This window comes from Duganella aquatilis (genome assembly GCF_009674565.1).
In the GTDB taxonomy this organism is placed as follows: domain Bacteria; phylum Pseudomonadota; class Gammaproteobacteria; order Burkholderiales; family Burkholderiaceae_D; genus Rugamonas; species Rugamonas aquatilis.
Window position 1 is genome coordinate 338,428 of record NZ_WKJL01000002.1, and the last position, 50,250, is coordinate 388,677.

A 50,250-nucleotide genomic window follows, 5' to 3' on the forward strand; every position below is an offset into this window, starting at 1 on the left:
TTTCCGGCGACGAGAATTTCAGGTTCACGCGGCCGCGCAGTGATGGGAACATATCAGCGACTGGCAAGCCGTCCTCTTTGCGCGAGGTGATTGCCGTCAGTTCCACATCCGGGTGGACTGCCAACAAACGCAGCAGTTCTACCCCGGTGTATCCGGTGCCGCCGACGATGCCAACTTTGATCATTGTTCTTCCTTAATTGAGAGTGAGGTGCCATTTTATCAGGCAACGGCTACGTCTGTATGACAGTAGCCCAGATGGAAAAAAAGCCGCCCGACACAAGGCCGGCGGCTTTTTCGGTGATGCGCCGCAAGCAGCGCACCAGAGCGTAAAAATTAACGCTTCGAGAATTGTTTTGCGCGACGTGCTTTGCGCAGACCAACTTTTTTACGTTCAACTTCACGTGCATCGCGGGTTACGAAGCCAGCGCGTGCCAGGTCACCTTTCAGGCCCGAATCGTAGTCGATCAGAGCGCGGGTGATGCCGTGACGAACTGCACCTGCCTGGCCGGACTCGCCGCCGCCGTGCACGTTGACTTTGATGTCAAAGCGCTCAACGTTGCCGGTCAGTTCCAGTGGTTGACGAATAACCATCAGGCCGGTTTCGCGCGAGAAGTATTCCGACGCTGGCTTGCCGTTAACGATGATTTGGCCAGTGCCCGATTTGATGAACACACGAGCCACTGCACTCTTGCGACGGCCGGTGCCGTAGTTGTAGTTACCGATCATGTCAGTTCCTTAGATTTCGAGTGCTTTAGGTTGCTGGGCAGCGTGCGGGTGCGAACCTTCGGCGTACACTTTCAGCTTCTTGATCATTGCGTAGCCCAGTGGGCCTTTTGGCAGCATGCCCTTGACGGCTTTTTCCAGAGCGCGACCTGGGAAACGCTGTTGCATTTTCAGGAAGTTGGTCTCGTAGATGCCACCTGGGTAGCCCGAGTGACGGTAGTAGGTCTTCTCGGTTGCCTTGGTGCCGGTCACGCGCAGTTTGCCTGCGTTGATGATGACGATGAAATCGCCGGTATCGACGTGAGGGGTGAACTCAGGTTTGTGCTTGCCGCGCAGTCGGAGTGCCACTTCGCTGGCAACACGTCCGAGGACTTTGTCCGTCGCGTCAATCACGAACCAGTCGCGCTGGACTTCATGTCCTTTAGCGGAAAAAGTTTTCATGTGATGACTTTCAAATTAAGAAATACACGCTCATATGGTGGTTCCGCTATTGTTACAGCGGACTCGGCCTTTTTATTTACTTTCCTGAGCGAATGGAAAGCCGACAAGTATAAGCGGCAACGGCCCACCGCGTCAAGCATGGTTTGGCCTGCAGACCGCGAAAACACAGGGTTTGCGCGGTCCATTACAATATGGACAAAGTTTTTTACACGGAGAATGAGCGATGGAATGCAAAGTTAGCTGGAATGGCCCGTCGGGCATGAGTTTCCTGGCCCAGACCGGCTCCGGCCACCTGGTCACCATGGACGGCGCCCCCGACGGCGGCGGCCACAACCTGGCGCCACGCCCGATGGAAATGGTGCTGCTCGGCACCGGCGGCTGCACCGCCTATGACGTGGTGCTGATCCTGAAAAAAGGCCGCGCCGACATCCGCGGCTGCGAATGCGTGCTGAAAGCCGACCGCGCCGACACCGAGCCGAAGGTCTTCACCAAGATCAACTTCCACTTTGTCGTCACCGGCAAGGGCCTGAAGCCGGAAGCGGTGGAACGCGCCATCACCCTGTCGCACGACAAATACTGCTCGGCCTCCATCATGCTGGGCAAGACCGCCGAGATCACCCACTCGTTCGAGATCGTCGAAGTCGACTGATACGCGGCTAGACGACGGACAGAACCGCCGGATCGCCGGCGCACCAGATGTTATCGACGGTATTCCGGGTAATGAGCCAGACGTCGTCCGCCCGTTGCAGCTCGACGTCGTAGCGGTTCTTCATCATGTAGTGGCGCGCGGGATCGCTGCACGGGACGTGCTGGGCTTCCACCAGCGCATCCAGACGCGCCGTGTCGCCGTCGATGGCGACACGCGGATTGGACACCGAGTGCGAGGTATCCAGCGTCGCCAGCGACGCCGTCAGCGCGGCCACAATCATCGCCCTGCCCTCGATCACCGGATAGTCGAACCCGGCCTTGGCTGCGGCGGGACGAAAGTCCGATACGGCGTTTTCCGCCAGCGAAGACGCCAGCAGATCCTGGTCGCGCAGATCGATGCCGGCGGCAAAGCGATACAACGCATCGATGACCGCCAGTTGGTCTGCGGCCGCGTTGATGAGTGTGGATGACATAAGTGACTCCTTAAAAGTTGATGATGGTGGTATCGGCTATGGTTTCGGCGAAGCCGTTGCCGAACAGTGCTGCCGGAGTTTGGAAGCCTGGGCGCTGCTCGCCGGCCAGCACGCGCCGGCCCGCCTCGGCGGCAGCGGTGGCCGTGAAGGTGTAGCCGTTCACCGTATCGAGAACCGAGCGGATCACGGCGCCATCGGCGCTGGTGACCTCGACCACGGCCTGATACCGGTGGGCCAGGCGCTGCTGCTCGCTCGGCCCGTCCGGTAGCGCCGAGAGATCGCCTTGCGGAAAGCCGTCGCCCGTCACATGGACGAAAGTCTCAATCTCCGGAACGCCGGTCGATCGCCATATCGTGATGAGATCGGGCAGCGTCACCTGGAAGCAATCAACGGCGCCCTTGCCAAAGTCGAGTTTCCGAATCGCTCCGGCAGGCCGGGCCACCAGACTGCCGCCAGCGCACGCCAGCGTTTCAGCGGTGACGCTGCCCATCGCGCTGATGGCCGAGCCGCGCGACAGTCCGCCTGAAACATGCAAGGCCACGCGCATGCTGGCTGGATTGCTGGTTCGCGCCACGGTGTGTCCGGCCAGGCAACCAAGCATCGCGACGCTGCCGCCGCTGCCTGGCAGCAGCATCACACCTGCCGCCTTGGCCTCCGCATCGAGCACTTCGGCCAGGCGGTAGCCGTCCAGCTCGGCCGCGACGTCGAGATAATGCACGCCGTTGCGGATGGCGGCTTTCATCAGCACGCGGGCCGTGCCGGCGAAAGGACCGGCACAATTGAGGAGCACGCCGACGTCGGCCAGCGATTGATCGATCGCGGCACTGTCGTCAAGCGCAAAGACGCGATACTCGACGCCGAGGCTGGCGGCAAGCGCTGCCAGCGCCACTTCATCACGTCCTGCGACGATCAGCGGCGTGCCCGCTGTCGCGGCATGTTGCGCCGCCATGCGGCCGGTGTAGCCCGCCGCGCCGTAAATCATTAGTTTCTTCATGTCCGTACCGCCGTTCTTTGTAGAGGAGTCCGGATAATATGGCTGTGGCCGACGGCGCACCCACCGGATCCTCCTCAAAGCTTGCCTATTCCTGCTCGCGCATTGCACGCCCGCAGAGCCTCTGTTAGTGTCTGAAGATGGAACAGCAAATGCAGGAACTGAGGCGACTGGCCTCGCGGGCCGGAAACAACCGCACCGAAACCGGCATCCCGCGTGTCGCAATGGTCCAGGGCGAGATCCCTGAGCACCTGCTATCGGCCGTCTACGATCCGATGATCAACCTGATTTTGACGGGATCGAAGACGATGACGGTGGGCGACCGCACCTTTCACTACGACCCGGCGACCTACTTCGTCATGTCCGTGGATCTGCCGGCAGTGGGCGCGGTCCATCCGGCCGCGACGGGCGAGCCTTACCTTGCCGTCAGCCTGACGCTCGACGCCGCGATTATTGGCGCGCTGATCCGCGACCTGCCAGTCAACATCTGCAGCACATTGTTTGGTTCGGGATTTTCGGTGGCGCCGGTCAATGACGAACTGCTTGACGCCTGGATACGCATGCTGCGGTTGATTGACCGGCCGGACGAAGTGGCAGTGCTCGCACCCGCTTACGAGCGGGAGATATTGTTTCGAGTATTGCAGGGTCCGCTTGGCTGGATGTTACGCGACATCGCATCGCCAGATACGGCGCTGTCGCGCATCAGCGTCGCCATCAACTGGATACGCCGTAACTTCAACGAACAGATCAGGGTGGAGACGCTGGCCGAGATGGCGGCGTTAAGCGTGTCCGCCTTCCACCGCCACTTCAAAGCCGTGACGGCGTTGAGCCCGCTGCAGTACCAGAAGCGCATCCGCCTGCTGCACGCGCGCTCGCAACTGATCGGCGGCCAGGGCAGCGCGACCTCGGTGGCGTTCAGCGTCGGCTACGAAAGCCCGAGCCAGTTCAGCCGGGAATATGCGCGCCTGTTCGGCCTGCCACCATCAAAAGACCTGATGCAAGCCACGCAGGCGCTGAAGGGCACGTAACCGCGGATCAGACGTAGTAGGCGGTGCTGGTCATGACCTTGCCCATCACCGACATCACCGCCTGCACCGGCTTCGGCACGTCGGCGGCGCCGAGGCGCTGGGCGGCGGCGCCGTGTTCGATTTCATCGATGCGCATCTGGTCGACGATGGCGCGCGACTTGGCGTCCTGCGGCGGCAGTTTTTCCAGATGGCTTTCCAGGTGCGATTCCACCTGGCGCTCGGTCTCCACCACGAAGCCCAGGCTGCGCGCATCGCCCAGCACGGCGGCAACCGTGCCCAGCGCGTAGGCGCCGGCGTAGAACAGCGGATTCAGCACGCTGATGTGCGAATTCAGTTCGCCGAGGCGCTGCGCGGTCCACGCCAGGTGATCTTCTTCCTCGCGGCTGGAATGCTCGAACTGTTCGCGGATCGCTTCGGTGCGGGCAAAGCGCGCCTGGGCGTTGTACAGCGCCTGCGCGCACACTTCGCCGACGTGGTTCACACGCATCAGGCCGGCCGCATGGCGGCGCTCCGCTTCGCTCATCTCCGCATCGGCCGCGCGTGCCGCCGGCGTCGGCCGCGACGCCGAAGCGACGCCACTGATGACGCGCAACGCCTTGTCGGCGCCGGCAATGAATCGGTCCAGGGGAGTGTGGTGGTAAGCGGCCATAAACAAACTCGTGTTCTCGATGGAAAATCCCATTATAAGGGAGCACCCCGTTATTTGGCCTCGGCGTCCTCGCGCAGCTGGCGTTGCCGTTCGATGTAGTCGGCCACCGGGCCGCGCACGTCGATTTTGGAGATGTCCTTGGCCACGCCCAGGTTCAGCCCCAGCAGGAAGGGAATGTTCTGCAGCGGCACCTCGGTGCAACACTCGCCGAAGGCTTTCAGGAAGCGTTTCGATTCGACCACCGGCACCACCTTCTCGCCGCTCATGTATTGCAGGATGCTGGTGATGCTGTGGCCCTTGCCGATGGTCTGGTAGATGAAGCGGTTGAAGTCGCGGTCCAGCAGCTTGAAGTCGACCTTTTCCTCGGTCATCAGACCCGACAGGTAATACAGTCCCAGCGCCACGCGAAAGAAACCGGTGGACTCGTCGCGGTCGACGCCCTGCTGCATCACCGCCAGTATTTTTTCCTTCAGTTGAGGATTCATCTTTCTCTCCACGCCTGTGTGCGACTATAGCAAGAGTTTTAACGACCAACTAGCTTGCGCGTCAGAATTTTTGCATGCTACTCTTGAAACTTTTCCACCTGGGGCAAGCACGATGATCGAGGTACGGAGCCTGGCCAAACGCTTTCGCCTGCCCGCGCGCGGCAAAACTTCGACGGCGCTCGATCCGCGCGATCACGACGGCTGGTTCCACGCGGTGCGCGACGTCAGCTTCCGCTGTGCGCCCGGCGAAGTGCTGGGCCTGCTCGGCCCCAACGGCGCCGGCAAGACCACCACGCTGCGCCTGCTCTCGACCGCGCTCAAACCCGACAGCGGCAGCATCCACGCCAACGGCATCGACCTGCTGGCCAACCCGCTGGCGGCGCGCCAGCACATCGGTTTCCTGTCCGGCTCCACCGGCCTCTACGGCCGCCTGACGGCGCGCGAAAACATCGAATACTTCGGCCGCCTGCACGGCATGAGTCCGGCCCACCTGAAGCGCCGCTGCGACGAGCTGTTCGAGCTGCTGCAAATGCATGAGTTCGGCAACAAGCGGGCCGATGCGCTGTCCACCGGCATGAAGCAGAAATGCGCCATCGCCCGCGCCGTGGTGCACGAGCCGCATATCGTCATCCTCGACGAACCGACCACCGGCCTCGACGTCATGTCGGCCAAGATCCTGCTTGATTTTATCGCCAGCTACAAAGCCCTGCGCGTCCCGCTGATTTTCTCCACCCACCACCTGCACGAAGTGGAAAAACTGTGCGACCGCGTCTGCATCATCAACCACGGCAAGACCGCCTTCCACGGCAGCATCAACGAGCTGCGCCATCTCGGCGGCAGCGCCGACCTGTACGACGCCTTTGTCGGCGTCATCCACCAAGGAGGTTGAGCCATGTGGACCATCTACCTCAAGGAATTGCTGGAGCTGGCGCGCGACCGCCGCACCTTTTTCTTCACCGTGTTCATCCCGGTGTTTGCCATGCCGCTGATCTTTGCCGGCTTCGGCGTGCTGTCCACCACGCTGTTCAAGCACGCCAGCACGGCCGACATGGCCTACGCGATCTTCGGCAAGGAACACGCGCCGCAGCTGGCGCAGCGCTTCGCCAGCGAAAAAGGCTTCCATGAGGTGACGCTGCTCAATCCGGGCGAGATCAAGGCCGCCATCGCCAGCGACCGCATCAAGTTCGCGCTGGTCATTCCCGCCGGCCTGGGCCAGCAGATGGAAGCCCAGCAGCAAGGTGTGATCCAGCTGCACTACAACAGCGCCGCCACCGTCGACCTGACGCGCAAGCGGGTGCAGTCGGTGATCGGCAGCCAGAACCGCGAGCTGCGCGAACACGTCCTCTCCGCGCTCAGCCTCAGCAAGCAGCAGCTGGCCTTCGCGCTCGATCCGATCACGCTGGAAGACCATTCCACCGCCGACAAGCGCGAGCAGATGGGCGCGCTGGTGGGCGGCATGCTGCCCTACATCCTGCTGATGGTGTGCCTGATGGCGGCCATGTATCCGGCGATCGACACCGGCGCCGGCGAGAAGGAGCGCGGCACGCTGGAAACCCTGCTGCTGGCGCCGGTGTCGCGCACCGCCATCGTGCTGGCCAAGTTTTTAATGCTGTTCACCATCGGCCTGACTTCGGCACTGCTGATGATCGTCAGCGTGGCGGCGCTGATCCTGTTCTTCGGCGGCTTGATCGGCGGCGACATGGTGCAGATGATGCGCGCCATCGGCCCGCTGGACCTGGCCATGGTGGCGCTGATGCTGGTGCCGACCGCCGCCATCTTTGCCGCCATCCTGCTGTCGATCTCGGTCTACGCCAAGAGCTACAAGGAGGCGGCCGGCCTGATCTCGCCGCTGATCATCGTCACCATCCTGCCGACGCTGGTGGCGCTGCTGCCCGGCGTGGAACTGAACTGGAAATGGTCGATGGTGCCGCTGACCAACGTATCGCTGGCGATGAAGGAACTGGTCAAAGGCACCATGGACTACCGCATGTTCTCCGTGATATTACTGTCCACCACCCTCACCGCCGGACTGCTGCTGGCCCTGTGCCGCTGGTGGTTCAACCGCGAGCAGGTATTGTTCAGGAATTGACCAAGTTGTCTATTCAACCACCAACCAGCGGTTACCGCCTGTTCCGGCTATCCTGCACTCTGGCGCACCATTTTGCCGCCCATCGCAATGGCGCCCCTTCTATGGATCAAATTCAATACAATGCCATCATGTGAAAAGTCTGTGGTCGTGCAGAATCAGGAGTTAGCATGGAATTAAGCATCAGCAACTTGTCGAAAACCTATGCCAACGGCGTGGTGGCGCTCGACAATATCTCGCTCACCATCCCCACCGGGATGTTCGGCTTGCTCGGCCCCAACGGCGCCGGCAAGTCGACGCTGATGCGCACGCTGGCGACCCTGCAGGAATGCGATTCCGGCGCGGTGTTCTTCGGCGACCTCGACGTGCTGGATGAAAAGGACGAAATCCGCCGCCTGCTGGGCTACCTGCCGCAGGACTTCGGCGTCTATCCGAAGGTGACCGCCTACGAGATGCTGGACCACTTCGCCATGCTGAAAGGCCTGAGCAACCGCAACCGCCGGCGCGAGGTGGTCGACGGCCTGCTGCAGCAAACCAATCTGTTCGAGGTGCGCCACCAGCGCCTGGGCGGCTTCTCGGGCGGCATGCGGCAGCGCTTCGGCATCGCCCAGGCGCTGCTGGGCGATCCGAAGCTGATCATCGTCGACGAGCCGACCGCCGGCCTCGACCCGCAGGAGCGGGTGCGCTTCCACAACCTGCTGTCCGACATCGGCGAGGACAAGACCGTGATCCTGTCGACCCACATCGTGTCCGACGTGGCCGACCTGTGCGCCAACATGGCCATCATCAACAAGGGCCATTTGCTGCTGTGCGGACCGACGCAGGAACTGATCCACGAAGTCAGCGACAAGATCTGGGCCCGCTTCATCGACAAGCGCGACCTGCAGTCGTTCCAGCTGCGCCACCCGGTCATCTCGTCGCGGCTGCTGTCCGGCCGCACCCTGATCCACGTGTATAGCGATAACGATCCCGGCGATGGCTTCGAGGAAGCCATCGGCGATCTGGAGGATGTCTACTTCGCCACCATCGCCGGCCGCCACCGCGCCGCGAACACCTGCGATTAAGGGCCGATCATGTTTGCCATCGCCCTCTTTGAAGCGCGCCAGCGCCTCAAGCTGCTGTCGACCTGGGTGTACTTCCTCGGCTTCCTGGCGCTGTCGATGCTGTGGATGGCCGCCGCCGGCGGTTTCTTCAAAGGCGCCTCGATCACCTTCGGCAGCCAGCTGATCGATTCGCCGCGCTCGCTGATGTTCACCACCAGCTTCCTCGGCTCGCTGGGCGTGGTGGTGATCGCCGCCATGATGGGGCGCTCGGTGCAGCAGGACTTCGAGTACGACATGCAGCACTTCTTCTTCAGTGCGCCGATCAAAAAACATCAGTACATCTTCGGCCGCTTCCTCGGCGCCTACCTGACGCTGGCGGTGATCTTCACCAGCATCGTGCTTGGCGCCTGGCTGGGCAGCTTCATCCCCGGCATCGATCCCGAGCGGCTGGCCCATGCGGAAGCGATCGCCTACCTGGTGCCCTACCTGATCGTCATCCTGCCCAACATCTTCATCTTCGGCGCCGTGTTCTTCGTGCTGGCGGCACTGACGCGGCGCATGCTGCCGGTGTACATCTCCAGCGTGGTGATGCTGGTCGGCTACATGGTGGCGCCGGGCCTGGCGCGCGACCTCGACTACAAAACCTTCGCCGCGCTGATCGACCCGTTCGGCACCACCGCCGTCATGCGCCTGACCGAGTACTGGCCCATCATCGAACGCAACACCCGCATGTTCTGGCCGGAAGGCGTGTACCTGCTGAACCGCGTGATCTGGGCCTCGGCCGCGCTGATCGGCCTGCTGATCGGCTACTGGCGCTTTCACTTCATCGCCACCAGCGACAGCGGCCACGGCAAGCGCAGCAGCACAGGCGAAGGCGAAGTGCCGCAGCACCTGTCGCAGACCTCGGTCAGCACGCAGGAAACGCCGGACTTCCAGTCGCGCAGCCTGGGCTGGCTGCTGGTGCGCATGAGCTGGCTCAACCTGCGCGAAACCACCAAGAACATCTACTTCCTGGTGATCGTGCTGGCCGGCGTGCTGATGATGTTCGCCTCGTCGCTGGACCTCGGCTCGATGTACGGCACCAATACCTATCCGGTGACCTACCAGGTGCTGGACGTGGTCAGCGAAACCTTCGCGCTGTTCATGATGGTGATTACCACCTTCTACGCTGGCGAGCTGATCTGGCGCGAACGCGAAGCCAATATGGGCCTGATGCTCGACGCGCTGCCGATCCCGAGCTGGCTGCCGCTGCTGTCCAAGCTGTTCGCGCTGATCGGCCTGCAGGCGCTGCTGATGGTCGTGGTCATGCTGACCGGCATGGCGGTGCAGATCGTCCAGGGCTATTTCCTGCTGGAGCCGGGCCTGTACCTGCACCAGCTGTTCCTGCTGCAGATGCCGGCCTATGCGCTGACAGCGGTGCTTGCAATCGCGCTGCAGGTGATCATCAACCAGCGCTACATCGCCTACTTCGCGATGATCGTCTACTACATCATCAGCGTGACGGCCGGTTCGGTGGGGCTGGACAATCCGATGCTCATCTACGGCAATATTCCGCCCATCGTCTACTCGGCGATGAACGGCTACGGCCACTTCCTGGTGCGCGAGCGCTGGTATGAAGCGTACTGGGGCGGCGCGGCGCTGCTGCTGGTAGTGGCCTCGCTGCTGTTCTGGGCGCGCGGCGCCAACGACGGCTGGCGCCAGCGCCTGCAACTGGCGCGCCACGCGCTGACCATGCCGGTGCTGACCACCATCGCCGTGGGCGTGCTGATCTTCGCCGGCGCCGGCGGCGTGCTGTTCTACAACCAGCACGTGGCCAACTTCTACAAATCCGCGTACCACAAGGAGGCGGAAAAAGCCGACTACGAACGCCAGTACAAGCAGTATGCGCAGCTGCCGCAGCCGCGCATCAACGACGTCCAGCTGAACGTGGATATCTGGCCGGACCAGCGCACGCTGGCCATCAAGGGCCGCTACATCCTGCAGAACCGCGGCACGCAGCCGGTCACCGATATCATCGTTTCGCAGGACAACAACATCGCCCGCTACCAGGTGCGCTTCGACCAGACTGTGCGCAACGGCTTGCAGGACGCCGACCTCGGCTTCTACACCTACAAGCTGAGCAAGCCGCTGGCGCCTGGCGCGCAGCTGGCGATGGAGTTCGACATCCGCTACGCGCCGCAAGGCATCCTCGGCCTGGGCCGCGACACGCCGGTGATCGGCAACGGCACCTTCTTCAACAACGGCGTCATGCCGCACATCGGCTACCAGCAGGACTGGGAACTGAACGACGCCCGCGACCGCCGCAAGCACCAGCTGGCCGCGCGCGAACGCATGCTGCCGCGCGACGATCCGTCCGGCCTGGCCAACAACTTCGCCGGCAACGACGCCGACTGGATCAGGTTCGACGCCACCGTCAGCACCAGCGCCGACCAGACCGCGATCGCGCCGGGTGCGCTGGTCAAGGACTGGATGAGCAAGGGCCGCCGCTACTTCCACTACAAGATGGACCAGCCGATGCTGAACATGTACGCCTTCCAGTCGGCGCGCTACCTGGTCAAGCGCGACTGGTGGCAGGACGTCGGCATCGAGCTGTACTACCATCCGGGCCACGAGTACAACCTGGACCGCATGGACAAGGGCATCAAGGAATCGCTGGACTACTACACGCGCAACTTCGGACCGTACCAGCACAAGCTGGTGCGGATCGTCGAATTCCCGCGCTACGCGCAGTTTGCGCAATCGTATCCGAACACCATTCCGTATTCGGAATCGGTGGGCTTCATCGCCAAGGTCAACGACAAGAATCCGAAGGACATCGACTACCCGTTCTACATCACCGCGCATGAAGTGGCGCACCAGTGGTGGGGCCACCAGCTGGTGGGCGGCAACACGCGCGGCAGCACAGTGCTGAGCGAAACGCTGGCCGAATACTCAGCGCTGATGGTGATGAAGAAAAACTTCGGCGCCAGCAAGATGCGGCGCTTCCTGCACTATGACCTGGACCAGTACCTGCTGGGCCGCGCGCTGGAACGCAAGAAGGAACTGCCGCTGGCGGAGAATGAAAACCAGAACTACATCCAGTACCGCAAGGGCAGCCTGGCGATGTACCAGTTGCAGGACGTGCTGGGCGAAGCCAAGGTCAACAGCGCGCTGAAGGAGTTGCTGGTGCAGTACGGCGGCAAGCCGGGGCCGTATCCAAGCGTGAACGTACTGGTCGATGCGCTGCGCAAGGTCACACCGGCCGACCAGGCCTATCTGATCGACGACCTGTTCAACCACATCGTGCTGTATGAGAATCATGCAGTCTCGGCCACCGCGCGCAAGCTCAGCGATGGCAAGTACGAAGTCAGCTTCGCGGTCAACGCCGCCAAGGTGCGCGCCAGCGAACAGGGCGAGGAAAAGGACGTGCCGCTGAACGACTGGATCGACATCGGCGTCGACGACAAGGAAGGCAACAGCCTGCTGCGCGAGCGCAAGCAGATCAGCCAGAAAGAGAACCGCTACACCGTCATCGTCAACAGCCGCCCGGCCAAGGCTGGCATCGATCCCGACAACAAACTGATCGACCGCAAGCCCGACGACAACATGATCAACATCGAACTGCAAGCCCAATAAACTCCGGGGTCAGGTCCTTCATTTCTACACGAGCTCTGCCTTAAGCGGCGCTTACGGCAGAGCTCGTGTAGAAATGAAGGACCTGACCCCGGATTGTTAGTGCAGTTGCAGGCGCGTGCGTGCGGCGGGTGTTTCGTGCAGCTTGAAGACGGCGACGATGGCGGTCAGCGCATCGGCCTGGTCGTGCAGCGAGGCGGCGGCCGCCGCCGCTTCTTCCACCAGCGCGGCATTTTGCTGCGTTACCTGGTCCATCTGGCCGATCGCCATGTTGACCTGCTCGATGCCGCTGCTCTGCTCCTGCGTGGCCGAGGTGATTTCACCCATGATGTCGGTCACGCGCTGGATGCTCTCCACCACTTCGGTCATCGTCGTGCCGGCTTGCGACACCAGCATGCTGCCGGCGTCCACCTTGTCCAGCGAGTCGTCGATCAGACCCTTGATTTCCTTGGCGGCCGCGGCGCTGCGCTGCGCCAGGTTGCGCACTTCCGACGCCACCACCGCGAAACCACGGCCCTGCTCGCCCGCGCGCGCTGCTTCCACCGCCGCGTTCAAGGCCAGGATGTTGGTCTGGAAGGCGATGCCGTCGATCACGCTGATGATGTCGGCAATCTTGCGCGACGAACCGTTGATCGCTTCCATGGTGTTCACCACTTCCGACACCACGCCGCCGCCCCGCTGCGCCACTTCCGACGCCTTCACCGCCAGCTGATTGGCCTGGCGCGCATTGTCGGCATTCTGCTTGACGGTCGCGGTCAGTTCTTCCATCGACGAGGCCGTCTCTTCCAGGCTGGACGCCTGCTCTTCGGTGCGGCCCGACAAATCCAGGTTGCCGGCGGCGATCTGGTTCGACGCCGTGGCGATGTTTTCCGTGCCGTTGCGTACTTCGGTGACGATGCTGATCAGGCCATCATTCATTTTCTGCAGCGATTGCAGCAGGCGGCCGGTTTCGTCCATGCTGGTCACTTCGATATGCGAGGTCAGGTCGCGATGCGCCACCGCTTCGGCGATCTCCACCGCCTGGCCCAGCGGGCCGGTGATGCCGCGCGTCAGGCGCCATGCATAGGCCACGCCCAATACCAGCACCAGCAAACCCAGTACGATCATGAAGGTGCGGTTGCTGACATACAGGCTCTCGATCTGCAACGCCTGGCTGTCGATGCTTGTGCGCTGGTGGTCGAGCAGGCCGCCCAGCGAGCCGAGGTAGGCTTTGCCGGCCGGGATGAAGCGCTGGTTCAGTTCCTCCGCCGCCTCATCCAGCTTGCCGTCTTTTTTCAGCGCCACGATCTTGTCGCGCGACGCCACGTACAGCTTGCGGTTGGCCGTCATGTCCTTGTACATGGCCTTTTCGTCGTCACCTTCCAACAACGGTTCGACCTTCTGCTGCAGGCTGTTGATTTCAGCGGTGGACTGCTTGGTGTCTTCCGCAAAGAACGGACCCAGCGACGGGTCGGTGCTCTTCGAAATGGCCGTGGTGCGGCGCACGCTGGTGTGGATCAAACGATACCAGTCCGAAATCATGCGCTCCTTCGCCAGCGGCTGCTGCATCATGTCGCGCGTGGCGGTGGCCACCGTATGCATGTGGCGGATGCCGATCACCGTCATCAGGATCATCAACGCCAATACCAAACCAAAGCCCGCGGCCAGGCGCGTGCCAATTTTGAAGTTTTTCATGAGTACCGTGCTCTCAAAAGCAATGTTGAGAAAGAAACAAGCGTTGCTGCTATTGAAACGCTATCCGGGCGGAAGACCAACAATTGCCCAAAAGAATCAATAGTTTAGCACGGCAACAAGTTTACTGCTCGCGAATGACTAGGCAGTGACAGAAAGCGAGCTGACGATGCCCATCGTGAAGGAATTCGAGATGACGGTGCCGGCCAGATTCGGATTGGTTTTCAGCAGATCGGCCCAGTTGGCGGCGGCCTGTTCGGACATGGCGCCACCGACGCTGCCGGTGCCGGAATACACGCCGGAACCGGTGGCGCTGCTCGACAGCGTGGAGACGATGCCCTGGTCCTGCGCCAGCTGTGCGGCGTTGGTGGTGTCGGTATTGCTGCCCTCCACCGGCGTGGTCACCGGCTCTTCCACCGTGCCTGCCTGCGTCAGGCTGTTCATCAGGCCGCCCGGTGTGTACACCGTTGCCCCGGTCGAACCGCCCAGCGACGCCACCACCGCCGATTGCGCCGACAGGCTGACCGCCTGCGACGACAAGGCCGACGTCGCTGCCGTGGTCGATTGGCCGACGGTAGGCACATACGGCTGGAAGGCAGTATTGGAGGTGACGGTGTTGAGGGAGACGGTCATGATGGCTTCAATATAGTTGCTTGCAGCGCCTAACGCAAGCGCAAAAAAGCCGGGCGGCTTGGAGGCGCCCGGCTTTTATCGCGATGACAATCAGATTTTGTTGGCGTCGTGATCACGTTTGGCGGTGTCGACATGACGCTCGACTTTATCCTCCTGGCGCGCCACTTGCGTTGCGTGCTTGTCCACGCTGCGGTGGGCGATGACCTTCTGGTCATGCTTGATTTCCTGCTTCTGTTGCTGGACCGCCTGCTGCTCGTTGCGGCGCGCCTGGTCGAGCTGCGCGGCGCCGGCGATGTCGCCTTTCTTCAGTTCGACGTGCTCGGCGTGGGCCAAGGCCCTGGTTTCCTGCTTCTCGGCGTGCAGCTGCTGCTTGCCTGCGGCCACTTCGCCTTTCTTCACCGCGATCACGGCGTTGTCGTGTTTGATCTCGCGGGTGTCCTGATGAATTTGTTTGCTGTCCTGGCGGATCTGCGCATTGTCTTGCTGGACCTGGGCCACGGGATTTTGCGCGAAGGCGGCTACGCTCATCATGGACATCAGGCCGGCGGTAATCATCAGGGATTTGGTTTTCATGGCTGTGTTCCTTTGCTGTGGGTTGGCAGACCGCTGTGCATCAGCGTTCTTGAGCATTCAACGCGCCCACCGAACGCCAGGACGACCATACTTCCGTAAGAAAAGTTACCAGTTGTATCCTTGAGCGATCGCAGCTCCGATCTCGGCGGCAGATCGTCCGGCAACTTGAGATCCCAAGCCAGCCCGCAGCAGCGCATCATGCACAGCATCCACCAGCCGGGATCCCACTCCCCTGACTTCAGGCCCAGCCGTGCCGACCCGGGATAAGCATGGTGATTGTTGTGCCAGCACTCGCCCATGGTCAGCAACGAGGTCAGGCGGATATTGCGGCCCTGGACAGCAGCGCCGCGCACCTCATAGTGCATCGCGCCGTGGTTGTGCGCGAAGTAGCCGACCAGCCAGTGGCCGAACACGCCGGCAGTCACGCGCGCGCACGTGCCGAAGATGACGAAAGGCCAGCCGCCCAGACAAAACAGCAGCAGCGCAACGGGCACTTGCTGCAGCATCCAGGTGCGTTCCAGGAAGCGGTAGAACCTGTCTTCCGCGATGTGCGGCTCGATGCTGATCACCGGTTCGTTGGCGAGATGCAGATTGCAGTTCAGTTGCCACCAGGCGTCGAGCCACATCGAACGGCCATGGCGCAGGTAGTCGTGGCAGTCCGGCAAGCGCTGCGCGTAGTCGCGCAACTCGTGCTGGCGCAGCAGGCCCAGCGGACCGGCCAGGCCGACCTGTACGCCCAGATACACCAGCACATATTCCAGCCACTTCGGACATTGGAAACTATTGTGTATCAGCTTGCGGTGGCTGCCCAGCGAGTGCCCGAACAGCAGCACGGTGGCGGTCGCCAGCAGGAAGACGGCGAACGCGGTCCAGCTGAAGGTCAGCCAGCCGCCGATCAAGGCGGTGCCCGCCATGCCGAGAAACCACAACGACTTCAGCGGTGCATAGCGCACTTCGCCGACAACCACGTCCGAGGGCGCTGCGGCCCGAACACGATGCTGCTCCATATGAAGCCTCCTTGCGGTGTGTGCTGCTCAGGGTGTTTTCTTTTTCTTGCTCAGTACGCGCGACTCGCGTTTCAATGGACGGCCCACCGGACAAACTTCCAGCGCATAGCCGGTCAGTGTGTTGACCAGGCTGTCGCCGTTCAGCTTGTAGAGCACGAACTGTCCCTTGCGCTCGCTGCTGACCAGTCCGGCGTTTTCCAATATCGACAGATGGCGCGAAATCGCCGGTGCGCTCATTTCAAAGCGCGCCGCTAGGTCGGAAGTCGATAACTCCACCTCCAACAAATACGCCAGGATCTGCCGCCTTGGCTTGGATGCCAGCGCCTCGAATACCTTATCCAGTTCCATTGATTTACTTATTAACGAATAAGTTAATATTTAAATCCAAATCAAACGCCATGTCAATACAACGTAAAACGGGTAAGCTATTTCAAAACCAGGAGCCGACTTTATGCATCCAACAGAACTGCAACTGATCCAGCTGAGCAAGCAGATTATTGGTGTCGCGCAGCAGGCGGCGATGGCGTACGAGCAGGCGCAGGCGGCGTTGCGGCTGGACCAGCTGTTCACGCTCGAGAGCGTGGAGACGGTGGACGGCACGCGTCGCGCGCTGGAGACCGTGGCGCAGCTGGAAGCACTGCATCGGCAGCACAAGCAGATGTACGCCACTTTCGTGACGGCGGCCATGGAGCAGCTGACATCAGCGATTGCCGTGCTGCCGGCCGACAAGGCACGCGCGCAGGAACACGGACTGGCCGATTCGCTCAACAAGAACCTGGCCAGCCAGGCCGAGGGCTACCTCAACCGCGAACGCTGGATCGCCGCCGTGCGCGAGATGTTCACCATCGTCAACGACAACCGCGACCTGATCAGCTTTGCCAACGGCCAGATGGTCATGCACGACAACGACGTGGCGGACCGCTACGACGCCGCCCAGCAGGTCATCGATGACATCCACGAATACGAGGTCGCGCAGATGAAGGAGAAGCTCGCGCAAGCCACCATCGCCAAAGCCTATCTCGACGAAGTGGAGCGCGGCGGACGGCCATAAAAAAAGGACCCGAAGGTCCTTTTTCTTACTCCGCCGTGGCGGCAGCTTTTTTAGGCGCTGCTTTCTTGGCGGCCGGCTTCTTGGCTGCCGCCTTCTTCGCCGCCGGCTTCTTGACGGCGGCGGCCTTGGTGGCAGCCGCCTTTTTCACCGGCGCTTTTTTCTCTTCGTCCGCGCCATCGTCGGCTGCCGCGGCAGCCTTGCCTTTGGCGGGCGCTTTGGCCTTGCGCTCTTCGAACTCGAAGCTGATCTTGCCGTCCTTGCCCTTCACCAGGAAGGCCTTGAACGGACGACGCGTGCGCTGCGAAACAAAGCCCGGCAGCAGGTCGGTCTTGCCGTCGTTGAGCAACTTGGCCATCTGCTCAGGCAGGATTTCCTGTTGCAGGATGATGCGGCCGCTGCGGAAGTCGCACGTCTTCGGCTTGGCGACGCTGTTTTCGCAAACATATGCCAGGCCCATTTCGAACACGCCGCCGGCGCACTTGGGGCAAGGCCCCAGCGCCGTCTGGCCGGTGAAGTCGACCGGTTCCGAATCTTCCGAATCATCGTTCTGGCCGAAGTCGAACTCCAGCTTGAAGTTCTTGATGTCTTCGTCACGCACGATGCGCAGGATGGCCGCAAACGGACGGCCCATCTTCGAGCGGAAACCTTGCAGCGGGCCGATGGTGCGGTCGCGCAGCAACTGCTCCACCTCGGCGATTTCAAACTGGCGGCCGCCCGGCGTTTTGCTCATCGAGAATTCGCAATGGGTGCAGGCGAAGCGGCGGTAGTTCTCTTTCACCACATGGGCGCAATTCGGGCACGGCGCGGTCAGCGTCGCGTAGTCGCCCGGAATCGTGTCGTTGTCGTATTCCTTGGCGCGCTTGACGATCACCTGCGTCATCTGCGCAATCTCGCGCATGAATTCTTCGCGCGAGATCTTGCCCTTCTCCATCTGCGACAGCTTGTATTCCCACTCGCCGGTCAGTTCCGGTGCGGTCAGTTCGTTGACGCCCAGGCCGCGCAGCAGCGTCATCAGCTGGAACGCCTTGGCGGTCGGCATCAGCTCGCGGCCTTCGCGCAGCAGATACTTCTCGGTCAGCAGACCCTCGATGGTGGCGGCGCGCGTCGCTGGCGTGCCCAGGCCCTTGCCGGCCATCGCATCGCGCAGTTCGTCGTCTTCCACCAGCTTGCCGGCGCCTTCCATGGCGGACAGCAGCGTCGCCTCGGTGTAGCGCGCAGGCGGCTTGGTGACCAGGCCGTTCGGATTGACTTTGTCGGTCAGCACCTTCTCGCCCTTGGCGACCGGCACCAGGTTGCCGTTGGCATTGCCTTCCTTGTCGTCGTCGGTCGAGGCTTCCTTGCCGTAGATCGCCAGCCAGCCCGGATTGGTCATGACCTTGCCTTCCGTTTTGAACTGGTGGCCGGACACTTCGGTGTAGCGGGTGGTGACCTGGAATTCCGCCGGCGGGAAGAACACCGCCATGAAGCGGCGCGTCACCAGGTCGTACAGCTTCTGCTCCGGCTCGGACAAGTTCTTCGGTGCGATGGTGGTCGGAATGATCGCAAAGTGATCCGAGATCTTGGTGTTGTCGAAGATACGCTTGTTCGGCTTGACCCAGCCCTTGTCCAGGATCTGCTTGGCGAACTGGTGGTAGTTCGGATTTTCCTTGACCATTTCCAGCGACTGCATCACGGTCGGAATGTAATCTTCCGGCAGGTGGCGCGAATCGGTACGCGGGTAAGTCAGCACCTTGTGCTTTTCGTACAGCGCCTGCGCCAGGCCCAGCGTGTTCTTGGCGGAGAAGCCGAAGCGCGAGTTGGCCTCACGCTGCAAACTGGTCAGGTCGAACAGGCCCGGCGCCATCGAGGTGGTCGGCTTGGCTTCTTCGGTGACGTTGCCCTGCTTGCCGCGCACGGCCAGCGCGATGGAGTCGGCCGCAGCCTTGCTCCACAGGCGCTCGGCGCGTTTTTCAGGATCGGTTTCGTCCTTCTTGAACTTGGTGTCCAGCCAGCGGCCTTCGTAGACGCCGGCGGCGCACACGAACTCGGCGCGCACTTCCCAGAAGTCGCGCGACACGAATTTCTTGATCTTCTCTTCGCGCTCGACCACGATCGACAGGGTCGGCGTCTGCACGCGGCCCACGGTGGTCAGGTAGAAGCCGCCCTCTTTCGAGTTGAACGCGGTCATGGCGCGGGTGCCGTTGATGCCGATCAGCCAGTCCGCTTCCGAGCGGCAGCGCGCGGCGTCGGCCAGCGGCATCATTTCCTCGTCGCTGCGCAGGTGGGTGAAGCCGTCGCGGATCGCGGCCGGCGTCATCGACTGCAGCCACAGGCGCTGCACCGGCTGCTTGGCCTTGGCGTTCTGCGCGATCAGGCGGAAGATCAGTTCTCCTTCGCGGCCCGCGTCACATGCGTTAATCAGGCCGGTGACGTCCTTGCGCTTGATCAGCTTGTTCAGTACCTTGAGGCGCGCCTCGGTCTTGGCGATCGGGTTCAGCGCGAAATACGGCGGGATCATCGGCAGGTGCGCAAAGCTCCATTTGCCGCGCTTGACGTCGTGTTCTTCCGGGACGGCGATTTCCAGCAGGTGACCGACGGCGGAGGACAACACGTACTCGTCGGATTCAAAGTACTCATCGTGCTTGGTAAAGCCGCCAAGCGTCTTCGCGATGTCGTTCGCGACAGACGGCTTCTCGGCGATGATGAGGGTTTTGCTCATATTTTAGTATCTCGTTTTTAACACTTGGGAGGGACAGCATGCGCATCATACATGGATCGCACGGCAGTCTGCACGTTTGCGTCACAGTCTTGTCAAAGCGCAAATAATAAGCGGATTGCCCAGGACACCGCAAGCGCAGCCGCATCCTGACGCCGATTATGGCGTGATTTATTGCCTAAAGGGAAGTTTTTATAGCGACTTAATGCAACAGGCGCGGCGCCTGGTCTTCGTCCGAGCCGAACAGGTCGTCGAACATCAGCGCGTCCGGTTCCTTGCCCTGGCTCCACAGCAGCATCAGCACGATGACCTTCAGCTTGCCCAGGGAAACCGGCATCTCGTCCAGCGCCAGCGCGCGTTCGATGACGATTTCGCGTTGCAGTGGCGACAACACCTTGGCCGACTCCAGGAACTGGATGAAGCCGATCGCCGCCGCGCCCAGCGCATCCTGCTCTTCTTCCACGTAGAAACGGGTGCCGGTGGAGGACGCCGTCAGCGCCTGTTCCTCGCCTGCGATCGCCGTCAGGTCGGTCAACCACACCAAGGCCTCGGAAATCTCGACGTCGTCAAAACCGACAGCCGACAGTTTCTTGGCCAATGCAGCCGGTTCCGGGCAGGCATCGGGACGGTAATACGTTTCGTAGAGATAAACAAGGACGTCGAACATGGCTCTACTCTATCAGTTAACACGAATTGGATACAAGTGCTGTTCAAGCCCGCAGCCTTTGGAACATGCCGCCTGGCAAACGTTCCAACAGCCCGGCCAATTCCAGCGCCAGCAACTGCCCCTGCAACTCGCCCGCCGGCTGCCCCAGGTGCAGCGCCAGCACCTCGGCCTGCACCGGATCCTCGCCCATGGCATCCAGCACCCGGTCGACAAAACTGTCGTCCGGCGCGGCGCGGGCGCCGGCCTGGCCGTCGGCCAGCATTTGCATCGCGGACAACACATCGGCGGCGCTTTCCACCAGTTTGGCGCCTTCGCGTATCAGCTGGTGGCAGCCTTTGGACAGTGTCGCATGAATCGAGCCAGGGACGGCGTACACATCGCGTCCCTGTGACGCCGCCAGCCGGGCCGTGATCAGCGAGCCGGACTTGGCGGCCGCCTCCACCACCAGCACGCCGCGCGCCAGCCCGCTGATGATGCGGTTGCGGCGCGGGAAGTTGTCGCGCGACGGCGGCGTGCCGAGCGCATATTCGCTGACCAGGCAGCCCTCCTCGGCGATGCGGCGCGCCAGCGCGCCGTTGCGGGCGGGATAGATGCGGTCGATGCCGGTGCCGAGCACGGCGATGGTGCCGCCCGGCCCGTCCAGGCCGCCCGTGTGGGCGGCGGCGTCGATGCCCAGCGCCAGGCCGGACACAATGGTCACGCCGGCGTCCGACAGCGCCAGCGCCATGTGGCCGGCGTTCAGCACGCCCTGGCGGCTGGCGTTGCGCGAGCCGACCACCGCGACCGAACGCTGCGGCAGCAGGCCGGCGTTGCCTTTCACGTACAGAATCAGCGGCGCGCCGACGATGTGGCGCAGATCTTCAGGATAGGCGGGATGGTCCAGCGTCAGCAGAAGGTTGCCGGGCTGCTGCTGCCAGGCCAGCATGGCGTCCAGTTGACGTTCCAGGTCGGCCGGCACGGCCAGCACGGCGTCGGCCTGGCGCGGCGCGACCAGTTCCAGCAGGCCGCTCCGGCTGGCGGCAAAGATGGCGGCCGGCGTGGCGTACTGTTCCAGCAGCTTGTGCGCGGTCAGCAGGCCGACGCCGTCGGTCTGTTGCAGACGCAGCCAGCCTGCCAGCGCTGGCCTGGTCGATTCGGCAAGGGAGTCCGTGGCATGCACGGCGCGGCTTACTCCGGCGACTTGGCGACGTCGCCCACCTGTACCGGCGCTGTCACCTGCATGATCAAGCCATAGGAAATGTGCTTGAACGTGCGGAAGATAAACAAGCTGCCCACTTCCTCATCCGGCAGCTTGACCTGCTGCTCGCGCCCGAACCAGCTCTTCTTGGCCGTGGAATCGCTCACAGTTGCTCCCGAATGGTACAGCTGCAGCACGGCGCCGATATCGAGTCCGTCAAGCTTTCCGCGATTAATGCTGACAATCTGGTTCTGGCCGGCGTGGGTGACGCCGCCGTAAATCGCCACCACGCGCGCGTCGACCGGCTGCGCGGGCGGATGCGGCACATAGTTCTGGATCGGCGTCGGCGGCATGGCGCGCAACTGGTCGCCCTTGCCGATCTCCTGGGCAGCGCCGGTGACGATGAAGGTGTGCACATCGCTGCCGGAGCCAGGCTTGGCTTCGGCCTGGACTTTCAGCGTGCCTAAATAGAAGGCCTCGTAGCCGATGACCTGTTTGGTGACCGGATCTTTCAGCGGCGTGCCGGGGCGGAAGGCCTGGAACGACGTGTTGCCCTGCAAGTCGCCGCGCACATAGGCCTTGTCATCCTTGCCGAGGAATACCCTGCCCTCCTGCGTGGCGACGATGCGCGGCGCGCCGGTCAGGTCGCCTTCCTCGATGATCAGCGGCTGGGTCAGGAACGGTTCGATCACGCCCGGCGGAATCGACGGCACGGCGTCGGCGCCCAGGCCGTCGGTGCGCACGCGCGGCCCCAGGCGCTGCGCGGACGGATCGCCGGCGCCGTTGGCGTTGATGGGATTGCCCAGCCGCAGGCGGCCGGCGGCGCGGTCGAACCAGATGATCTGGCCCGGGTAAATCCAGTGCGGATTGGCGATTTCGTCGCGGTTCATGCCCCACACGGTGGGCCAGCACCACGGCTTCTGGAGGAAAGTACCGGAAATATCCCACAGGGTATCGCCCTTGACCACCACGTGCTGGTCCGGCGCGTCGGCGCGGAATTCACAGGTCAGCGGTGCTGCCGACGCCACGGAAGCCACGGCAAAAAGGGCAGCCGTAACAAGGCGGTTACCGACTGTGCTAAAATTTTTCATTAATAGATCCAGTAAGTGCGCCGCAAGCACACGGCAGCAAAGCAGTAAAGCTTGCCAAATTGAATCAAATTCTGCCCATAAAACCCTGAACTAGCAAGAGAAACCGCGCACCGGGAAACCGCGCGGCTGTTGTGTTTTCGGTAGGGAAAATCGCCGTGCATTAGCAAGGCAATCACATAGTTTTCACTTAGTTATCATGGCTATCTTAAATATTCTGCGTTACCCCGATCCACGCCTGCACAAAGTTGCGGTTCCTGTCACCGTGTTTGACGAGCGCCTGGAAAAACTGGTGGCCGACATGGCCGAGACCATGTACGACGCGCCGGGCATCGGCCTGGCCGCTTCGCAGGTGGACGTGCACGAGCAGGTGGTCGTCATCGACATCAGCGAAGAAAAGAACGCGCTGACCGCCTTCATCAATCCGGAAATCCTGTGGGCCAGCGACGACAAGGAAGTTTACGAAGAAGGCTGCCTGTCGGTGCCGGGCATCTACGACGGCGTCGAGCGTCCGACCAAGGTCAAGGTGCGCGCCTTCAACGTCAAGGGCGAAGCGTTCGAAGTGGACGCCGACGGCCTGCTGGCCGTATGCATCCAGCACGAGATGGATCACCTGAAGGGCAAGGTCTTCGTTGAATACCTGTCGCCGCTGAAGCGCAACCGCATCAAGGCCAAGCTGCAGAAGGAAGAGCGCGGCATGCAGCGCGAAGCCCAGCTGCGCGCCCAAGGCCGCCGTTATTAATCGATGACCCAGCCATGAAAGTCATCTTCGCCGGCACCCCCGAATTTGCCGCCACCGCCCTGCAATCGTTGCATGAGGCCGGCTTTGAAATTCCGCTGGTCCTGACCCAGCCTGACCGCCCTGCCGGCCGCGGCATGCAGTTGCAGCCGTCCGCCGTCAAGCAGTACGCGCTGTCACAAGGCATCGAAGTGCTGCAGCCGCTGTCGCTGCGCATGGACAGCAAGGACCCGCAGCGCGCCGCAGAAGCACTGGCCGCGCACCAGCGCCTGCTGTCGACGCCGTACGATGTGATGGTGGTGGCCGCCTACGGCCTGATCCTGCCGCGCAGCACGCTGGACATCAAGCCCTGCCTGAACATTCACGGTTCGCTGCTGCCGCGCTGGCGTGGCGCCGCGCCGATCCACCGTGCGATCGAAGCGGGCGACACCGAGACCGGCATCACCATCATGGAAATGGAAGAAGGCCTGGACACCGGCCCGATGCTGCTGATCGAGAAAATCGCCATCGAAGACAGCGACACCACCGGCAGCCTGCACGACAAGCTGGCGGCCCTGGGCGGCAGGATGATTGTGGAAGCGCTCAACAAGTACCAGCACCAGCAGCTGGAAGCCGTGGTGCAGCCGGAAGAAGGCGTCAACTACGCCGCCAAGATCAGCAAGGAAGAAGCGGCACTGGACTTCACGCAATCGGCCGTCGAGATCGGCCGCAAGATCCGCGCCTTCAATCCCTTCCCTGGCGCGCATGGCGCCGTCAACGGCGTGGTCGTCAAGCTGTGGGGCGCGGAAGTGGTGGATGGCAGCGGCCCGGCGGGCAAGGTGCTGTCGGCCGACGCGCATGGCATCGTGGTCGCCTGCGGCCAAGGCGCGCTGCGTCTGACCTCGCTGCAAAAACCGGGCGGCAAGCGCCTGCCTGCGGCCGAGTTCATCAAGGGCTTCCCGCTGGAAGGCCTGAGCTTCAGCTAGTCAGTTGACCGACACGCTGTCGCGGCACGGCTCATGGCCGGGATAGTCGAGCAGCGTGGCGCGCAGGATCAGCAGCGACTGCCGGCGCCGCTCCAGCGCCTCCTGCTGGGCTTCGATTTCACGCAGCAGAATGGCGGACTGCTGCATCGTCTTCTCGATCGAGCACTTGCCGTTCTCGTCGAGCATGTCGCGTATCACCTCCAACGAGAAACCTAATTTCTTCGCGCCCTGGATCAGCTTCAGCCGGTCCGGCGCATTGCTGGCGTATTCGCGGTAGCCGGACGCCGTGCGCGAGATGGGCGCCAGCAATCCCTGCTCTTCATAAAACCGTATGGCGGAGGCAGCAATGCCTGACTTTCGGGCTAATTCACCGATCTTCATTTTTCGCTTGACCCTCAAGTTGACTTGAAACTTATTATAAGATGGTCTGCTAGAGTCTGCTGAAGCAGCCCATCAAATAAAAGGAATATCGATATGAGTAACGTGATTGAACACCTGAACTGGCGCTATGCCACCAAAAGCTTTGACGCCACCAAGAAGCTGGACGACGACAAGCTGCACCGCATCCTGGAAGCGATCCGCCTGGCGCCAACCTCCAGCGGCCTGCAACCGTTTGAAGTGTTCGTGGTGAAGAATCCTGAACTGCGCGCCAAGATCCGCGAAGTGGCATGGAACCAGTCGCAAGTGACCGATGCATCGCACCTGCTGGTGTTCGCGGCATGGGACAACATCACCCCGGCGCGCATCGACGCCGCCTTCGACTACACCAACGAGGTGCGCGGCTTCGTCAACGAGGGCTGGGAAGCCTATCGCAAACAGCTGCACGGCATCATCGCCGCCCGCACCGAGCAGGCCAACTTTGACGCCGCCGCGCGCCAGGCCTACATCGGCCTGGGTGTGGCGCTGGTGGCCGCTGCCGCCGAAGGCGTGGACAGCACGCCGATGGAAGGCTTCGACCCTGCCGCCGTGGACCAGATCCTGTCGCTGAAGGAACGCAACCTGCGCAGCGTGGTGATCCTGCCGCTGGGCTACCGCAAGCAGGACAGCGACTGGCTGGTGAACCTGAAGAAAGTACGCCGTCCACGCGACAAGTTCATCACCGAACTGGCGTAATACCGCAGCCCAGGCATACATCGCGGATGCTTGGGCTGTATCAAATCTCCCCGTCGTTTAAAGACCCAGAATTGATCCTCAATCAATGTCATTGAGGAGGCATCATGGTCGCCATCAACACTGGCTCAAGGAAACAGCTGGCGCTGCAGCGGCGTCTCGACGCGCTGTTTCGCGCGCTGGCATCGGATTTCCTGCTGCGCGAACAATTCATCACCGATCCCACGCAGATTACCGCCGAATACATCGGCGGCAAGCGCATCGCGCCGGAGGAAGCGGCGGCGATGAACTATCTGATTTATTCCTGTCTGGCCAATAACTACCTGATCTCCTGGTTCAGGGATTACTCGATGCGCAGCGACGGCACGACGATTACGCAGGAATCCTTCGTGCGGGATTTTTCAGTGGCCGTGGTGGAGCAGCGCGCGCCTCATGTGGTGTCCGCGCTGTCGCATTTCGCCTTGAACGACAAGGTGCGCATCCGGCTCGATAACGACTGGCTGCAAGCCATCTTCGGCCACTGGCACCAGATCGGCGAAGACGGCACCGACGATGCGACCGACGCCACCGGCACCGATGACGCCACCGATAGCACCGGCACGGACGCGACCGGCACCGACAACACCGGCACGGATGCTACCGGCACCGATGCCACAGGCACTGGCACCGACGCCACGGGTACGGATGCCACCGACAGCACCGGAACGGACAGCACGGGCACCGACAGCACCGGCACCGACCAAAACAGCACGCTGACCGCAATCACCTGGAAGACCTACATCACCGACACCACTGACAAGACACACCCCAGCACCACGCCATTCACCCACACCGGCATGACACGCTCGCCGATCACCACCGCCACCACGCTGAACACCGAACGCTTCCTCGGCACCAGCCACGTGGTCATCACGCTGGAGGCCCTGACCAGCTACGCAAGACAGCTGATCCGCGCCGGCGCGCTGGACGCATTCTGGACCGAGCTTGAAAGCGAGCAGCGATGAACCTTGCCGAAATACTCGCTCCCGCGCCGCCGGACAACGTAGAAGACCGCCACAGCCAGCTCCTGGCGCTACTGAAAGACGGCCACCTCGACCTCGCCCACGCAGCCTGGCGCGCGGAGCTGGCCACCGGCGAGCGCTCCTTTCAGTGGGCACAGTTCGAACTTGAACGCGCCATGGAGCGCGGCGACTTCTCACTGATGGAACAGCTGGGCAAGCTGCTGGCCTACCGCTGGCGCAGTCCCTGGTATCCGCAGCAAACGCAAACGGACGAAGCCGAACTCTTGCCACGCGCGCCGCGCGACTCCCTCACCGTTAGCAAATTGCGACACGACGCGGGACAGTTTGCCTACCTGCGCAGCCTGGAATTGCTGCCGCCGCAATTCGACACCACCATCCAGACCTATCACGACCTGGCCGACCGCCTTCACGAAGAAGATCGCAAAGTCCTGAGCGGCGTCGAGCGCTCGCTGATCGGCAACGTCTACAACCGCATCGTCCACTTGCCGGAGGTCGGCCGCGTCGAACGCGCTCTGTCGCCCAACTGGAGCCCACGCGAAATAGAGGAGCGCTTCCTCGATCGCGGCGAAGGCCTGGTGATCATCGACGACTTCCTGACGCCGCTGGCACTGGAAGGTCTGCACCGCTTCGCCATGCAAGCCACCGTGTGGACCGGCATCCGCTACGCCTTCGGCCGCTTCGGCGCATTCTTCCAGGACGGCTTCAACTGCGCACTGCTGCTGCAAGTCGCCGAAGAACTGAAAGCCGCACTGCCGCGCGTGATCACGCCGCGCTACCCGCTGCGCCAGATATGGGGCTTTAAAAACGCCGACGACCTGCCGCGCGACGTCAACCTGCACGCCGACTTCGCCGCCGTCGACGTCAATTTCTGGCTGACGCCGGACGCCTGCAACCTCGATCCGGCAAGCGGCGGCATGAAGATCTACGACGTCGACGCGCCGCAGGCATGGGACTTCCACACCTACAACGGCCGGACCGACATCATCAAAGCCTTCCTGCGCGAAAACCATGCACAGGAAACCTACGTCCCCTACCGCCAGAACCGCTGCGTGATGTTCAATTCGGACCTGTTCCACGGCACGCACGAAGTGCATTTCAAGCCCGGCTTCGAAAATCACCGCATCAACGTCACCATGCTGTACGGCCATCGCGAAAACGACGAGCTGCACCGTACCTTGAGCAGCCGTCCGGACCTGCAATCGCGCTGGGGCCGGCAAGCCAGCGCATGGCGTTCGCACGTCTTCAGCCGCCATCGCACATAGGGAATGCGTCATGCCCTCCCAATTCGGACAAGACCGCCTGGTGCTGCAACTGTTGAACGGCAAGCGCGATGGTTTTTTCCTCGACACCGGCGCCGCCGACGGCGTCCGCAGCAGCAACACGGAACTGCTGGAACGCGAATTCGGCTGGCGTGGCCTGTGCATTGAGCCGAACACAGGCTTCTACGACAAACTGATACGCGCACGCCGCTGCGCTTGCCTGAACGCCTGCCTGTACGACCGCGTGGCCGATCTGCCCTTCCTGGAAGCGGCAGGCACACTGGGCGGCCTGTTGAACGCCTTCGATCCAGGCCAGCTGGCATTCGCCATCAGGAATCAGCGCTTGCCGGTGGATGCCGCCGGCATGCCGCCGCTGGTCACCAAGCGCACCATGACGATTGCCACCGCACTGTCGCTGGCGCAGGCGCCGCCCGTCATCGATTACTGGAGCCTGGATACGGAAGGCAGCGAGCTGCTGCTGTTACAAAGCTTTCCGTTCGACGAACACACCTTCAACGTCATTACCGTCGAGCACAATCACCAGCCGGCGCGCGTGGACATCCGCCGTTTTCTGGAAGCGCGCGGTTTTGTGTTTGTGACGGCGGTGTTCATCGACGATTGCTATGTGCGCGCGGCGGCGTTTCCCAACCTGCACTCGAACAGCGCCGCATGGCGCAAGCGCATCAATCGGCCAGCGAGATGACGCGGTCGCCGTCTGCGGGCTGGCAGCCGTCGGCGATCGGCGTCCAGCCGCGATGGACAACGATCTGACGATCATCGTGGCACAGTTCCACGCGCTGGCTTTGCGGAAAGCGCGTGTGGACAAAAGTCTCCAGCGTGCTGGGCAAGCTGATGCGTAATTTGAGCGCGGCGCGATCCTCGTCCGGATGGTCGTCCAGATGCACCAGCGGCACGAAGTACGAGGCCAGCATCCACCAGCGCGAACTGATTTCAACCGGCTCCGGCGCATAGTGCTCGTCGTGCAGCCATTGTTGCGCGCGCTCGCGCAAATCCTCGCCGTCCGGCAGCTCGCCCCAGACAGCGGCCAGCATCTCGATCAGCCATTGATTGCAGTTCTGGTAGCGCAGACTGTAGGCGTAGGCATTGGCGCTGTACTGCGCCGCCAGCAAGTGCAGCGCACGCGGCGTGTCCAGCAAAGGCTGCGGCGGCAGCCGCACGATGCTGATGTAACCAAGTTCGGGATCGTCGGTGCCCATGGCAAAGCCGGCCAGGCCCTGGTCGTAAATGCGCGGACGGTGTTCGTCGCAGGCGTAGTACAGCTGGCGCGCCGCCCACAATCCCTGCTCCGAGCGCCAGGCCAGCGCGGCATGCGAATAGCGGATATGGAAGCGCGACAGGTCCAGCCCGGAACGGCTGACCAGCGCCACGCCGTCATCGTTGGCGGCCAGTTCGTCGCGCAGCACGGCGGCAAAGCGCAGCAGACGGTCCTGCTCGGCGGCGGTCAGTTCATGCGAGCGATCGCAGAACTGCGACGAGGATGCCTGCGCCGAGCCTGCCGCCATCAGCAGTCCCAGCGCCAGCGCGCGCAGGAATTTCAAAGGCTCAGGGGACGCGATGCCAGTTCGCCATACCATTCATCGGCCAGTACCAGGTAGAACGGCTGGCGATTGTCGGCACGGCCGAACTCGACGCCGTAGACGCGGTTGTGCGCGTACATCGTATCGCCAACGGCCAGCTGCTGCTTGTCGAAGGTGGCTTGCGGCAGGTCGAGCACAACGCGCTGCTCGGGATCGGCGGCCTGCATGGTGACGCGGGTGCGGTCGGCGTGGTCCGGCGTGGCGGCGATATCGATAATGCGGTAATCCGCATCGGCCACCCTGTGATTCTTGTTCGAGCTGTTGCTGGAACCGGCCAGCGAATCGGACACACTGCCGCTCGACGCCGAGCCAGCGCTGGAAGCGGACGACGCAATACTCTCCGCCTGCGCCTGCAAGGCCAGGCCTAATGCGCCGGCGGCGCAGATCAATCGCATGGTCAAAGTGATATTCATTTAAACTTCCTGAATTGTGCCAATAAGGAAGTATAAAGGAGATAGCCATGCCCGCATCCGAAATCGCCTGCTGGTTCGACTTTGCCAGCACCTACAGCTACGTGAGCGTGTTGCGCCTGGCGCGGCAGCGGGATGTGATCGTGCAGTGGAAGCCGTTCCTGCTGGGGCCGATCTTCAAGGAACAGGGCTGGGACAATTCGCCGTTTGTGCTGCAAAAAGACAAGGGCGACTATATGTGGATGGACATGGCGCGCGAGTGCGCCAAGTACGGCCTGCCGTGGCGCCAGCCTTCCGAATTTCCGCGCCGCTCGCTGCTGGCGGCGCGCGTGGCATTGCTGGGCGAGCATCAGCCGTGGATGGCGGAATTCTGCGCACGCACCATGCTGGCCAACTTCGAGCATGACGAAGACATCGGCAGCTCGGACTGCATCGCCGCCATCCTGACCAGCATCGGCCTCGACGCCGCCACCCTGCTCGCCGCCGCCCAATCCGACGACAACAAGGCCCGCCTGCGGGCGCGCAGCGAAGAAGCCAAGTCCCGCCACCTGTTCGGCGCCCCCACCTTCTTTGTCGACAACGAAATGTACTGGGGCAACGACCGCCTCTCCGACGCCCTAGCCAAGCGCCGCTAGCCTGCCCCGATACCTCTCCATATAAACACGCAAAATCTGATCAATACGCTTTGAAGATTCAGGCTCAGGAAACGTGTCTTTAAACCACTCATAAACCTCGCGATCAACCAGCACCGTGTGTTTTTGGACCAGTGGGCTGATTCTTCGCGCTTTCACAAAGAATTCTTCGCCCAGTTCCGGGATATCACTTAGATCAATAGCCTCGCTCATATCTTTTCTCCTCAGACCTCAATGCTTTTCGAGCCGAAATAATCCTGGTCGTATCAGCGTCTCGATTTACAAATACGACCGCCAGCAACCGCGCGGCTGAAAAACCAATTGCCACGTAGCGGTCCTCGTCCAGTGGACTATCCGCATCGAAATGGCAGATTGTTGCGGCGATGCGGCTGTTCGCTGAAGCATATTCAGGGATGCCGTATAATCTTAGACCGCCCTCAGCCTTCCGGCGCGCCTCTCCCACGACCTTAGAGATATTAAATGAATAACAACGTGTCCCGTCCCGTCATGTCCAAGACCGATGCCCAACTGCGCGAGATTCTCGCCCGCCGCATCATGATTCTCGACGGCGCGATGGGCACCATCATCCAGCAGTACAAGCTGGATGAAGTGGCCTACCGTGGCGGCCCGAACGGCAAGTTCATCGACTTCGCCGCCCCCGCCGACAGCGGCGCGCGCGAACTGTTCGTCAAGGGTAACAACGAGCTGCTGACGCTGACCCAGCCGCACGTGATCCAGGAGATCCACGAGCGCTACCTGGCCGGCGGCGCCGACATCATCGAAACCAACACCTTCGGCGCCACCTGGATCGCGCAGGACGATTACCACATGGGCCACCTGGCCTATGAAATGAACGTGGCAGCCGCCAAGCTGGCGCGCGCCGCCACCGCCAAGTACAGCAGCGCCGACAAGCCGCGCTTCGTCGCCGGCGCCCTCGGCCCGACGCCGAAAACCGCGTCGATCTCGCCGGACGTCAACGACCCGGCCGCGCGCAACATCACCTTCGACCAGCTGGTGGACGCCTATCACCAGCAGACCAAGGGCCTGATCGAAGGCGGCGTCGACCTGCTGCTGGTGGAAACCATCTTCGACACGCTGAACTGCAAGGCCGCACTGTTCGCCATCGACAAGTTCTACGAAGAGCATCCCGGCGTCGAACGGCTGCCGCTGATGATCTCCGGCACCGTCACCGACGCCTCCGGCCGCATCCTGTCCGGCCAGACCGTGCCGGCCTTCTGGAACTCGGTGCGCCACGCCAAGCCGCTGACCATCGGCCTCAACTGCGCGCTCGGCGCGGCGCTGATGCGTCCCTACGCCGAAGAGCTGTCGCAGATCGCCGACACCTTCGTCTGCATCTACCCGAACGCCGGCCTGCCCAACCCGATGAGCGACACCGGCTTCGACGAGCTGCCGGCCGACACCTCGGCCCTGCTGAAGGAATTCGCCAGCGCCGGCTTCATCAACATTGCCGGCGGCTGCTGCGGCACCACGCCGGACCACATCCACGCCATCGGCGAGATCCTGTCGACCGTCGAGCCGCGCACCGTGCCGCAGGTGCCGGTGGCGCAGCGCCTGTCCGGCCTGGAGCCGTTCACCATCGACGACAGCTCGCTGTTCGTCAACGTCGGCGAACGCACCAACGTGACCGGCTCGAAAGCCTTCGCGCGCATGATCCTCAACGAGCAGTACGACGAGGCGCTGAGCGTCGCCCGCCAGCAGGTGGAAAACGGCGCCCAGGTCATCGACATCAACATGGACGAGGCGATGCTGGATTCGCAGGCTGCGATGACCCGCTTCCTCAACCTGATCGCCTCCGAACCGGACATCTCGCGCGTGCCGATCATGATCGACTCGTCCAAATGGTCGGTGATCGAAGCGGGCCTGAAATGCGTGCAGGGCAAGTCCATCGTCAACTCCATCTCGATGAAGGAAGGCGAAGAGGAATTCATCCGTCAGGCCAAGCTGTGCCTGAGCTACGGCGCCGCCGTCATCGTCATGGCCTTCGACGAAAAAGGCCAGGCCGACACCTACGAACGCAAGATCGAAATCTGCGGCCGCGCCTACAAGGTGCTGACCGAGCAGGTCGGCTTCCCGCCGGAAGACATCATCTTCGACCCGAACATCTTCGCGGTCGCCACCGGTATCGAGGAGCACAACAACTACGCGGTGGACTTCATCAACGCCACCCGCTGGATCAAGGAAAACCTGCCGTACGCGAAGATCTCGGGCGGCGTGTCGAACGTCTCGTTCTCGTTCCGCGGCAACGACCCGGCGCGTGAAGCGATCCACACCGTGTTCCTGTACCACGCCATCAAGGCCGGCATGACCATGGGCATTGTCAACGCCGGCATGGTCGGCGTCTACGACGACCTGCCGGCCGAGCTGCGCGAGCGCGTGGAAGACGTGGTGCTGAACCGCCGCGAAGACGCCACCGAACGCATGATCGAATTCGCCGGCACGCTGAAAGCCGGCGCCGGCAAGCAGGACGCCGCCAACCTCGAATGGCGCAACGGCCCGGTCGAGAAGCGCCTGGCGCACGCGCTGGTGCACGGCATCACCCAGTTCATCACCGAAGACACCGAGGAGATGCGCCAGCAGGTGGAAGCCGCCAAGGGCCGCCCTATCCACGTGATCGAAGGCCCGCTGATGGATGGCATGAACATCGTCGGCGACCTGTTCGGCCAGGGCAAGATGTTCCTGCCGCAGGTGGTGAAATCGGCGCGCGTGATGAAGCAGGCCGTGGCCCATCTGATCCCGTACATCGAAGAAGAAAAGATGGCGGAAGAAAAGCGCACCGGCATCGTCGCCAAGCCAAAAGGCAAGATCGTCATCGCCACCGTCAAGGGCGACGTGCACGACATCGGCAAGAACATCGTCTCGGTGGTCCTGCAATGTAATAACTTTGAAGTGGTCAACATGGGCGTGATGGTGCCGGCCTCCGAGATCCTGGCGCGCGCCAAGGTGGAGAACGCCGACATCATCGGCCTGTCCGGCCTGATCACGCCGTCGCTGGAAGAAATGGCCCACGTGGCCAAGGAAATGCAGCGCGACGAGCACTTCCGCATGCTGAAGATCCCGCTGCTGATCGGCGGCGCCACCACCAGCCGCGCCCACACGGCGGTGAAGATCGCCCACAACTACGAAGGCCCGGTGGTGTACGTGCCGGACGCGTCGCGCTCGGTCTCGGTGGCGCAGTCGCTGCTGACGCCGGAGTCGCGCCAGCAATACATCGACGAAATCGCCGAAGACTACGAACGCATCCGCGAACAGCACGCCAACAAGAAGGCGCTGCCGATGCTGTCGCTGGCCGACGCCCGCGCCAACCGCATGAAGCTGTCGTTCGAAGGCGCCAACGCGCCAGTGAAACCGAAGTTCATCGGCCGCCGCGAATTCAAGAACGTCGACCTGGGCACGCTGGCCAGGTACATCGACTGGGGCCCGTTCTTCCAGACCTGGGACCTGGCCGGCCCCTTCCCCGCCATCCTGACCGACGAGGTGGTGGGCGAGGCGGCGACCAAGGTATACGAAGAAGGCCAGGCCATGCTGAAGAAGCTGATCGACGGCCGCTGGCTGACCGCCAACGGCGTCATCTCGCTGCTGCCGGCCAACACCGTCAACGACGACGACATCGAGATCTACACCGACGACACGCGCAGCACCGTGGACTTCACCTACTACGGCCTGCGCCAGCAGGGCGTCAAGCCGGTGGTGGACGGCGTGCAGCGTCCGAACCAGTGTCTGTCGGACTTCATCGCGCCGAAGGCGTCGGGCATCAAGGACTATATCGGCATGTTTGCCGTGACCGCCGGCCTGGGCATCGAGAAGCACGAGAAGCGCTTTGAAGACGCGCACGACGACTACTCGTCCATCATGCTGAAGTCGCTGGCCGACCGCCTGGCCGAAGCGTTTGCCGAGTACCTGCACGAGCGCGTGCGCACCGACCTGTGGGGCTATGTGCCCAACGAGTCGCTGAGCAATCCGGACCTGATCGCCGAGAAATACGTCGGCATCCGCCCGGCGCCGGGCTACCCGGCCTGCCCCGAGCACACCGTCAAGCGCGAAATGTTCAACACCATGCAGGCCGAAGAGATCGGCATGGTGCTGACCGAATCGCTGGCGATGTATCCGGGCGCGGCGGTGTCCGGCTTCTACTTTGCCCACCCGGAGTCGAAATACTTCGTGGTCGGCAAGATCGGCAACGACCAGCTCGACGACATGGCGAAACGCCGTGGCGTCGACAAGGCCGAGATGGAACGCTGGCTGGCGCCTAACCTGAGCTGATCCGGCTGGCGAGATAGCGTTTCGGCGGCTGTCCCAGCACCCGCTTGAACGCATTGCCGAACGCGCTCTCCGAGGCATAGCCGGCCGCCGCCGCCACCTCCGCCACCGAGGCCGCGCCATTGCGCAAGGCGTGGCTGGCCAGGTGCATGCGCCAGCGTATCAGGTAGTCGAGCGGCGGCACGCCGACGACCGCCTTGAAGCGCGCGGCAAAGCCGGAACGCGACATGTGCGCGCGTTCCGCCAGTTCCGGCAAACTCCAGGCCCGCGCCGGCTCCGCATGCATGGCCTGCAGCGCGCGCCGCAGCCCGGCGTCGGCCAGCGCACCGAACCATCCCTGCTTGGCGCCGGACGAGGCCAGATGCTCGCGCATCAGTTCGATAAACATCATCTGCATCAGCTGGCGCGCCTGCACCTCGCCGCCGGCTTCCTGCTGCGCCATTTCGTTGGCCAGCCGCGCCAGCAGCCAGTGCATCGTCTGCGCCCGTGGCGCGGCGGCCGGCAAATGGATCACGGCCGGCAGCGCATCGACCAGCAGCGGCGCCACCGCCGCATCCAGCACCATCTTGCCGCCGAGGATGTGGCAGCGGTCGCCGTAGAAGGCGATGCCGTTCGCCGCCCCGGCAAAGACTTCGGCCGCCTCGCGCGGCGTCAATGCCAGATCGCTGGCGATGACGAACGAACGCCCCCGGGCCAGCATAAAACAATCGCCTTCCCGCAGATGCAGCGCGGCTTCGCCGTCCACCTGCAACCAGGCGTCGCCGCGCAGGACGGCGTTGAACTTCAGGCCCTCAAACTCGCGCACGCGTACCGACCAGGCGGCGCCAGCCACCAGCGCGGTGGACAGCATGCTGCGCGCGTTCAGCAGGTTGAGGACGTCTGAAAGTGGATCCGCCATGATTTGGACTATCGCTACAGAAAAACAGATTATGCAGCATAGATTATCCAGGATGGGCACGGCATAGTAGGGACTTTACTGCCAGGAGTACCTCATGCCTACCGCGCAAGCCCCCATCCACAGTGGCTACACCGCCGCGACCACCGCAGAAGCAGTCATCGCCAGCGCCGCCGGGCTGGCGGGCAAAGTCGCCATCGTCACCGGCGGCCACTCCGGCCTGGGCCTGGAGACCGTGCGCGTGCTGGCCGGCGCCGGCGTGCAGGTGGTGGTGCCGGCGCGCGCACCGCAACTGGCGGCGGCCGCATTGGCCGGCCTGCCCGGCGTTGCGGTGGCGGCGCTGGATCTGATGGATGCCGCGTCGATCGCCGCCTTCAGCGCCGACTTTCTCGCCGCCGGTCGCCCGCTGCACCTGCTGATCAACAGCGCCGGGATCATGGCGTCGCCGTTGACGCGCGATGCCGACGGCCACGAATCGCAGTTCGCCACCAACCATCTGGGACACTTCCGCCTGACCACGCAACTGTGGCCGGCGCTGCAAAGGGCGCAAGGCGCGCGCGTGGTCTCGGTGTCCTCGCGCGGGCACCAGATCTGCCCGGTCAACTTCGACGATATCGACTTCATGCGCCGCCCCTACGACAAGTGGCAGGCCTACGGACAATCGAAGAGCGCCAATGCGCTGTTTGCGGTGGGCCTGGACGCGCGCGGCGCCAGCGACGGCATCCGCGGCTATGCCGTGCATCCCGGCGCCATTCTCAGCCCGCTGGCGCGCCACCTGACGGCCGACGAAATCGCCAGGTTCGGCGTGCACGATGCCGCCGGCCAGTTGATCAACGATCCGGCGCGCGACCTGAAGAACGTGGCGCAAGGCGCCGCCACGGCGGTCTGGTGCGCCACCAGCGCCATGCTCGACACGCTGGGTGGCGTCTATTGCGAAAACTGCGATATCGCCAGCGTCGAAACGGAACAACGCTACGGCGTGCGGCCCTGGGCGATCGACCCGCAACAGGCGGATCGGCTGTGGGAACTCAGCCTCGCCCTGGCACGCTGATCAGCGCTGCTGATCCTTGAGAAACTTCCACACCGCCAGGCCGCCGAACACCACTGCAAACGCCAGCTGCACGCCCATGGCTGGCAGCGCGCCGCCCAGGCCCAGGCCGCGCCAGGTGACGGCGTCGAGGCCGTCCACCGCCCAGCGCGTCGGCACGATCAGCGTCGCGGTCTGCATCCACTGCGGGAACACGAACGACGGCACCCAGGCGCCGCCCAGCATCACCAGGATCAGCGTGGCGAAGGTGGCGATGCCGCGCGCCGCTTCCGGCGTCTTGCCGAAGGCGGCGATCAGCAGGCCGAACGCGGCCGTCATCAGGCCGAAGCACACCGCCATGCCGACGAAGCCGGCCATGCTGGTGATCTGCACCTTGAAGATCAGCACGCCGCAAGCGAACATGGCGCACATCAGGCCGGTGGCGATGATGGCGCCGGCGGCGGCGCGGCTCATGATGATGGTCGACAGCGACACCGGCGCGGCCAGCAAGCGGCTCCAGATGCCCAGCCGCTGCTCCAGCAAAATGCTGATGCCGAGATTGATGCCCATGAACAGGATGAACTGCACGCCCATGCCGGCGAACGAGTGCGCATAGCCGTTGTATTTGGGACCGCTGCTCAGGCCTTCGTCGTGCGTGGTGTAGGGAACGCTCATGCCACCGCCGGCCGCCGCCCCGGTTTTCCCGGCGGCCGGCGTGGTGGTCGCGGCGCGCTGGTCCTGGAACTTCTTCAGGCTGGCGAGGAAGTCGCCCAACTGCGCCTCCTCGGCGCTGCGCTTGGCCGGCTCCGGCAATGCGGCCAGATACTTGTCGGTGGTCTGGCCGCCCTGCGCGCCCATGACGGACGAGCTGGTCACCTGCATCACGTGCTGCGTCAGGATGCCCTTCACCATCGCCAGCATCGTCGATTGCGACGGATCGTAATACAGCGGCAGCTCCGGCTTGTCGCGGCCGCTGAACAGCGCGGCGGAAGCGGCCTCGCCAAAACCGGCCGGGATCACCACCGCCACCGGCAGCTTGCCGCTGCGCACACTCGCCTGGGCCTCCTGCTGGCTCAGTTCGATGATGTTCAAGGTGCTGTCCGCCTTCAGGCCGGCGGCGATCTTCTGGCTTTGCGCAGACTGGTCCTGCAGCACCAGGCCGAGGTCGAGCTTGCTGGTGTTGTCGCCGGCGCCGCTGCCGCCGAACAGCGAGCCGAAGAATGCGGCCAGCACCACCGGCATCAGCAGGTGCAGCATCAGCGCGCGCTTGTCGCGCAGGTACAGGATCAGGTCTTTGCGGATCAGGGCAATCAATGCGGTCATGTCGGTTCTCTCAGTCGCGCAGGCTGCGGCCGGTCAGGTTGAGGAAGATGTTTTCCAGCGAAGTGCGCGCGGTGGAAAAATGCGGCAGCGCGTGGCCCTCGCCGTTCAGCCAGGCCAGCACCGGCGCCGCGTGGGCCGACGCCGCCAGGCCGATGTTGAGCGTGGCCCCGGCGCGCTCGACGCCGGTCACGCCATCCAGCGCCAGCAGCGCGGACAGCAGCGCCGCCGAGGCTTCGCCGGCCAGCTCCACCTGCAAGGCCGCCTGTGCCGGCAGGCGCTGGTACAGCGCGGCCGGCGTTTCGTCGGCCAGCACCTTGCCATGGTCGATGATGACGATGTGGTCGGCCAGCCGCTCCACTTCCTCCATGTAGTGGCTGGTGTAGATCAGCGAGCGGCCCTGCGCCTGCAGGGCTTCCAGCGTGTCGAAGATGGCGTTGCGGCTTTGCGGATCGACGCCGACGGTCGGTTCGTCGAGGATCAGCAGTTGCGGATCGTGCAGCAGCGCGGCGGCGATATTCAGGCGGCGCTTCATGCCGCCGGAAAAACTGGCCGGCGCATCGGCCGCGCGGTCGGCCAGGTTGACCAGCGCCAGCGCCTGGGCGCAGCGCTCCTTCAGCTGCGCGCCGCTCAGGCCGTACAGCGCGCCGAACAGCTTGAGGTTTTCCAGCGCCGACAGATCGTCGTACAGCGCCAGATCCTGCGGCACGAAGCCGATCTTGCGCTTGGCCGCGCTGGCGCCCTGGCCGATGACGTCGCCATCGAGCGTGATGCGGCCGCCGTCGGCGCGCAGCAGGCCGCAGATCATGCCCACCGTGGTGGACTTGCCGGCGCCGTTGGGACCGATCAGGCCCACGGTCTGGCCGCGCTGCACCTTGAACGACACGCCATCGACCGCCTTGCGCGCACCGTAGGACTTCGAAATTTGTTCCACGCTCAGTAGCACCGCCGCCTCCGGGTTGTTCGATCTGACTTGCAGAATAGCGTCACCATGCCAAATTGGCAAGCTTGATGAACTTTTGGCCGGCACGGGCGGACTAAGTAGAACACCGCCAGCCGGCGGCCCGACTACCAAGGGAGGCAATATGGCAAACAATCCATCCGTTAAACGCTGGCAGGACCAGCTGATCCTGCTGCTGGGCCTGTGGTTCTTCATCACGCCATGGGTGTTCGCGTATCCGCTGCCGTCGCTGCAGGCGTGGACGGCGTTCATTTCCGGCGCGGTGGTGGCGCTGCTGGCCGCGTTCGACCTGTACAAGACCTACTTCTGGGCCGTGGTGCTCAATCTGCTGGTGGGGATCTGGGTGGCGGTATCGCCGTGGGTGCTGCGCATCGCCGACAACACCGAGTTGATGTGGAACTCGGTGGTGGTCGGCATCGCGGTGGCGGTGCTGGCGCTGTGGGAAATGCGCACCGATCCGGAGCTGGTCAAGCACTGGCCGGGCGGCGCCGGGCATGCGACCTGACCCGGCCGGCGTGGTGCCTTACAGCGCGTAGCGCACCACGTTGTCGCTCCATTCGAACGCGGCCATCTCCAGTTCCACCAGTTCGTCGGTGGACATGGCGAGGTCGCGCAGCGTCGGCACGATGTGGCTGTCCATTTCCTCGATGCGCTCGATGCATTCGACCAGCCTGAGCAGGTCGCCGTAGAAGCCGCCGCGGTGCAGCAGCGCATCGCGCACCTCGTCGCCGACCGGAATCTGTTCCAGGATCTCGGCCATCGGGATGCCGAACAGCGTATCCATCAGCGACATGATGCCGACCGTGAAGGCGATGTCGGCCACTTCGCGCTGGCTCTGGCGCAGCTTGCCGGCCAACAGTTCCAGCAGGCGGCCACGGGTGGTGGCCAGCATCAGCAGCGGTGTCATGCTGTGGCCGCGCTTGCTCGGTTCGGCGTACAGCATGATCTGCAGCCAGCGCTGCAGCTGGCGGCGGCCGAGAATGGTCACGGCCTGGCTCAGCGAATCGATGCGCTGGCGCGCGCCGACAGCCGGCGTGTTCACCAGGCGCAGCAGGTTCAGCGCCAGCGACACGTCGCGCTTGATGGCGCGTTCGATTTCCTGGTTTTCCGCATCCGAGGTTACCAGCGTCATCAGCTCCATCACCGCCAGCTGCGACGGCGACAGCTTCTTGCCGCTCATGATGACCGGCCTGGAGAAATAATAGCCCTGGAAATAGTCGAAGCCCAGGTCCAGGCAGTTCTTGAATTCCTCGCGCGTCTCGACCTTTTCCGCCACCAGCTTCTTCTTGTCCTGGCGGAAACGCGGCGCCAGCCTGGCCAGCGTCGACAAGGCGATGTTGCGCATGTCCATCTTGACGTAATCGACCAGCGGCAGCAGCGCCAGCACGTCGTCGGTCTCGCCGGTGACGTCGTCCAGCGCGAAACTGAAGCCGTGGCCGGCCAGTTCGCGGATGCGGGCGATGATTTCGGGCGTGGCCGGCATGGTGTTGATGATTTCCAGCACCACTTTCTCGCGCGGCAGGAAGGAAAAGATATCGCTCATCAGCACGCTGGCGTCGACATTCACGAAGCCCAGCGCGTCGCCGATGGTTTTTTCCATGCCCAGCTGGGACGCGTGGGCGATCACGGCGGCGGTGGCCGACAGGTCGTTGGTGACGTGGGCCGGGCCGACCGGAGCGTTGCGGAACAGCAACTCGTAGCCGAACAAGGCCTGGTTGCGGTCCAGAATAGGCTGGCGCCCCAGGTAGAATTCGCGCACGCGCAAGCTATGGGGGCCGCTGTCATGTAGGGAGAGATCGATCATTGCGAGTCCAAATCACGGACCACACTGGTCCACGCTACTATTTTGACATCAATGCCAACACGTGTCGCAGAATTTTTACGGTGCGGTAATGGCATCGCCGCGCATCACGCTTGCGGACAGCCGTCGATAAACAGTTTCAGCTCACCCGGCAGGAAGGCGGTCCACTGTTCGTTGGTGGTCAGCGGCTGGGTGACGATGATGGCCACGCGGTCGTTGGGCGTGGTCACCTGGGAGAAATCGACGCTGACGTCCTCGTCGGACAGCTTGGCGGTGTCGAACGGATGCTGGCGCACCAGGTAGAACAGATTGGTCGAGCAGTGCGCGAACAGTTCGCCGCCGGACGACAACAGCATGTTGAAGGTGCCGTGGGTGGCGATCTCGTGCACCAGCGCACTGAGCGCCGAGCGCAACGCGTCCAGCGCCGGCCGCTGTTCGCCGAAACGCGCGCGCAGCTGCTGCAGGATGTAGCAGAAGGCGCGCTCGCTGTCGGTGGTGCCGACCGGGCGGAAGGCGCCGTTCAGCAGCGGATGGAAGTCCTTCAGGTCGCCGTTATGGGCAAACACCCAGTATTGCCCCCACAGCTAGCGCACGAAGGGATGGCAGTTCTCCAGCATGACCTTGCCCTGCGTCGCCTTGCGGATGTGGGCGATGACGTTGGTGGACTTGATCGGGTAACGTTTGATCAGCTCGGCAATCGGCGAGGCGATCGCAGCCTGGTGATCGACGAAGTGACGCACGCCGGCGCCTTCGAAAAAGGCGATGCCCCAGCCGTCGTGGTGGGTATCGGTGTGGCCGCCACGCATGGCGAAGCCGGTAAAGCTGAACACAATGTCGGTCGGGACATTGCAGTTCATTCCTAGAAGTTGGCACATGACGTGATTATAACCACGCCGTGTGCGGTCAGTCCCGTTTTAATGCAGCGCCACGGGCTGGCTCATGAGTTCATCGTAGTTGCCGAGGAATTCATCGATTTCCGCCATCGTCGGTTCCCCGGCGATCAGTTCGTTGACATCGCGGCGGAAGGTTTTGGCCAGTTCGCCGGCGATGAAGATCTCCCGCTTGCCGCCTTTGTCGACGATTTCGTAGCCACCGAAGCGCAAAGCCTCCAGGCTGCGGTCCACGCCGAATTCGACAACACTGTATTGCTCGCTGTTGTAGATGAGGTTCATTTTGCTTCCTTTCTCAAGGGGGCGAAACACCTGCGTTTCCGCCTTCCAGACCCAGTTGGGGCTAAAAGCGGGCAATTTCAAGGCCAAAGGACGCTCCAAAATGGCCGTGGCGTCGTTGCAGCTCCTTGCCGTGCCAGCCGCACTGTCGTCGTCGCCGCGCCTAGCCACGCCCATTTTGGAACGCCTTTGTACTAATCAACGGGCTGGGATGAGGCCGCGATGTCGTCTTGCAGTTCCAGCAAGGCCCCGTAGGGCGCCTCGGACAACCAGGAACGCAGCTGTTCCAGGTGCTCGGCGGAGGCCAGGCTGATATAGAGCCGCGCGGGGGGACGGCGCAGCACACGGTTTAATGTTACTCGCAAAATCAAATTGCCGCTGCAATGCAGGCAGCCCGGAGCGATACGCAACACTTGCGGCACGGTATCGTAGGGAACCGGGCCATCCGTTGGATCAAAGGATAACGCCGAACCACCGTCCGACAAGCCTTCCAGAATGATGACGCTGGCACCCTCCTTCGGCAGGAGGGCCGCGATGGCCGCCTCGCGCGCGCCGGCGCGGGGACCGGTGACCAGCCAGGTCGGCACCGGCGGCCGGAGGGCGGCGGCGCCGGTGTCGCTGGCCACGATCAGGCGTTCTTCTTGGCCAGCTTGCCTGGCTCGACGCCCAGCTGCTTCAGCTTGCGGTACAGGTGGGTACGCTCCAGGCCGGTTTTCTCGGCCACGCGCGTCATGCTGCCGCCTTCGCGGCCCAGGTGGTGTTCGAAGTACATGCGCTCGAAGGCGTCGCGCGCCTCGCGCAGCGGCAGGTCGAACGACAGGTTGAACATGTGGTTGTCGGCGCCGGCCACGGTGGCGCCGCCGCGCACGGCGATGCCGGCCGCAGGATTCTGGGGAGCAAAACCGCCAGGCGCCGGCGCTTCCTCCGGCAAGGCTGCCGCCACCGGACGCGGCGCCAGGGCCGGCGCACGCACAGTTTCCTGGGCGCGGGTCAGTCCGGCCTGGACCGCCTTCAGCAGCTTTTGCAGCGCGATCGGCTTTTCCAGGAAGTTCAGCGCGCCGATGCGTGTCGCCTCGACCGCGGTGTCGATGGTGGCGTGACCCGACATCATGATCACCGGCATGGTCAGCAGGCCGTCGCGCTGCCATTCCTTGAGCAGCGTGACGCCGTCGGTATCCGGCATCCAGATATCGAGCAGCACCAGGTCCGGCGCGCCCAGGGCGCGCGCTTCGCGAGCCTGCTGGGCATTTTCCGCCAGTTGTATTGCATGTCCCTCGTCGCTCAAGATTTCCGAGAGCAACTCGCGGATACCCATTTCATCGTCAACTACCAGAATGTTTGCCATCTTCCCTTGCCTTCCTCATTTCGCCGTCCCGGACGGCAATGATTTTTGTAGTCATAGCCGTTAGCTATTTTGCGACGCCGATGCTAACTTTAACAGCAAAATCAACACTGACGCGCCACTTCTATCGACATGGTTCTGAATATCGATCCGTCCACCATGTTCTTCGATAATTTTCTTCACCATCGCCAGGCCCAGGCCGGTGCCGCGCGCCTTCGAGGTGACATACGGTTCGAACGCGCGCGCCAGGATTTTCGGCGCGAAGCCGGGGCCGTTGTCGGCGATCGCCAGCCGCACCGCCGTGCGCGTGCCGCCGTCCGCGCCCTGATAATGAATGGCTTCGGTGATCACGTCAATGCGCGGCTGCGGTGCGCCGGCCGGCAGCTCGGCCATGGCGTCCTGGGCGTTCTGCAACAGGTTGTGGATGACCTGGCGCAGCTGGGTCGGATCGCCCATCACCAGCGGCAGGCCGGGGGCCAGCTGCGGGTGGATGATGTCGTTGCCCTCGCCGCTGATGTACAGGTGCAGGATCTCGTCGATCAGCGCGTTCAGGTCCAGCGATTCCAGCACCGCCGGCGGCGTCTTGGCGTAGTCGCGGAAGTCGTCCACCATGCGCTTCATCGCCGCCACCTGGTTGACGATGGTGGCCGTGCCCTTGTTCAGCAGCTCGACGTCGGCCGGCATCAGCTTGTCTTCGAGCTTCATCTGCATGCGTTCGGCCGACAGCTGGATCGGCGTCAGCGGATTCTTGATCTCGTGCGCCAGGCGGCGCGCCACCTCGCCCCAGGCCATCGAGCGCTGCGCCGAGATGACGTCGGAAATATCGTCGAACACCACCAGGTAGCCGCTGCCGCCCTCGATCGGCAGGCGCGAGCCGCGCGTCAGCAGCGTCAGGTCGTTGCTTTCGACGCCGGGCGCGGCGCGCGGCACTTCGATCTGGCGCTGCCAGTGCAATCGGGCAATATTGCGCCCGGCCGCCGACTGCGCGCTCTGCGCCGCGAACGCCGCCACGATGGCGCCGCCGAATTCCTGCAAGCCTTCGATTTCGTCGAGCTTCTGGCCGATCATGGTGACGCCGGCCTGCTGCAAAATGCGCTCGACCGAATCGTTGCAGCTGATCAGGTGGAATTCATGGTCCAGCACCATCACGCCGGCCGACATATTGGCCAGCACCGATTCCAGGTGGGCCTTGGCGTTCTGCAGCGCGCTGCGGTTGCGCTCGACGGCGCTGCGGGCGTCCGACAGCTGACGCGTCATGGTGTTGAACGATTGCGTCAGCGTGCCCAGCTCGTCGGACGTGGCGACGATCGGCCGCGGCGACAGGTCGCCCTCGGCCACCGCGCGCGTGCCCTCGGCCAGCAGCAGCAACGGCTGCGCCAGGTCGCTGGCGATCAGGAAGGCGCTGGCGACGGCGCCGAACACCGCCAGCAGCAGCGTCAGCGTCAGCGTCACGATGTACATCTTGCGCAGGCCGTCGCGGGCGTCGAAGCGCTCCTTGTAATCGGCGTAAGCGGCGCGGATGGTCTCGCCGTCGGCCGCCAGCTGCGTAGGCGCCAGCTGGATCAGCTGCAGGTAGCGCGGCGCCAGGTGGGTGCCGTTGGGCTGCACGTGGTCGGGAATCGGGATCAGTACCCGCAGCCGCAGCTGGTTCACGGTCTCGGCCGGCACCACCGGCACCGCCGGCGCGCTGATCAGGTCGCTGTGCAGCTCGTTGCCGCCCTCGGGCGCGCCGTACAGATTGTCCTTCTTGACCTTGGACATCATCTCGCGGGTCGGCAAATCGGCGCTGAGGTTGCCGCTGCGGCTGGCGCGGGCGCTGACCACCAGCCCGCCTTCGGCATCGACGATGATGGCGTTCTGCATGCCGCTTTCGCTCTTGACCAGCGCCGCCAGCGTGGCGCGCTCGGTGCCGAACGGGCGGTCGGCCAGGTCCTGGGCGGTGCGGTTGGCGGTGGCGCCCAGCTCGCCGACGGCGCGCTCCAGGCCGGCGCGGCTCAGGTTGATGCCGGACTGCAGCGCCTTCTCCACCGGCACGTTGAACCACGAGTCGATCGAATGCGAGACGAACATCACGGAGACCAGGAAGATCACCAGCCCCGGCAGCACACCGATGGCGGCAAACAGCAGCACCAGCCGCGTCATCAGCTTGGAGCCGAACTTGCCGGCCTTGTAGCGGCCGTACAGGCGGAACAGCGACACCGCCACCAGCAGCAGCAGCGCCGCCGCCACCGCCGCGTTCAGGCCCAGCAGCCAGGCGTAGGAACGGTCGAAAAAGCCGGAATTGTCGGAGGCCGAAGCCAGCAGGAACAGCAGGATGCTGACGATGGCGCCGCCAATGACAGACAGATACCGCAGGGCCTTGTTCACTTACTCTGCCTTGTACACGAAGGACTTCTTGTCCGACGCCAGGCGCCATTCATTGTTATTCAGGGCGTTGACCTTGAGCGGCTTGGACACATAGTTGGGATCGAGTCCCATGCTCAGTTTGACGGTATAGGTGCCGCCCACCTTCAGGGCGCCGCGCGGCGCCACCAGCCAGCGGTTGGGGCGGCGGATCAGGAACAGCGCCTCGTCCAGCGTCGGGAACGACTGGTACACGCCGCCGCTGATGGCGACGTTGTACTGGCGGGTCAGCACGTTGTAGGACAGGCTGACGGTCTGGCGCTTGGTGATGGCTTTTTCGTCAAACCAGTACCAGCGCGGCAGGGTGAATTCGATTTCGGTGTAAAAGTACAGAGTCTTGCCGTATTGCAAAGCCTCTTCCATCTCGTGGCTGAGTTCGAAGCCATAGGTGGCCGACAGGCGGTAGCCGTCCTCGGTGGCTTCGATCAGCGCGCGGCGGATTTCGACGCCCTCGGCGGCCTGCGCCGGCTGCGGCAGCACAGCCAGCAGCGCCAGCATCAGCAGCAGGGAAGCGATGAGAGATCGAAACAATCGTAGCGTCACGGGTGGGCAAGTGCTCAAGAGGTTACGCATTTTTCTGGAACAGCGCGTAAAACAAACCATCGTGATCCTGCCCGGGGCCGCCGGCGGGGAGCAATTGACCGGGCGCATCCAGTCTGACAGCCTGATTGCGTACAGCAAAGGCGGCCGCCTGCGCCTCGGATTCCTGCGGCCACAAGGAACATGTCACAAATAGCAATTTACCACCCGGCGCCAGCATCTGCCAAAGGTTGTCGAGGATTTTGCCGGAAAGTGTTGCAAGTTGGAGCGTGTCGGCCTTGCGGCGCAGCCAGCGGATATCCGGGTGGCGGCGCACGATGCCCGAGGCCGTGCACGGCACGTCGGCCAGGATGCGGTCGAACGGTTGGCCGTCCCACCAGCCGCTGGTCTGGGCTTCGGCCGGCTTCAGCGTCGCTTGCAATTGCAGGCGCTCAAGATTTTCGCCGACCCGCGCCAGGCGTTTGGCGTCGGCGTCCAGCGCGGTGACCTGGGCGTCGGCCAGTTCCAGGATGTGGCAGGTTTTGCCGCCGGGGGCGGCGCAGGCGTCCAGCACGCGCATGCCGTCTTGTACATCCAGCAACGGCGCGGCCAGCTGGGCGCCGGCGTCCTGCACCGACACCAGGCCGTCGGCGAAGCCGGGGATCAGCGCCACGCCGACCGGTTTTTCCAGGCGCACGGCGTACGGGCCGATCTGGGTGGCGGCCATGCCGGCGTCGGCCAGCGTGGCCAAATATGCCTGGGCCGTGGTTTTACGGGCGTTGACGCGCAGCGTCAGCGGCGGCGCGCTGTTGCCGGAGGCCAGGATCGCCTGCCAGCTGTCGGGCCAGGCGGCCTTGGCGGCGTCGATCCACCACTGCGGATAGTTCCATTTTGCTACGGGTTGCAGCTGTACCGTGCCCAGCAGTGCCTGGCGTTCGCGCAGGAAGCGGCGCAGCACGGCGTTGACCATGCCCTTGGCGCGGGCGGTGTCGGGATGCGATTCGGCCGCCGTCACGGTCTGGTCGACGATGGTGAAATCTTCGTACGGCTTGACCTCGTCCGGCGCGGTCAGCAGCGCCATGGCGCACGACAGCAGCGACGACACCAGCGCTTCCGGCGCCTTGGGTGCCATCAGCGCCACCAGCGCCTCGCTCTGCCCCAGCTGGCGCATGGCGCGGTAGGCGATGTCCTGCATGGCGCCGCGCGCCTGCGGCGTGGTGTCCGGCTGCCTGGCCCAGACCTGGGCCAGCGCCTGCGGCAGGTTGGTGCCGGTGCGCACCTGGGCCAGGGCGTTGGCCGCGCCGATCAGGCTGTAGGCCAGCGAATCGGCTTTCAGGCCGGTCTGGAAATGGGTCTGCAACGCCGGTTTCAGCTCACGCGCGTGACTGGCGCGCAATTTCGGTGCGGCCGGCTTGGCGGGAGACTTCAAAGAGAGCGTTGGACGCTTGTTCATATGCTAATTCCAGAGTGGGGCGACGGCCGTGATCGCGCAGTATACATTAGCGCCTGACGCAAGGCGACCACGGTATTTGTAAAAGGGATGTATCAACCGCGCTTAATCCACATCAACCTCGCAGGCTGCTGCAGGAGTACCATGTCAGTCCAGCGAGGGAGGGCCACCATGGAAACGCCAACGAAATCCGAGTCCGCCACCGAGGAAATCCTGAAACGCCTGACGGCCGTCGAGATCGACGTCGCAGTCATCAAGTCGAACTACGCGACGCGGGAAGACATTGCCAAACTGGAAGTCAAGCTGGCGTCGATGGAAACGCGGCTGCTGAAATGGTTTTTCGCCACCGCCATCACCCTGGCGGGCCTGTCCGGCAGTCTGGCGTTTCTTGCCGCAAAGTTTATCCATTAGCTTGCCCATTAAGCAATCCCCGCTCCTTTCCCCAGGAGTCGCCTCCCGCCCGGCCAACACAGTATAATTAACGCTGTTTGGCCGGCGCCTATGCGCCCGCCGTTTCCACTATCTGATGAATTTTTAAGCGCATGCTAGCCCAACAAAAACAAGATATCACCGCCCTGTTCCAGGCCGCCCTCGCCCCGATCCTCGCCGGCACTGAAGTCACCGCCAACGTGGTATTGGAGCGTCCGCGCGACCCGTCGCACGGCGACGTGGCCTGCAACATCGCCATGCAACTGGCCAAGCAGCTGAAGATGAACCCGCGCGAACTGGCCACCAAGGTGGTCGACGCGCTGCTGGCCGATCCGGCCGCCAAGGGCCTGGTGGAGTCGGCCGACATCGCCGGCCCGGGCTTCATCAACCTGCGCGTCAGCGCCGCCGCCAAGCAGGCCGTGGTCAAGAGCGTGCTGGCGCAGGGCGCCAGCTTCGGCGCCGCCACTGCCGGCGCCGGCAAGAAAGTCATCATCGAATTCGTTTCCGCCAACCCGACCGGCCCGCTGCACGTGGGCCACGGCCGCCAGGCCGCGCTGGGCGACGCGCTGTCGTCGCTGTTCGCTTCGCAAGGCTACGACGTCACCCGCGAGTTCTACTACAACGACGCCGGCGTGCAGATCCAGACCCTGGCCAACTCGGTGCAGGCGCGCCTGCGCGGCCACAAGCCGGGCGACGCCGCCTGGCCGGAATCGGCCTACAACGGCGACTACATCGCCGACATCGCCGCCGACTTCCTCGCCAGGAAAACCGTGTCGGCCTCCGACGGCTCGCCAGCCACCGCTTCGGGCGACATTGACGACATCGAATCGATCCGCGCCTTCGCCGTGACCTACCTGCGCAACGAGCAGGACATCGACCTGCAAGCCTTCGGCGTCAAGTTCGACAACTACTACCTGGAATCGTCGCTGTATTCGGACGGCAAGGTCGACGCCGCCGTCGAGATGCTCAACAACTCCGGCAAGACGTACGAAGAAGAAGGCGCGCTGTGGCTGCGCACCGAAGACTACGGCGACGACAAGAACCGCGTCATGCGCAAGAAGGACGGCACCTACACCTACTTCGTGCCGGACGTGGCCTACCACATCGTCAAGTTCCAGCGCGGCTTCAACCAGGCCATCAACATCCAGGGCTCTGACCACCACGGCACCATCGCCCGCGTGCGCGCCGGCCTGCAGGCGGTCAACCTGGGCATCCCGCAAGGCTTCCCGGACTACGTGCTGCACAAGATGGTCACCGTGATGAAGGGCGGCGAAGAGGTCAAGATCTCCAAGCGCGCCGGCTCCTACGTCACCGTGCGCGACCTGATCGAATGGTCGGGCGGCGGCGACATCACCAAGGGCCGCGACGCCGTGCGCTTCTTCCTGATTTCGCGTAAAGCCGACACCGAATTCGTGTTCGACGTCGACGTCGCGCTGAAAACCTCGGACGAGAATCCGGTCTACTACGTGCAGTACGCCCACGCGCGCATCTGCCGCATGCTGGAACAATGGACCGGCAACGAAGCCGACCTGGCCAGCGTCGACCTGTCGCCGCTGACCGCGCCAACCGAAGCGGCGCTGCTGGCGACGCTGGCGGCCTACCCGGAAACGCTGGCGCGCGCGCAGACCGAACTGGGCCCGCACCAGATCGCGTTCTACCTGCGCGACCTGGCCGCCAACCTGCACAGCTTCTACTTCGCCGAGCGCGTGCTGGTCGACGACGAAGCGCTGAAGGCAGCGCGTATCGCGCTGATGGTCGCCACCCGCCAGGTGCTGCGCAACGGCCTGGCGCTGATCGGCGTTTCCGCTCCCAACAAAATGTAATTGCCAAGGGTATCCCGCACAATGAATTTCCGTTCCAGCCGCTTCAGCTCAGTTAGTCCGCGTCGCACACAGCAAGGCAACACCTTCATCGGCATCGTCATCGGCCTGGTCATCGGCCTGAGTATCGCTGTGGTGGTGGCGCTGATGATCACCAAAGGCTCGACCCCGTTCACGGACAAGGGCCATGCGGGCAAGGCAACGGAACCGACTGCGGGACAGGTCGCCGATCCGAACAAGCCGATGTACGGCAACAAGGACGCGGCGCGCGAAGCGGCCAAGGATCTGGCCACCAGGGACCAGCCGCCGGCAGCCCCTGCTCCGGCGCCGGCGCCCGCCGCGCCGGCCGCGCACGCGGCC

Annotated in this window: 50 protein-coding genes and 2 pseudogenes (1 of these 52 only partly in view); 20 read left to right on the forward strand and 32 right to left on the reverse strand. The window is 63.4% G+C overall.

Annotated elements, in window-relative coordinates; all coding sequences use genetic code 11:
- The 3 genes from argC to rplM all read right to left on the reverse strand — a co-directional run.
- Positions 1 to 184, reverse strand: partial view of an N-acetyl-gamma-glutamyl-phosphate reductase gene (argC, locus tag GJ698_RS05930; protein ID WP_154356680.1) — the beginning only. Its footprint begins 854 nt before the window's first position; only the first 184 of its 1,038 coding nucleotides appear in the window; its start codon is at positions 182 to 184; the stop codon falls past the left edge of the window.
- Between the two features lie 149 nt (positions 185 to 333).
- On the reverse strand, positions 334 to 726 hold the full coding sequence (rpsI, locus tag GJ698_RS05935; RefSeq protein WP_154356681.1) for a 30S ribosomal protein S9: 393 nt from the start codon (positions 724 to 726) through the stop codon (positions 334 to 336).
- Between the two features lie 9 nt (positions 727 to 735).
- Complete coding sequence (gene rplM / locus GJ698_RS05940; protein WP_056157909.1) at positions 736 to 1,164, reverse strand: 50S ribosomal protein L13; 429 nt, start codon at positions 1,162 to 1,164, stop codon at positions 736 to 738.
- A 223-nt stretch (positions 1,165 to 1,387) separates the two neighbouring features.
- Between rplM and GJ698_RS05945 the strand changes: the two genes are divergently transcribed.
- Entirely contained in the window at positions 1,388 to 1,813 is a 426-nt protein-coding gene (locus GJ698_RS05945) for an OsmC family protein (RefSeq protein WP_154356682.1), read from the forward strand.
- A gap of 7 nt (positions 1,814 to 1,820) precedes the next feature.
- Here the strand turns inward: GJ698_RS05945 and GJ698_RS05950 are convergent, their stop codons facing one another.
- A complete protein-coding gene (locus tag GJ698_RS05950) occupies positions 1,821 to 2,285 on the reverse strand; it encodes a nuclear transport factor 2 family protein (RefSeq protein WP_154356683.1) in 465 nt (154 codons plus the stop codon).
- A gap of 10 nt (positions 2,286 to 2,295) precedes the next feature.
- Positions 2,296 to 3,279 carry a saccharopine dehydrogenase NADP-binding domain-containing protein gene (locus GJ698_RS05955; RefSeq protein ID WP_154356684.1) on the reverse strand — a complete coding sequence of 328 codons (984 nt, stop codon included), beginning with the start codon at positions 3,277 to 3,279 and terminating at the stop codon, positions 2,296 to 2,298.
- 149 nt (positions 3,280 to 3,428) lie between these two features.
- On the opposite strand from GJ698_RS05955, the gene GJ698_RS05960 reads away from it, so the two are divergent.
- On the forward strand, positions 3,429 to 4,304 hold the full coding sequence (locus tag GJ698_RS05960; RefSeq protein WP_208023778.1) for an AraC family transcriptional regulator: 876 nt from the start codon (positions 3,429 to 3,431) through the stop codon (positions 4,302 to 4,304).
- 7 nt (positions 4,305 to 4,311) lie between these two features.
- Here the strand turns inward: GJ698_RS05960 and coq7 are convergent, their stop codons facing one another.
- Both coq7 and GJ698_RS05970 read right to left on the reverse strand, forming a co-directional pair.
- Positions 4,312 to 4,953 carry a 2-polyprenyl-3-methyl-6-methoxy-1,4-benzoquinone monooxygenase gene (gene coq7 / locus GJ698_RS05965; protein ID WP_154356686.1) on the reverse strand — a complete coding sequence of 214 codons (642 nt, stop codon included), beginning with the start codon at positions 4,951 to 4,953 and terminating at the stop codon, positions 4,312 to 4,314.
- A gap of 50 nt (positions 4,954 to 5,003) precedes the next feature.
- Positions 5,004 to 5,438, reverse strand: coding sequence for a hypothetical protein (locus GJ698_RS05970; protein WP_154356687.1), 435 nt, complete (start codon positions 5,436 to 5,438; stop codon positions 5,004 to 5,006).
- A gap of 112 nt (positions 5,439 to 5,550) precedes the next feature.
- Between GJ698_RS05970 and GJ698_RS05975 the strand changes: the two genes are divergently transcribed.
- The 4 genes from GJ698_RS05975 to GJ698_RS05990 all read left to right on the forward strand — a co-directional run bounded on the left by GJ698_RS05975 (position 5,551) and on the right by GJ698_RS05990 (position 12,182).
- Positions 5,551 to 6,327 (forward strand): ABC transporter ATP-binding protein, encoded by a 777-nt coding sequence (locus GJ698_RS05975; protein ID WP_154356688.1) that lies wholly within the window; start codon positions 5,551 to 5,553, stop codon positions 6,325 to 6,327.
- A gap of 3 nt (positions 6,328 to 6,330) precedes the next feature.
- Positions 6,331 to 7,527: an ABC transporter permease gene (locus GJ698_RS05980; protein WP_154356689.1), complete on the forward strand. Its 1,197-nt coding sequence runs from the start codon at positions 6,331 to 6,333 to the stop codon at positions 7,525 to 7,527.
- A gap of 167 nt (positions 7,528 to 7,694) precedes the next feature.
- Positions 7,695 to 8,588 (forward strand): ABC transporter ATP-binding protein, encoded by an 894-nt coding sequence (locus GJ698_RS05985; RefSeq protein ID WP_154356690.1) that lies wholly within the window; start codon positions 7,695 to 7,697, stop codon positions 8,586 to 8,588.
- A gap of 9 nt (positions 8,589 to 8,597) precedes the next feature.
- Entirely contained in the window at positions 8,598 to 12,182 is a 3,585-nt protein-coding gene (locus GJ698_RS05990; RefSeq protein ID WP_154356691.1) for a M1 family aminopeptidase, read from the forward strand.
- Between the two features lie 96 nt (positions 12,183 to 12,278).
- Here GJ698_RS05990 and GJ698_RS05995 read toward each other — a convergent pair whose 3' ends face one another.
- The 5 genes from GJ698_RS05995 to GJ698_RS06015 form a co-directional block, all read right to left on the reverse strand.
- The gene (locus tag GJ698_RS05995) at positions 12,279 to 13,853 is read right to left on the reverse strand and encodes a methyl-accepting chemotaxis protein (RefSeq protein ID WP_154356692.1); all 1,575 of its coding nucleotides are present in this window, start codon (positions 13,851 to 13,853) and stop codon (positions 12,279 to 12,281) included.
- Positions 13,854 to 13,991: 138 nt separating this feature from the next.
- Entirely contained in the window at positions 13,992 to 14,483 is a 492-nt protein-coding gene (locus GJ698_RS06000) for a hypothetical protein (RefSeq protein ID WP_154356693.1), read from the reverse strand.
- A gap of 90 nt (positions 14,484 to 14,573) precedes the next feature.
- Positions 14,574 to 15,056, reverse strand: a complete 483-nt coding sequence (locus GJ698_RS06005; RefSeq protein ID WP_154356694.1) for a hypothetical protein — start codon at positions 15,054 to 15,056, stop codon at positions 14,574 to 14,576.
- Positions 15,053 to 16,063: an acyl-CoA desaturase gene (locus GJ698_RS06010; RefSeq protein WP_154356695.1), complete on the reverse strand. Its 1,011-nt coding sequence runs from the start codon at positions 16,061 to 16,063 to the stop codon at positions 15,053 to 15,055. The genes GJ698_RS06005 and GJ698_RS06010 overlap by 4 nt, the downstream gene beginning before the upstream one ends.
- Before the next feature lie 27 nt (positions 16,064 to 16,090).
- Positions 16,091 to 16,411 (reverse strand): metalloregulator ArsR/SmtB family transcription factor, encoded by a 321-nt coding sequence (locus GJ698_RS06015; RefSeq protein ID WP_154356696.1) that lies wholly within the window; start codon positions 16,409 to 16,411, stop codon positions 16,091 to 16,093.
- A 103-nt stretch (positions 16,412 to 16,514) separates the two neighbouring features.
- On the opposite strand from GJ698_RS06015, the gene GJ698_RS06020 reads away from it, so the two are divergent.
- Positions 16,515 to 17,114: a hypothetical protein gene (locus GJ698_RS06020; protein WP_154356697.1), complete on the forward strand. Its 600-nt coding sequence runs from the start codon at positions 16,515 to 16,517 to the stop codon at positions 17,112 to 17,114.
- A 25-nt stretch (positions 17,115 to 17,139) separates the two neighbouring features.
- Here the strand turns inward: GJ698_RS06020 and GJ698_RS06025 are convergent, their stop codons facing one another.
- From GJ698_RS06025 to GJ698_RS06040, 4 genes are all read right to left on the reverse strand, one after another.
- Positions 17,140 to 19,812, reverse strand: coding sequence for a DNA topoisomerase III (locus tag GJ698_RS06025; protein WP_154356698.1), 2,673 nt, complete (start codon positions 19,810 to 19,812; stop codon positions 17,140 to 17,142).
- Between the two features lie 199 nt (positions 19,813 to 20,011).
- The gene (locus tag GJ698_RS06030) at positions 20,012 to 20,476 is read right to left on the reverse strand and encodes a Smg family protein (RefSeq protein WP_154356699.1); all 465 of its coding nucleotides are present in this window, start codon (positions 20,474 to 20,476) and stop codon (positions 20,012 to 20,014) included.
- Positions 20,477 to 20,519: 43 nt separating this feature from the next.
- The gene (gene dprA / locus GJ698_RS06035; protein WP_371865150.1) at positions 20,520 to 21,635 is read right to left on the reverse strand and encodes a DNA-processing protein DprA; all 1,116 of its coding nucleotides are present in this window, start codon (positions 21,633 to 21,635) and stop codon (positions 20,520 to 20,522) included.
- An 8-nt stretch (positions 21,636 to 21,643) separates the two neighbouring features.
- Positions 21,644 to 22,744, reverse strand: a complete 1,101-nt coding sequence (locus tag GJ698_RS06040) for a LysM peptidoglycan-binding domain-containing protein (RefSeq protein WP_154356700.1) — start codon at positions 22,742 to 22,744, stop codon at positions 21,644 to 21,646.
- 196 nt (positions 22,745 to 22,940) lie between these two features.
- Between GJ698_RS06040 and def the strand changes: the two genes are divergently transcribed.
- Positions 22,941 to 23,483 (forward strand): peptide deformylase, encoded by a 543-nt coding sequence (def, locus tag GJ698_RS06045; protein WP_154356701.1) that lies wholly within the window; start codon positions 22,941 to 22,943, stop codon positions 23,481 to 23,483.
- 14 nt (positions 23,484 to 23,497) lie between these two features.
- Positions 23,498 to 24,445 carry a methionyl-tRNA formyltransferase gene (gene fmt, locus GJ698_RS06050; protein ID WP_154356702.1) on the forward strand — a complete coding sequence of 316 codons (948 nt, stop codon included), beginning with the start codon at positions 23,498 to 23,500 and terminating at the stop codon, positions 24,443 to 24,445.
- Here the strand turns inward: fmt and GJ698_RS06055 are convergent, their stop codons facing one another.
- On the reverse strand, positions 24,446 to 24,826 hold the full coding sequence (locus GJ698_RS06055; protein WP_154356703.1) for a MerR family transcriptional regulator: 381 nt from the start codon (positions 24,824 to 24,826) through the stop codon (positions 24,446 to 24,448). It lies immediately after the preceding gene.
- 93 nt (positions 24,827 to 24,919) lie between these two features.
- Here GJ698_RS06055 and GJ698_RS06060 point away from each other — a divergent pair, with 93 nt between their 5' ends.
- The 4 genes from GJ698_RS06060 to GJ698_RS06075 all read left to right on the forward strand — a co-directional run bounded on the left by GJ698_RS06060 (position 24,920) and on the right by GJ698_RS06075 (position 28,539).
- Entirely contained in the window at positions 24,920 to 25,558 is a 639-nt protein-coding gene (locus GJ698_RS06060) for an NAD(P)H-dependent oxidoreductase (RefSeq protein WP_154356704.1), read from the forward strand.
- A 104-nt stretch (positions 25,559 to 25,662) separates the two neighbouring features.
- Positions 25,663 to 26,559, forward strand: coding sequence for a hypothetical protein (locus tag GJ698_RS30605; protein WP_208023779.1), 897 nt, complete (start codon positions 25,663 to 25,665; stop codon positions 26,557 to 26,559).
- Entirely contained in the window at positions 26,556 to 27,839 is a 1,284-nt protein-coding gene (locus tag GJ698_RS06070) for a hypothetical protein (RefSeq protein WP_154356705.1), read from the forward strand. Before GJ698_RS30605 ends, GJ698_RS06070 begins: the two co-directional genes overlap by 4 nt.
- A 10-nt stretch (positions 27,840 to 27,849) precedes the next feature.
- The gene (locus GJ698_RS06075; protein ID WP_154356706.1) at positions 27,850 to 28,539 is read left to right on the forward strand and encodes an FkbM family methyltransferase; all 690 of its coding nucleotides are present in this window, start codon (positions 27,850 to 27,852) and stop codon (positions 28,537 to 28,539) included.
- Here the strand turns inward: GJ698_RS06075 and GJ698_RS06080 are convergent.
- A complete protein-coding gene (locus tag GJ698_RS06080; protein WP_154356707.1) occupies positions 28,520 to 29,431 on the reverse strand; it encodes a DUF2145 domain-containing protein in 912 nt (303 codons plus the stop codon). The two genes, GJ698_RS06075 and GJ698_RS06080, sit on opposite strands and share 20 nt — an antisense overlap.
- Positions 29,392 to 29,847, reverse strand: a complete 456-nt coding sequence (locus tag GJ698_RS06085; RefSeq protein WP_154356708.1) for a hypothetical protein — start codon at positions 29,845 to 29,847, stop codon at positions 29,392 to 29,394. The genes GJ698_RS06080 and GJ698_RS06085 overlap by 40 nt, the downstream gene beginning before the upstream one ends.
- A gap of 47 nt (positions 29,848 to 29,894) precedes the next feature.
- On the opposite strand from GJ698_RS06085, the gene GJ698_RS06090 reads away from it, so the two are divergent.
- Positions 29,895 to 30,479, forward strand: a complete 585-nt coding sequence (locus tag GJ698_RS06090) for a 2-hydroxychromene-2-carboxylate isomerase (protein WP_154356709.1) — start codon at positions 29,895 to 29,897, stop codon at positions 30,477 to 30,479.
- Here the strand turns inward: GJ698_RS06090 and GJ698_RS06095 are convergent.
- Positions 30,462 to 30,689, reverse strand: coding sequence for a 3-oxoacyl-ACP synthase (locus GJ698_RS06095; protein WP_154356710.1), 228 nt, complete (start codon positions 30,687 to 30,689; stop codon positions 30,462 to 30,464). The genes GJ698_RS06090 and GJ698_RS06095 overlap by 18 nt on opposite strands.
- The gene (locus GJ698_RS31345) at positions 30,673 to 30,939 is read right to left on the reverse strand and encodes a BrnT family toxin (RefSeq protein ID WP_154356711.1); all 267 of its coding nucleotides are present in this window, start codon (positions 30,937 to 30,939) and stop codon (positions 30,673 to 30,675) included. The genes GJ698_RS06095 and GJ698_RS31345 overlap by 17 nt, the downstream gene beginning before the upstream one ends.
- A 44-nt stretch (positions 30,940 to 30,983) precedes the next feature.
- Between GJ698_RS31345 and metH the strand changes: the two genes are divergently transcribed.
- Positions 30,984 to 34,757: a methionine synthase gene (gene metH / locus GJ698_RS06105; protein WP_154356746.1), complete on the forward strand. Its 3,774-nt coding sequence runs from the start codon at positions 30,984 to 30,986 to the stop codon at positions 34,755 to 34,757.
- Here the strand turns inward: metH and GJ698_RS06110 are convergent.
- Positions 34,744 to 35,652, reverse strand: a complete 909-nt coding sequence (locus GJ698_RS06110) for an AraC family transcriptional regulator (RefSeq protein WP_154356712.1) — start codon at positions 35,650 to 35,652, stop codon at positions 34,744 to 34,746. The genes metH and GJ698_RS06110 overlap by 14 nt on opposite strands.
- Before the next feature lie 94 nt (positions 35,653 to 35,746).
- Here GJ698_RS06110 and GJ698_RS06115 point away from each other — a divergent pair, with 94 nt between their 5' ends.
- Positions 35,747 to 36,700 (forward strand): oxidoreductase, encoded by a 954-nt coding sequence (locus GJ698_RS06115; RefSeq protein ID WP_154356713.1) that lies wholly within the window; start codon positions 35,747 to 35,749, stop codon positions 36,698 to 36,700.
- Here the strand turns inward: GJ698_RS06115 and GJ698_RS06120 are convergent, their stop codons facing one another.
- Both GJ698_RS06120 and GJ698_RS06125 read right to left on the reverse strand, forming a co-directional pair.
- Positions 36,701 to 37,999, reverse strand: a complete 1,299-nt coding sequence (locus tag GJ698_RS06120) for an ABC transporter permease (RefSeq protein WP_154356714.1) — start codon at positions 37,997 to 37,999, stop codon at positions 36,701 to 36,703. It lies immediately after the preceding gene.
- A gap of 10 nt (positions 38,000 to 38,009) precedes the next feature.
- Positions 38,010 to 38,930 carry an ABC transporter ATP-binding protein gene (locus GJ698_RS06125; protein ID WP_371865151.1) on the reverse strand — a complete coding sequence of 307 codons (921 nt, stop codon included), beginning with the start codon at positions 38,928 to 38,930 and terminating at the stop codon, positions 38,010 to 38,012.
- A 151-nt stretch (positions 38,931 to 39,081) separates the two neighbouring features.
- Between GJ698_RS06125 and GJ698_RS06130 the strand changes: the two genes are divergently transcribed.
- The gene (locus GJ698_RS06130) at positions 39,082 to 39,462 is read left to right on the forward strand and encodes an SPW repeat protein (protein ID WP_154356715.1); all 381 of its coding nucleotides are present in this window, start codon (positions 39,082 to 39,084) and stop codon (positions 39,460 to 39,462) included.
- 18 nt (positions 39,463 to 39,480) lie between these two features.
- Here GJ698_RS06130 and GJ698_RS06135 read toward each other — a convergent pair whose 3' ends face one another.
- From GJ698_RS06135 to rsmB, 8 genes and pseudogenes are all read right to left on the reverse strand, one after another.
- Positions 39,481 to 40,761, reverse strand: coding sequence for an EAL and HDOD domain-containing protein (locus GJ698_RS06135; protein WP_154356716.1), 1,281 nt, complete (start codon positions 40,759 to 40,761; stop codon positions 39,481 to 39,483).
- Positions 40,762 to 40,865: 104 nt separating this feature from the next.
- Positions 40,866 to 41,633 (reverse strand): annotated as a pseudogene (locus tag GJ698_RS06140) (class II glutamine amidotransferase).
- A 39-nt stretch (positions 41,634 to 41,672) separates the two neighbouring features.
- Entirely contained in the window at positions 41,673 to 41,930 is a 258-nt protein-coding gene (locus GJ698_RS06145; protein ID WP_154356717.1) for a BTH_I0359 family protein, read from the reverse strand.
- A 191-nt stretch (positions 41,931 to 42,121) separates the two neighbouring features.
- Positions 42,122 to 42,553 carry a GTPase gene (locus GJ698_RS06150; RefSeq protein ID WP_371865152.1) on the reverse strand — a complete coding sequence of 144 codons (432 nt, stop codon included), beginning with the start codon at positions 42,551 to 42,553 and terminating at the stop codon, positions 42,122 to 42,124.
- A gap of 2 nt (positions 42,554 to 42,555) precedes the next feature.
- On the reverse strand, positions 42,556 to 43,272 hold the full coding sequence (locus GJ698_RS06155; RefSeq protein ID WP_154356718.1) for a response regulator: 717 nt from the start codon (positions 43,270 to 43,272) through the stop codon (positions 42,556 to 42,558).
- A 60-nt stretch (positions 43,273 to 43,332) separates the two neighbouring features.
- Positions 43,333 to 45,636 (reverse strand): sensor histidine kinase, encoded by a 2,304-nt coding sequence (locus GJ698_RS06160; RefSeq protein ID WP_371865153.1) that lies wholly within the window; start codon positions 45,634 to 45,636, stop codon positions 43,333 to 43,335.
- Entirely contained in the window at positions 45,637 to 46,245 is a 609-nt protein-coding gene (locus tag GJ698_RS06165) for a DUF4390 domain-containing protein (RefSeq protein ID WP_166454810.1), read from the reverse strand.
- The gene (rsmB, locus tag GJ698_RS06170; protein ID WP_154356720.1) at positions 46,238 to 47,644 is read right to left on the reverse strand and encodes a 16S rRNA (cytosine(967)-C(5))-methyltransferase RsmB; all 1,407 of its coding nucleotides are present in this window, start codon (positions 47,642 to 47,644) and stop codon (positions 46,238 to 46,240) included. Before rsmB ends, GJ698_RS06165 begins: the two co-directional genes overlap by 8 nt.
- 168 nt (positions 47,645 to 47,812) lie before the next feature.
- Between rsmB and GJ698_RS06175 the strand changes: the two genes are divergently transcribed.
- The 3 genes and pseudogenes from GJ698_RS06175 to GJ698_RS06185 all read left to right on the forward strand — a co-directional run.
- Positions 47,813 to 48,052 (forward strand): hypothetical protein, encoded by a 240-nt coding sequence (locus tag GJ698_RS06175; RefSeq protein WP_154356721.1) that lies wholly within the window; start codon positions 47,813 to 47,815, stop codon positions 48,050 to 48,052.
- A gap of 131 nt (positions 48,053 to 48,183) precedes the next feature.
- The gene (gene argS / locus GJ698_RS06180; protein WP_154356722.1) at positions 48,184 to 49,893 is read left to right on the forward strand and encodes an arginine--tRNA ligase; all 1,710 of its coding nucleotides are present in this window, start codon (positions 48,184 to 48,186) and stop codon (positions 49,891 to 49,893) included.
- Between the two features lie 21 nt (positions 49,894 to 49,914).
- Positions 49,915 to 50,250: pseudogene (locus GJ698_RS06185) on the forward strand (SPOR domain-containing protein); the annotation flags it as partial.

Bases quoted from the DNA above. Each gene is read 5' to 3' on its own strand.
- GJ698_RS05990 (WP_154356691.1), top strand. From the start codon at position 8,598: ATGTTTGCCATCGCCCTCTTTGAAGCGCGCCAGCGCCTCAAGCTGCTG.
- GJ698_RS05985 (WP_154356690.1), top strand. From the start codon at position 7,695: ATGGAATTAAGCATCAGCAACTTGTCGAAAACCTATGCCAACGGCGTG.
- GJ698_RS06025 (WP_154356698.1), bottom strand. From the start codon at position 19,812: ATGAGCAAAACCCTCATCATCGCCGAGAAGCCGTCTGTCGCGAACGAC.
- GJ698_RS05975 (WP_154356688.1), top strand. From the start codon at position 5,551: ATGATCGAGGTACGGAGCCTGGCCAAACGCTTTCGCCTGCCCGCGCGC.
- GJ698_RS30605 (WP_208023779.1), top strand. From the start codon at position 25,663: ATGGTCGCCATCAACACTGGCTCAAGGAAACAGCTGGCGCTGCAGCGG.
- GJ698_RS05955 (WP_154356684.1), bottom strand. From the start codon at position 3,279: ATGAAGAAACTAATGATTTACGGCGCGGCGGGCTACACCGGCCGCATG.
- GJ698_RS06040 (WP_154356700.1), bottom strand. From the start codon at position 22,744: ATGAAAAATTTTAGCACAGTCGGTAACCGCCTTGTTACGGCTGCCCTT.
- GJ698_RS06080 (WP_154356707.1), bottom strand. From the start codon at position 29,431: ATGGTATGGCGAACTGGCATCGCGTCCCCTGAGCCTTTGAAATTCCTG.
- GJ698_RS05950 (WP_154356683.1), bottom strand. From the start codon at position 2,285: ATGTCATCCACACTCATCAACGCGGCCGCAGACCAACTGGCGGTCATC.
- GJ698_RS06120 (WP_154356714.1), bottom strand. From the start codon at position 37,999: ATGACCGCATTGATTGCCCTGATCCGCAAAGACCTGATCCTGTACCTG.
- GJ698_RS05970 (WP_154356687.1), bottom strand. From the start codon at position 5,438: ATGAATCCTCAACTGAAGGAAAAAATACTGGCGGTGATGCAGCAGGGC.
- GJ698_RS06095 (WP_154356710.1), bottom strand. From the start codon at position 30,689: ATGAGCGAGGCTATTGATCTAAGTGATATCCCGGAACTGGGCGAAGAA.
- GJ698_RS06070 (WP_154356705.1), top strand. From the start codon at position 26,556: ATGAACCTTGCCGAAATACTCGCTCCCGCGCCGCCGGACAACGTAGAA.
- GJ698_RS05960 (WP_208023778.1), top strand. From the start codon at position 3,429: ATGCAGGAACTGAGGCGACTGGCCTCGCGGGCCGGAAACAACCGCACC.
- GJ698_RS05980 (WP_154356689.1), top strand. From the start codon at position 6,331: ATGTGGACCATCTACCTCAAGGAATTGCTGGAGCTGGCGCGCGACCGC.
- rplM (WP_056157909.1), bottom strand. From the start codon at position 1,164: ATGAAAACTTTTTCCGCTAAAGGACATGAAGTCCAGCGCGACTGGTTC.
- GJ698_RS06060 (WP_154356704.1), top strand. From the start codon at position 24,920: ATGAGTAACGTGATTGAACACCTGAACTGGCGCTATGCCACCAAAAGC.
- GJ698_RS06000 (WP_154356693.1), bottom strand. From the start codon at position 14,483: ATGACCGTCTCCCTCAACACCGTCACCTCCAATACTGCCTTCCAGCCG.
- GJ698_RS06165 (WP_166454810.1), bottom strand. From the start codon at position 46,245: ATGCGTAACCTCTTGAGCACTTGCCCACCCGTGACGCTACGATTGTTT.
- GJ698_RS05995 (WP_154356692.1), bottom strand. From the start codon at position 13,853: ATGAAAAACTTCAAAATTGGCACGCGCCTGGCCGCGGGCTTTGGTTTG.
- GJ698_RS06135 (WP_154356716.1), bottom strand. From the start codon at position 40,761: ATGATCGATCTCTCCCTACATGACAGCGGCCCCCATAGCTTGCGCGTG.
- rsmB (WP_154356720.1), bottom strand. From the start codon at position 47,644: ATGAACAAGCGTCCAACGCTCTCTTTGAAGTCTCCCGCCAAGCCGGCC.
- GJ698_RS06020 (WP_154356697.1), top strand. From the start codon at position 16,515: ATGCATCCAACAGAACTGCAACTGATCCAGCTGAGCAAGCAGATTATT.
- GJ698_RS06175 (WP_154356721.1), top strand. From the start codon at position 47,813: ATGGAAACGCCAACGAAATCCGAGTCCGCCACCGAGGAAATCCTGAAA.
- GJ698_RS06030 (WP_154356699.1), bottom strand. From the start codon at position 20,476: ATGTTCGACGTCCTTGTTTATCTCTACGAAACGTATTACCGTCCCGAT.
- GJ698_RS06115 (WP_154356713.1), top strand. From the start codon at position 35,747: ATGCCTACCGCGCAAGCCCCCATCCACAGTGGCTACACCGCCGCGACC.
- GJ698_RS06130 (WP_154356715.1), top strand. From the start codon at position 39,082: ATGGCAAACAATCCATCCGTTAAACGCTGGCAGGACCAGCTGATCCTG.
- GJ698_RS06015 (WP_154356696.1), bottom strand. From the start codon at position 16,411: ATGGAACTGGATAAGGTATTCGAGGCGCTGGCATCCAAGCCAAGGCGG.
- coq7 (WP_154356686.1), bottom strand. From the start codon at position 4,953: ATGGCCGCTTACCACCACACTCCCCTGGACCGATTCATTGCCGGCGCC.
- GJ698_RS06090 (WP_154356709.1), top strand. From the start codon at position 29,895: ATGCCCGCATCCGAAATCGCCTGCTGGTTCGACTTTGCCAGCACCTAC.
- metH (WP_154356746.1), top strand. From the start codon at position 30,984: ATGTCCAAGACCGATGCCCAACTGCGCGAGATTCTCGCCCGCCGCATC.
- GJ698_RS06155 (WP_154356718.1), bottom strand. From the start codon at position 43,272: ATGGCAAACATTCTGGTAGTTGACGATGAAATGGGTATCCGCGAGTTG.
- GJ698_RS06085 (WP_154356708.1), bottom strand. From the start codon at position 29,847: ATGAATATCACTTTGACCATGCGATTGATCTGCGCCGCCGGCGCATTA.
- GJ698_RS05945 (WP_154356682.1), top strand. From the start codon at position 1,388: ATGGAATGCAAAGTTAGCTGGAATGGCCCGTCGGGCATGAGTTTCCTG.
- GJ698_RS06010 (WP_154356695.1), bottom strand. From the start codon at position 16,063: ATGGAGCAGCATCGTGTTCGGGCCGCAGCGCCCTCGGACGTGGTTGTC.
- GJ698_RS06005 (WP_154356694.1), bottom strand. From the start codon at position 15,056: ATGAAAACCAAATCCCTGATGATTACCGCCGGCCTGATGTCCATGATG.
- GJ698_RS06145 (WP_154356717.1), bottom strand. From the start codon at position 41,930: ATGAACCTCATCTACAACAGCGAGCAATACAGTGTTGTCGAATTCGGC.
- GJ698_RS06110 (WP_154356712.1), bottom strand. From the start codon at position 35,652: ATGGCGGATCCACTTTCAGACGTCCTCAACCTGCTGAACGCGCGCAGC.
- fmt (WP_154356702.1), top strand. From the start codon at position 23,498: ATGAAAGTCATCTTCGCCGGCACCCCCGAATTTGCCGCCACCGCCCTG.
- GJ698_RS06075 (WP_154356706.1), top strand. From the start codon at position 27,850: ATGCCCTCCCAATTCGGACAAGACCGCCTGGTGCTGCAACTGTTGAAC.
- rpsI (WP_154356681.1), bottom strand. From the start codon at position 726: ATGATCGGTAACTACAACTACGGCACCGGCCGTCGCAAGAGTGCAGTG.
- GJ698_RS06055 (WP_154356703.1), bottom strand. From the start codon at position 24,826: ATGAAGATCGGTGAATTAGCCCGAAAGTCAGGCATTGCTGCCTCCGCC.
- argS (WP_154356722.1), top strand. From the start codon at position 48,184: ATGCTAGCCCAACAAAAACAAGATATCACCGCCCTGTTCCAGGCCGCC.
- def (WP_154356701.1), top strand. From the start codon at position 22,941: ATGGCTATCTTAAATATTCTGCGTTACCCCGATCCACGCCTGCACAAA.